The sequence below is a fragment of the Sorangium sp. So ce185 genome (genome assembly GCF_051526825.1).
GTDB lineage: Bacteria > Myxococcota_A > Polyangia > Polyangiales > Polyangiaceae > Sorangium > Sorangium cellulosum_D.
Genome location: NZ_CP150316.1, coordinates 4,841,616 through 4,899,286, shown reverse-complemented (window position 1 = coordinate 4,899,286; position 57,671 = coordinate 4,841,616). Strand labels below are relative to the sequence as shown.

At 73.5% G+C, this 57,671-nt stretch carries 41 protein-coding genes (1 of these 41 only partly in view); 22 read left to right on the top strand and 19 right to left on the bottom strand.

Annotated elements, in window-relative coordinates; all coding sequences use genetic code 11:
• The 5 genes from WMF26_RS18020 to WMF26_RS18000 all read left to right on the top strand — a co-directional run.
• Window positions 1-742: the 3' portion of a cytochrome-c peroxidase gene (locus tag WMF26_RS18020; protein WP_438001323.1), read on the top strand. Its footprint begins 1,100 nt before the window's first position; 742 of the gene's 1,842 nt are visible here — the last part of the coding sequence; the start codon falls outside the window, past its left edge; the stop codon is at window positions 740-742.
• Between the two features lie 113 nt (window positions 743-855).
• A complete protein-coding gene (locus WMF26_RS18015) occupies window positions 856-3,063 on the top strand; it encodes a hypothetical protein (protein ID WP_438001322.1) in 2,208 nt (735 codons plus the stop codon).
• A 99-nt stretch (window positions 3,064-3,162) separates the two neighbouring features.
• Window positions 3,163-4,776: an aldehyde dehydrogenase family protein gene (locus tag WMF26_RS18010; protein WP_438001321.1), complete on the top strand. Its 1,614-nt coding sequence runs from the start codon at window positions 3,163-3,165 to the stop codon at window positions 4,774-4,776.
• A gap of 21 nt (window positions 4,777-4,797) precedes the next feature.
• Window positions 4,798-5,574 carry a 5'/3'-nucleotidase SurE gene (gene surE, locus WMF26_RS18005; protein WP_438001320.1) on the top strand — a complete coding sequence of 259 codons (777 nt, stop codon included), beginning with the start codon at window positions 4,798-4,800 and terminating at the stop codon, window positions 5,572-5,574.
• A gap of 37 nt (window positions 5,575-5,611) precedes the next feature.
• Window positions 5,612-6,214, top strand: a complete 603-nt coding sequence (locus WMF26_RS18000; RefSeq protein WP_438001319.1) for an adenine phosphoribosyltransferase — start codon at window positions 5,612-5,614, stop codon at window positions 6,212-6,214.
• A gap of 4 nt (window positions 6,215-6,218) precedes the next feature.
• Here the strand turns inward: WMF26_RS18000 and WMF26_RS17995 are convergent, their stop codons facing one another.
• Entirely contained in the window at window positions 6,219-7,433 is a 1,215-nt protein-coding gene (locus tag WMF26_RS17995; RefSeq protein WP_438001318.1) for a hypothetical protein, read from the bottom strand.
• Between the two features lie 142 nt (window positions 7,434-7,575).
• Here WMF26_RS17995 and WMF26_RS17990 point away from each other — a divergent pair, with 142 nt between their 5' ends.
• Complete coding sequence (locus WMF26_RS17990) at window positions 7,576-8,847, top strand: esterase/lipase family protein (RefSeq protein WP_438001317.1); 1,272 nt, start codon at window positions 7,576-7,578, stop codon at window positions 8,845-8,847.
• Entirely contained in the window at window positions 8,844-9,608 is a 765-nt protein-coding gene (locus WMF26_RS17985) for a uracil-DNA glycosylase (protein ID WP_438001316.1), read from the top strand. Before WMF26_RS17990 ends, WMF26_RS17985 begins: the two co-directional genes overlap by 4 nt.
• Before the next feature lies 1 nt (window position 9,609).
• On the opposite strand, the gene grxD is transcribed toward WMF26_RS17985, so the two are convergent.
• Window positions 9,610-9,924: a Grx4 family monothiol glutaredoxin gene (gene grxD, locus WMF26_RS17980; RefSeq protein ID WP_061622479.1), complete on the bottom strand. Its 315-nt coding sequence runs from the start codon at window positions 9,922-9,924 to the stop codon at window positions 9,610-9,612.
• Between the two features lie 675 nt (window positions 9,925-10,599).
• Between grxD and WMF26_RS17975 the strand changes: the two genes are divergently transcribed.
• Together WMF26_RS17975 and WMF26_RS17970 are read left to right on the top strand one after the other, a co-directional pair.
• Window positions 10,600-11,277: a hypothetical protein gene (locus WMF26_RS17975; RefSeq protein WP_061622480.1), complete on the top strand. Its 678-nt coding sequence runs from the start codon at window positions 10,600-10,602 to the stop codon at window positions 11,275-11,277.
• Window positions 11,278-11,512: 235 nt separating this feature from the next.
• A complete protein-coding gene (locus WMF26_RS17970) occupies window positions 11,513-13,087 on the top strand; it encodes a hypothetical protein (protein WP_438001315.1) in 1,575 nt (524 codons plus the stop codon).
• Between the two features lie 3 nt (window positions 13,088-13,090).
• Here WMF26_RS17970 and WMF26_RS17965 read toward each other — a convergent pair whose 3' ends face one another.
• The 5 genes from WMF26_RS17965 to WMF26_RS17945 all read right to left on the bottom strand — a co-directional run bounded on the left by WMF26_RS17965 (window position 13,091) and on the right by WMF26_RS17945 (window position 22,382).
• Window positions 13,091-16,198 (bottom strand): hypothetical protein, encoded by a 3,108-nt coding sequence (locus WMF26_RS17965; RefSeq protein ID WP_438001314.1) that lies wholly within the window; start codon window positions 16,196-16,198, stop codon window positions 13,091-13,093.
• 215 nt (window positions 16,199-16,413) lie between these two features.
• Entirely contained in the window at window positions 16,414-17,742 is a 1,329-nt protein-coding gene (locus WMF26_RS17960; RefSeq protein ID WP_438001313.1) for a zinc-ribbon domain-containing protein, read from the bottom strand.
• A 369-nt stretch (window positions 17,743-18,111) separates the two neighbouring features.
• The gene (locus WMF26_RS17955) at window positions 18,112-19,851 is read right to left on the bottom strand and encodes a sigma-54-dependent transcriptional regulator (protein ID WP_437338229.1); all 1,740 of its coding nucleotides are present in this window, start codon (window positions 19,849-19,851) and stop codon (window positions 18,112-18,114) included.
• Window positions 19,852-20,148: 297 nt separating this feature from the next.
• Complete coding sequence (locus WMF26_RS17950; protein WP_438001312.1) at window positions 20,149-21,795, bottom strand: GMC family oxidoreductase N-terminal domain-containing protein; 1,647 nt, start codon at window positions 21,793-21,795, stop codon at window positions 20,149-20,151.
• Complete coding sequence (locus WMF26_RS17945) at window positions 21,792-22,382, bottom strand: gluconate 2-dehydrogenase subunit 3 family protein (protein WP_438001311.1); 591 nt, start codon at window positions 22,380-22,382, stop codon at window positions 21,792-21,794. The genes WMF26_RS17950 and WMF26_RS17945 overlap by 4 nt, the downstream gene beginning before the upstream one ends.
• 178 nt (window positions 22,383-22,560) lie before the next feature.
• On the opposite strand from WMF26_RS17945, the gene WMF26_RS17940 reads away from it, so the two are divergent.
• On the top strand, window positions 22,561-24,201 hold the full coding sequence (locus WMF26_RS17940; RefSeq protein ID WP_438001310.1) for a hypothetical protein: 1,641 nt from the start codon (window positions 22,561-22,563) through the stop codon (window positions 24,199-24,201).
• Window positions 24,202-24,268: 67 nt separating this feature from the next.
• Here WMF26_RS17940 and WMF26_RS17935 read toward each other — a convergent pair whose 3' ends face one another.
• From WMF26_RS17935 to WMF26_RS17920, 4 genes are all read right to left on the bottom strand, one after another.
• On the bottom strand, window positions 24,269-26,380 hold the full coding sequence (locus WMF26_RS17935; protein WP_438001309.1) for an ATP-dependent DNA helicase: 2,112 nt from the start codon (window positions 26,378-26,380) through the stop codon (window positions 24,269-24,271).
• Between the two features lie 10 nt (window positions 26,381-26,390).
• Window positions 26,391-26,786, bottom strand: a complete 396-nt coding sequence (locus WMF26_RS17930; RefSeq protein ID WP_438001308.1) for a hypothetical protein — start codon at window positions 26,784-26,786, stop codon at window positions 26,391-26,393.
• Between the two features lie 157 nt (window positions 26,787-26,943).
• Window positions 26,944-27,318, bottom strand: coding sequence for a PilZ domain-containing protein (locus WMF26_RS17925; protein WP_438001307.1), 375 nt, complete (start codon window positions 27,316-27,318; stop codon window positions 26,944-26,946).
• 87 nt (window positions 27,319-27,405) lie between these two features.
• A complete protein-coding gene (locus tag WMF26_RS17920) occupies window positions 27,406-27,915 on the bottom strand; it encodes a hypothetical protein (protein WP_061622969.1) in 510 nt (169 codons plus the stop codon).
• A 130-nt stretch (window positions 27,916-28,045) separates the two neighbouring features.
• Here WMF26_RS17920 and WMF26_RS17915 point away from each other — a divergent pair, with 130 nt between their 5' ends.
• From WMF26_RS17915 to WMF26_RS17895, 5 genes are all read left to right on the top strand, one after another.
• Complete coding sequence (locus tag WMF26_RS17915; RefSeq protein ID WP_438001306.1) at window positions 28,046-29,848, top strand: peptidylprolyl isomerase; 1,803 nt, start codon at window positions 28,046-28,048, stop codon at window positions 29,846-29,848.
• Entirely contained in the window at window positions 29,845-31,140 is a 1,296-nt protein-coding gene (locus tag WMF26_RS17910) for a M16 family metallopeptidase (RefSeq protein WP_061622967.1), read from the top strand. Before WMF26_RS17915 ends, WMF26_RS17910 begins: the two co-directional genes overlap by 4 nt.
• A gap of 281 nt (window positions 31,141-31,421) precedes the next feature.
• Window positions 31,422-32,531, top strand: coding sequence for an ArsR/SmtB family transcription factor (locus WMF26_RS17905; RefSeq protein WP_438001305.1), 1,110 nt, complete (start codon window positions 31,422-31,424; stop codon window positions 32,529-32,531).
• Complete coding sequence (gene ahcY, locus WMF26_RS17900; RefSeq protein ID WP_061621932.1) at window positions 32,528-33,844, top strand: adenosylhomocysteinase; 1,317 nt, start codon at window positions 32,528-32,530, stop codon at window positions 33,842-33,844. The genes WMF26_RS17905 and ahcY overlap by 4 nt, the downstream gene beginning before the upstream one ends.
• Window positions 33,845-33,890: 46 nt before the next feature.
• Window positions 33,891-35,963 carry a bifunctional aldolase/short-chain dehydrogenase gene (locus WMF26_RS17895; RefSeq protein ID WP_438001304.1) on the top strand — a complete coding sequence of 691 codons (2,073 nt, stop codon included), beginning with the start codon at window positions 33,891-33,893 and terminating at the stop codon, window positions 35,961-35,963.
• A gap of 21 nt (window positions 35,964-35,984) precedes the next feature.
• Here WMF26_RS17895 and WMF26_RS17890 read toward each other — a convergent pair whose 3' ends face one another.
• Both WMF26_RS17890 and WMF26_RS17885 read right to left on the bottom strand, forming a co-directional pair.
• The gene (locus WMF26_RS17890) at window positions 35,985-37,490 is read right to left on the bottom strand and encodes an MATE family efflux transporter (RefSeq protein ID WP_437338218.1); all 1,506 of its coding nucleotides are present in this window, start codon (window positions 37,488-37,490) and stop codon (window positions 35,985-35,987) included.
• A 66-nt stretch (window positions 37,491-37,556) separates the two neighbouring features.
• Entirely contained in the window at window positions 37,557-40,433 is a 2,877-nt protein-coding gene (locus tag WMF26_RS17885) for a serine/threonine-protein kinase (protein ID WP_438001303.1), read from the bottom strand.
• 306 nt (window positions 40,434-40,739) lie between these two features.
• On the opposite strand from WMF26_RS17885, the gene WMF26_RS17880 reads away from it, so the two are divergent.
• Together WMF26_RS17880 and WMF26_RS17875 are read left to right on the top strand one after the other, a co-directional pair.
• Window positions 40,740-41,207, top strand: coding sequence for a hypothetical protein (locus WMF26_RS17880; RefSeq protein ID WP_438001302.1), 468 nt, complete (start codon window positions 40,740-40,742; stop codon window positions 41,205-41,207).
• A 412-nt stretch (window positions 41,208-41,619) separates the two neighbouring features.
• Window positions 41,620-43,656 (top strand): DsbA family protein, encoded by a 2,037-nt coding sequence (locus WMF26_RS17875; RefSeq protein WP_438001301.1) that lies wholly within the window; start codon window positions 41,620-41,622, stop codon window positions 43,654-43,656.
• A gap of 114 nt (window positions 43,657-43,770) precedes the next feature.
• On the opposite strand, the gene WMF26_RS17870 is transcribed toward WMF26_RS17875, so the two are convergent.
• Window positions 43,771-48,072: a hypothetical protein gene (locus WMF26_RS17870; protein ID WP_438001300.1), complete on the bottom strand. Its 4,302-nt coding sequence runs from the start codon at window positions 48,070-48,072 to the stop codon at window positions 43,771-43,773.
• A 124-nt stretch (window positions 48,073-48,196) separates the two neighbouring features.
• Window positions 48,197-49,000: a sensor histidine kinase gene (locus WMF26_RS17865; RefSeq protein WP_438001299.1), complete on the bottom strand. Its 804-nt coding sequence runs from the start codon at window positions 48,998-49,000 to the stop codon at window positions 48,197-48,199.
• A 319-nt stretch (window positions 49,001-49,319) separates the two neighbouring features.
• On the opposite strand from WMF26_RS17865, the gene WMF26_RS17860 reads away from it, so the two are divergent.
• The 3 genes from WMF26_RS17860 (at window position 49,320) to WMF26_RS17850 (ending at window position 51,634) form a co-directional block, all read left to right on the top strand.
• On the top strand, window positions 49,320-49,784 hold the full coding sequence (locus WMF26_RS17860) for a response regulator (protein ID WP_438001298.1): 465 nt from the start codon (window positions 49,320-49,322) through the stop codon (window positions 49,782-49,784).
• A gap of 221 nt (window positions 49,785-50,005) precedes the next feature.
• Complete coding sequence (locus WMF26_RS17855) at window positions 50,006-50,449, top strand: response regulator (RefSeq protein WP_061622134.1); 444 nt, start codon at window positions 50,006-50,008, stop codon at window positions 50,447-50,449.
• 195 nt (window positions 50,450-50,644) lie between these two features.
• Window positions 50,645-51,634 carry a sensor histidine kinase gene (locus WMF26_RS17850; RefSeq protein ID WP_438001297.1) on the top strand — a complete coding sequence of 330 codons (990 nt, stop codon included), beginning with the start codon at window positions 50,645-50,647 and terminating at the stop codon, window positions 51,632-51,634.
• A 104-nt stretch (window positions 51,635-51,738) separates the two neighbouring features.
• Here the strand turns inward: WMF26_RS17850 and dapE are convergent, their stop codons facing one another.
• Genes dapE through ndk form a run of 4 tightly spaced genes read right to left on the bottom strand, consistent with a single transcriptional unit; the run spans window position 51,739 to window position 55,069 of the window.
• A complete protein-coding gene (gene dapE / locus WMF26_RS17845; RefSeq protein ID WP_438001296.1) occupies window positions 51,739-52,842 on the bottom strand; it encodes a succinyl-diaminopimelate desuccinylase in 1,104 nt (367 codons plus the stop codon).
• The gene (locus WMF26_RS17840) at window positions 52,839-53,714 is read right to left on the bottom strand and encodes a 2,3,4,5-tetrahydropyridine-2,6-dicarboxylate N-succinyltransferase (RefSeq protein ID WP_438001295.1); all 876 of its coding nucleotides are present in this window, start codon (window positions 53,712-53,714) and stop codon (window positions 52,839-52,841) included. The genes dapE and WMF26_RS17840 overlap by 4 nt, the downstream gene beginning before the upstream one ends.
• A 42-nt stretch (window positions 53,715-53,756) precedes the next feature.
• Window positions 53,757-54,635 (bottom strand): hypothetical protein, encoded by an 879-nt coding sequence (locus tag WMF26_RS17835; protein ID WP_437338211.1) that lies wholly within the window; start codon window positions 54,633-54,635, stop codon window positions 53,757-53,759.
• On the bottom strand, window positions 54,635-55,069 hold the full coding sequence (gene ndk, locus WMF26_RS17830) for a nucleoside-diphosphate kinase (protein WP_061629540.1): 435 nt from the start codon (window positions 55,067-55,069) through the stop codon (window positions 54,635-54,637). Before ndk ends, WMF26_RS17835 begins: the two co-directional genes overlap by 1 nt.
• A gap of 358 nt (window positions 55,070-55,427) precedes the next feature.
• Between ndk and WMF26_RS17825 the strand changes: the two genes are divergently transcribed.
• Both WMF26_RS17825 and WMF26_RS17820 read left to right on the top strand, forming a co-directional pair.
• The gene (locus WMF26_RS17825; RefSeq protein WP_020735531.1) at window positions 55,428-56,123 is read left to right on the top strand and encodes a response regulator; all 696 of its coding nucleotides are present in this window, start codon (window positions 55,428-55,430) and stop codon (window positions 56,121-56,123) included.
• Between the two features lie 8 nt (window positions 56,124-56,131).
• Window positions 56,132-57,607, top strand: a complete 1,476-nt coding sequence (locus WMF26_RS17820) for an ATP-binding protein (protein WP_438001294.1) — start codon at window positions 56,132-56,134, stop codon at window positions 57,605-57,607.
• Window positions 57,608-57,671 lie beyond the last annotated feature (64 nt).

Here is a 57,671-nt window from a genome sequence, read left to right as displayed (position 1 = left end):
CGCCGTCGCGTTCGCCGGCAACGCGGTGATCGTGCAGACGCGCGAGCCCGCGGCCATCCACGTGCTCGGGACCCCTGGCATCTCCAGCAACCGCGTCATCACGCTCCCCGGCGAGAGCCGGAGAGACACCGGTCACGAGATGTTCCACAGGAACGAGTCCGGCCCGATGGCCTGCGCGTCGTGCCATCCGGAAGGCGGCGAGGACGGCCACACGTGGGTCTTCAACCCGATCGGTCCTCGGCGCACCCAGTTCATGAGCGGCGGGATCCTCAACACCGCGCCGTTCCACTGGGACGGCGACATGTCGGGCATCGAGGCCATCATGGACGAGGTGTTCGAGCGGCGCATGGGCGGCGTGCACCAGGGGCCGCGCCGGGTGAACCTCTTCGCCCGGTGGATCGACAGCCTCCCGGCGCCGCCGGTGTCGCTGGTGCCCGACCAGAACGCGGTGGCGCGCGGCGAAGCCCTCTTCCACGACAAGGCCGTGGATTGCGCGCGCTGCCACGCGGGCGCCCAGCTCACGAACAACCAGTCGTTCGATGTCGGCACGGGCAAGGCCTTCCAGGTGCCGTCGCTGGTCCGCATCGGCGCGCGCGCGCCCTTCATGCACAACGGCTGCGCCGCGACGCTGCGCGACCGGTTCACCGACACCACCTGCGGCGGCGGCGACCTGCACGGCAAGACATCCCACCTCGACGCGGACCAGATCGACGATCTGATCGCCTACCTCGAGACCCTCTGACCCCCCTCCCCGCCGGCTCCCCGGCTGGATTTCCGCCGCGGAGCCCGCCCGGATCGCGCCCCCCTCACCGCGAATGATGTAACCCGCGCCGAGCCGCGATATGCTGGCGGGGCGTGAACGTCGCAGAGAAAGTCGCCACCCTCGAAGCGCTCCTCCAGCGGGTGCAGCGGAACGCCGCTGCGCCTCGAACCCGGTCGCAGCTCCCGGTCTCCGCCGAGCTCGTCCCGCACCGCGGCGAGGCGCCCGGCGCCATCGCCAACGACACGGCGGGCGCGGCCTTGCCCGACGCCAGGTTGACCGCGGCGGAAACGTCGCCGGCGAACGAAGCACGGCCGGCAGCCGCGGCCAGCGCGGTCGCCGCGGGCGGGCTGTCGGCGCCGCGCGGCGCGGAGCCGGCCCTGGACGACGTCGGCAGCCTCGACGGCCCGGCCGGCGATGCGCGCCAGGTCGCCGCGCAGGCGTCGCAGACCGCCGGCGCGGCGAGGCAGCCGGCCGCCGCCGCCAAGGCACCGCCGCAGCCCACCGCGAAAACGCCGCCGCAGCCTGCGGTGAAGACGCCGGCGGCCACGCCCGCCGCGAGCGGAGCCAAGGCGCCGGCCGGCAAGCCGGCGACCGCCACACCCGCGGCCGCGACGCCGGCGCGCATCCCCGCGCCGCCTCCCAGCTCCCCCGGAAGGCAGGCCTCGAGGCCCGGCGCTCCCCTCGATCTGCCGCGGGCCGAGGCCCGCGACGCCGGCCCGCAGGAGACCTATCGCCCGCCCGCGGAGCCCGCCGAGCCGAAGCCGAGGGACGCGGCCAGGCCCGCGGCCAAGGTCGCCAGGACCGCCGCGCTGGGTAAGGACGTGGCCGCTGCCGGCCCGGCGGTGCCCCCCGCGCGCGGCTCCAGCCCGCGCGCAGAAGGGAAGCCGTTCTTCCCGCACGAGGACCCTGCGGCGAGAACGAAGGTCGCGGAGGGCGACAGCGAGCTCTCGTTCGCGGGGCTCCTCCCCGACGAGCCGGAGCCCGCGCAAAGGCCGGGCGCCGCGCTGAAGCTCCCCGCCGAGCGCAGGCCGGAAGCGGCCGCGCGCAGCTCGTTGCTCGATCGCGCCGAGGCGCCCTTCGCGGCGCACGCCACGACCACACCCGTCGGCAGGGAGGGCGCCTCCGCGCTGGACACGGTCACGGCCCGCGCGCCGTCGGCCGGCGAGCCGGTCACCCCCAAGGCGCCGGAGCAGATCGCCGCCGCCACGCGGCGCGCGATCGGGGAGCCCGCCGGCGAGCACGAGTTCAGCCGCGAGATGGTCGACGACGAGCCGACCGTGATCCGCGGCATGCTCGAGGACGAGCCCACGGTCATCCGCTCTCGCCCCGAGGGCCTCGAAGACGAGGAGACGGCCGTGCGCTCCGCGCGGTCCGAGGCCCAGGCGCTCGCGCGGTCGATCCAGGATCAAGAGACCGTCGAGGCGCCGCCGGGCGTGCTGCCCAAGGTGGCGAGCGAGGAGGCGGACGCCAAGCCCAGGCCGAAGCCGGTCGATCGCGATCTCCTGCCGAAGGTCATCACCAAGGACCCGCCCATCCCCGCGGAGAGGGAGCTGAAGCCGTCCGAGCGCGTCACCACGCGACCGCCCGCGGACGCCAGCGTCAGCGTCACCGATCGCCCGTCGCCGCGCCCGCGCTCCCGCGTGGGCCTGGTCATCGCGGCGGTGGTGCTCCTCGTGGGCGGCGCGGCGGTCGCGCATCGGCTCGGGTTGTTCGGCTCCGAGCCTGCGCCCCTCCCGAACGTCGCCCCCGACACCTCCCCGGGCGCGACGCAGGACGTGACCGCGCAGCCGCAGGTCACGGCGCAGGCGCCGACCGCCGCGCCCGCCGAGACCGCGCCCGCGCCGTCGGCGGCGCAAACCGCGGCGCCCGCCGAGACCGCGGCGCCCGCCGAGACCGCGGCGCCCGCCGCGAGCTCGGCGCCGGCCGCGGGCAGCGCGGAGGATCTGCCGTCGACCCGTGGGCACCTGCTGGTCAACTCGTCCCAGCAGGCGTCGGTGTACGTGAACGGCTCGCTGGCCGGAAACACGGGCGAGACGCTCGACGTGCCCTGCGGGACGCGTTACGTGCGGCTCGGCAAGCTGACGACCGACAAGGCATCGACGCCCGCGTGGCTCTCCGCAGGCCAGGCGGTCATCGTCGGCTGCCGCAAGCAGACCGTCGTCGCGATCGAGCCCACCGCGGCGAGCCCATCGCAGGAGCGGCCGACCAAGCGCAAAGCCGCTCCCGACAACGAGGGCTCGGCCCCCGCCCCCGCCGAAGAGACCACGCCTGCCGCCCCGGCGGCCGATCCCGCTCCGTAGCCGCCCCATCCCGCGCCGGCCCGTCGCCGCCCCTGCGCCCTCGAGGGCGACTGCTCGCCCTGCAGGGGGGCGGAAGCGCAGTGCTAGGCTCGGCGCTCCATGGACTCCAAGACGGCTGCCCATCCCGGCGAGGCAGGCGCGGCGGCGAGCGAAGCCGCGGCCTCGCCGGCGCCCGCTGCGGCGAGCGCTGGACCGTTCCCGATGCGCAGCCCTGCAGGCGGCGAGCTCCTCGACGACGTCGCGGCGACAGCGCCGAGCGCCGTCGCCGCGATCGTCGCGCGCGCGCGGGCGTCGCAGGTCGCCTGGGCCGAGGTCCCGATCCGGGAGCGGGTGGAGCGCGTCGCGAAGGTCAAGAGGCGCCTGCTCGCGCGGGCCGAAGAGATCGCGACGCTCCTGCACCGCGAGTGCGGCAAGCCGATCGAGGAGGCCGCGCTGGCCGAGGTGCTGCCGAACGCCGATCTCGTCGACTACTGGACCGCGTCCATCGAGGAGCTCCTCGACGAGGCCCCCGTCGATCTCGACGCGCTCGCTTACCCCGGCAAGGCCGGGCGCATCCGGAGGGACCCGCGCGGCGTCGTCGCGCTCATCACGCCCTGGAACTACCCCGTCGCGATCCCGCTGCGCACGATCGTGCCGGCGCTGCTCGCGGGCAACGCCGTGGTCTTCAAGCCGAGCGAGGTCACGCCGCGCGCCGGCGCGCTCGTGGCGTCGCTGTTCGACGGGCTGCTCCCGGACGGCGTCCTCACCGTCGCGCAAGGCGGCGGCGACGTCGGCGCCGCGCTCATCGAGGCCGGCGTGGATCTCGTCGTCTTCACCGGCAGCGTCGCCACCGGCAAGAAGATCGCCGTCGCGTGCGCCGAGCGCCTCGTCCCGACGTCGCTGGAGCTCGGCGGCAAGGACAGCGCCGTCGTGCTGAGCGACTGCGACCTGGAGCGCGCCGCGCGCGGCGTCGTCTGGGGGGCATTCACGAACGCCGGACAGAACTGCGCCTCGATCGAGCGCGTCTACGTCGAGCAGGCGATCGCGGATCGCTTCATCGCGCGCGTCGTCGCGCTCACCGGGCAGCTGCGAGCTGGCGTCGACGTCGGGGCGATGACCACCGCGCGCCAGGCCGAGATCGTGCGGCGCCAGCTCGACGCGGCCGTCGAGGGCGGGGCGGAGATCCTCGCCGGCGGCGCGCCGGAAGCGGGATCGCTCGCCTTCCCGCCGACGGTGATCAAGCTCGATCGCGAGGACACGCCGCTGCTCCAGGACGAGACCTTCGGCCCCATCCTCCCCGTGATCGTCGTGGAGAGCGCCGACGAGGCGATCGCGCGCACCAACGCGTCCCGCTTCGCGCTCACGACCAGCCTGTGGACGCGCGGCTACGAGCGAGCCCACGCGCTCGCTCGTAGGCTGCGATCGGGCGTGGTGACGATCAACAACCACGGCTTCACGGGCGCGCTCCCGGCCGCTCCATGGACGGGGACCGGCGACAGCGGCCACGGCGTCACGAGCAGCCCGCACGCGCTCGCGGAGCTCACGCGGCCCCGCTTCGTCCTCGAGGATCGGAGCAGAGCGAAGAGCGAGCTGTGGTGGTACCCTTATACGTCATCGCTCCGGACCGTCGCCTTCGCGATGGCGCGGGCGCGAGGTGGAGCCGGCTTCTTCGGCCGCATCGGCGCCCTGGTCGAGCTCGTCGCCGCGTTCGCGAGGCGCCTGCTCGGCCGCTGATCCGGAGCATCGAGCGAACGCATGCGCCCTCTGATCCTCCTCTCCAACGACGACGGCTACTCGGCCCCGGGCCTCATCGCGGTGCGCGACGAGCTCGCCCAGCACGCTGACGTGGTGGTGTGCGCCCCCGCGGTCAACCAGAGCGCGACGAGCCACTCCCTGAGCCTGCACCGCGTCCTCCGGCTGCTGGAGACCGCGCCTGGCGTGTTCGCGGTCGACGGGACGCCCGCCGACTGCATCTACGTGGCCCTCCACGCCGGCGCGCGCGTGCTGCCGCGCCGCCCGGATCTGGTCGTGTCCGGCATGAACCACGGGCTCAACCTGGGCTCGGACATCTTCTACTCGGGCACCGTGGCCGCGGCGCGCGAAGGCGCGCTCCGCGGCATCCCTTCGATCGCGCTCTCCGCCGACGCGGGCGCGTCGCGCCCGGCCGCGGCGGCGCTCGGCGTGCAGCTCGCCCTCGCCCTCCACCGGGCCGCCGGGCAGGAGGCGCGCCGGCCGGCGCCGCTGCTCAACGTCAACATCCCCGCGGGCAGCAGCTGGCCCGTGCGCGCCACGCGCATCGGCGCGCGCCTCTACACCGAGGAGGTGATCTTTCGCCAGGATCCGCGCGGGCACGAGTACCTCTGGATCGGCGGCGCGGGCGTGCGTCACGACCTCGTCCCTGGCTCGGACACGGAGGCCTACGACGAGGGCGCCGTCAGCGTCACCCCGCTGACCCTCGACCTGTTCGCGGCGCAGCACGAGGGCGTCGCGCGGACGATCGCCGCGGAGCTCAACGACGGCCGCGCCGCCTGACGGCGCGAGCGTCGCCCTCGATCGCTTTCCGGCTCGGGTGCGCTCGCCTACGCTCGGCGCCATGTTCAACCACGACGCCCTGCCCTCCGAGCACGCGCTCCGCTACCTCAAGGCCCACCTCCGCAACGTCCCGGATTTTCCGAAGCCCGGCATCCTCTTCAAGGACATCACGCCGCTCCTCGCCGACCCGCGGGCGTTCCACATCACGCTGGATCTCCTGGCCCAGCGCTACATCGGGGAGCACGTCGACGTCGTGGTCGGCGTCGAGTCCCGAGGCTTCATCTTCGGCGGCGCGCTGTCGGCCCGGCTGAACGCGAGCTTCGTGCCCGTGCGCAAGCCCGGCAAGCTCCCGGCCGCGACCGATCGGGTGGCGTACGCGCTCGAGTACGGCACGGCGGAGCTGGAGATGCACAAGGGGTCGATCCAGCCGGGGGCCAGGGTCCTCGTCGTGGACGACCTGCTCGCGACCGGCGGCACGGCGTCGGCCGCCGCGGAGCTCGCGCGCAAGCAGGGCGGCGAGATCGCCGGCTTCGCCTTCGTCGTCGAGCTGGACTTCCTGGGCGGCCGGACGCTCCTCGCGCAGCGGACCGGCGGCGGGGCCCGCGTCTACTCGATCGTGCGCTTCGCCGCGGGCGAGTGATCGTTCAGTCCTGCCCCACGCCGACCTGCAGCTTGCGCGCGACGATGCGGCTCGCGCTGGTCGCACGGGTCGGCCCGCCGACGGGAAACGTGATCACGACGGCGTCCGCCCCGCCCTTGGCGATGCCGCCGCCGTGCGCCCCGACCAGCTTGCCCAGGGCCGCGGCGTCGAGCGAGGCGCCGGCGCTCCGCAGCGCGTCGATCTGCCCCGCCCCGTGCAGCGCGGCCAGCGCGCCTCGATCGACCGCCGGCATCTCGGCGAAGACGCCGGACGCATACACGAGCGCCGTCGCCGCGGCCGCCGGATCCCGGCCGCGGAACCAGGCGCCCGCGTCGTGGTACGGCAGGTGCGCGCAGCGCGCGTACAGGGCGCCGAGCTCAGCGCTCGCCGCGTCGGCCATGCGATCGGCGAGCGCGACGAAGCGCGCCCGGAGCGCGGGATCGAAGTACGCCCGCGCATATCCGCCGGAGAACCGGGCGATGACGGCGCGCCACGACGGCGAGCGCCCCGCCTCCGCCTCGTCGAAGCCGGGGACGATCTCGACGAGCCCGTCAGTGATCGCCGCGAGCTCTGCGTCGGCGGCCCCCGTCAGCTTGCCCTGAGCGACGAGCGCCCCCACCCCCACCGACGCGGCGGAGACGGCCTCCTGCCCCGCCGCGCCGGCGGTGGCCTGCGCCGCGCCGAAGCCGCGCGGCGTCGCCAGCCAGAGCTCGGCGACCCAGCCCGCGAGCTCGAACGGCCCCATCGACGCCCCCGAGTAGATCCGCTTGCGAGCTGCCTCGCAGGTGCGCGCGTTCCGCGCCGCGTCCTCGCCGGCGGTCGTCTCCGGCGCGGCCGGCAAGGCGGCCGGCGCCTCCCGCGATCGAAGCAGGCGCACCGCGACGAGCACGCCGACGATCGCGAGCAGCACGGCGCCGATGGGGATGACGATGTGCCGCGCCGGCCGCACCGGCGCGATCGGCGCGGGCGGCGCCAGCGAGCTCACCGCGCGGTGCGCCTGCGCGAGCCGCCGCGCGAGGTCGGACGCCTTACGTGTGCGCAGGTCCTGCGGCAGGAGCGGCCACTGCTCGACCAGCTGCTCCAGATCGATCACGACCGGCGCCCCGCGACCGTGCAGCGCGATCTGCCTCCCCTGGACGCTCACCGCGCCCGATGTTCCGAACAGGCCCAAGGCCTCCTGGACAGCCGCCTCGATTTCCCGCGCGCTGGAGTCGTCCACGATCGCAGAGTACCCGGTTTTCCTGGCGGCATGCCGTCGCAACTTTGCCGAGCGCCCGAGGCTTTCGGGCGCGGGCGCGGGGGGCGCCGGGGCGGCGCGGGAAATGCCGCGGAAGGGCGATGGAAATGGCACATTCCCGCGCGTGCAGAAGACGCGCGTCTACCTATCGCCAGGCATGTTCGGGTTCGCCACCCTGGGCTCCCTCGAGTACTTCGAGCATTTCATCCGCGCGATCGAGGAGCGCTTCCGCGATCGCGGCCGCGCCGTCGAGATCCACGTCTGCGAGGTGCACCCGACGGCATCCATCCTCCGCCGGGCCGCGAAGCTCGCCCGCCTCGTGGACGAGAGCGCCGGGGACGACGGTGGCCCGATCCACATCGTCGGCCACTCGACCGGGGGCCTCGACGCCCGCCTCGTGGCCTCGCCCACGGTGCGCCTGCCCGGAAACGCGCACCGCCGGCTCGGCTGGACGAGCCGGCTGCGGTCCGTCACCACGATCAACACGCCCCACTTCGGCACGCCGCTCGCCGCGTTCTTCGCCACGGTGAGCGGCCAGCGCCTGCTCTACGCCGTCACGGCGCTCACGGTCGCCGGCCTCAAGCTCGGCGCGCCGCCGCTCGCGGCCGCCTCTGCGCTCGTCGCCGCGCTCGGCCGGGCGCAGCTCGGCTTCTTCGAGATCGAGCTCGTCGATCGATCGGTCGAGAGCTTCATCCGCGTGCTCGACGACGCGTCGAGCCGCGAGCTGCGCGCCTGGCTCAAGCTCCTGCGCGACGACCAGGGCGCCATCGTCCAGCTCATGCCCGAGGCGATGGATCTGCTCCACGCCGGCCTGGAGGACCGCGCGGGCCTGCGCTACCAGAGCGTCGCGACGTACGCGCCGCGCAACGCCGTCCGCGACTGGGTGTCGGCGCTGCGATCGCCGTGGGGAGCCATGTCGGCCGCCATCTTCACCGCGCTCTCGAACATCACGGCCCGCCTGGACGAGCACTACCCCTGTCGCTCGCACGACGGCTCGATCGAGCAGAAGCTCGCGCGCGTCCTCGGCGAGCTGCCGCCGCCGGACGCCAACGACGGCGTGGTCCCGCTCGCCTCGCAGGTCTGGGGGGATCTCATCTGGGCCGGCAAGGCCGACCACCTGGACATCGTCGGCCACTTCCCCGGCAAGGGCGGGCACATCGACTGGCTGGCGAGCGGCGCGCGCTTCAACCGCCTGCGCTTCGACGCGGTGCTCGACCGCATCGTCACCGGGATGGTGGCCGGCGAGCAAAGCAATGTGGCCGAACGCGCCGCGCCGCCGCCGCGCCCGGTCGTGGAGACGCGCGTTGTGGAGCGCGATCTCGACCTGGCGCAGGGCAGCGTCCTCGACGCCGCGCAGGGCGGCGCCTCGACCGGATCGAGCGGAGAGCCCGCGTGAGCCGCGGCGGCGCGGCGCGCGCGCTCCAGGAGATCGCGGCGGAGCTCGTCGAGTGCCGCCGCTGCCCGCGGCTCGTGGCGTGGCGCGAGGACATCGCGCGAGAGAAGCGGCGCGCTTACCGGGACCAGACCTACTGGGGCCGCCCCGTGCCCGGCTTCGGCGATCCGGAGGCGCCGCTCGTGATCGTCGGGCTCGCGCCGGCCGCGCACGGCGCGAACCGCACCGGCAGGATGTTCACGGGCGATCGATCGGGCGACTTCCTGTACGCGGCGCTCTTCCGAGCAGGGCTCGCCTCGCAGCCGACGAGCGTATCGCGCGACGATGGGCTCTCGCTCCGGGGCGTGTTCATCACCGCCCCCTGCCATTGCGCCCCGCCGGACAACAAGCCCACGCCCGACGAGCTCGCGGCGTGCCGCGGCTGGATCGAGCGAGAGCTCGCCGCCCTGCACCGCGCGCGCGTCTACCTCGCGCTCGGCAAGATCGGCTACGACGCCGTCGCCGCGCTCGCCCGCTCGCGCGGCGCGTCCGCCGCCGACCGCGCGCGACCCCGCGCCGAGGCCGACGTGCGCCTGCCGCCCTTCGCGCACGGCGTGGAGGCGCGCCTCCCCGACCCGCGCGGCGGCGCCGGGGAGGCGCGGCTCTTCGGCAGCTACCACGTCAGCCAGCAGAACACCCAGACCGGGCGGCTCACCGGCGACATGTTCGACGAGGTCCTGCGCCGCGCCCTGGAGGCGGCCGGGCTTCGCGCCCTGCAGCGCTAGGCTAGCCCTGCTTCGTCAGGAGCTTCTGCAGATCGCCCGACTGGAACATCTCCATCAGGATGTCGGAGCCGCCGATGAACTTCCCGTCCACGTAGACCTGCGGGATCGTCGGCCACTGCGAGTAATCCTTGATGCCCTGGCGCAGCGAGGGGTCGGTCAGCACGTTGACGTCTTTGAAGTCCACGCCGCACTTCTTCAGGATATCGACGGCTCGCGCCGAAAATCCGCATTGCGGGAAGGTCTTCGTGCCCTTCATGAAGAGGACGACGCGGTTGCTCTCGACGGTATCCTTGATCGTCTGGTGGATGTCGCTCATGGCTCGTTCCTGATTTCCCGCCGCGAGCGGGATCGCCCGTTGTTCAATCTCCACGGAAGCGGCGCGTGACTGGCGGACCGAATCCGGTGCCGGCCGGCGGAGCTCGCAGCGGGATCACCCTTGGATCGCCAGGCGGACCACGTGACCGCCGCGCGCCGGACGCGCAGCTGAGGGCAGGGTTTTTGGTGTCGTCCTTCGCCCGCGTCAACTGGGCGAGCGCGCCCCACGGATCCGATCCGGGAAGCAGGGATCCCACGCACCCGCGGGCGGATGCGACGGCGGCTCGGCGCCTCCTCGACGTCGATGCGCTGAGCCCGGCCACATCGGCCGGGCTCAGCGCGTCCGCCGATGGATCGGACGACCGCTGCCTGGCAGGCCGCGGCGCTCGGCGCGACGCGGGGCGCTCCTCTCCCGTGGGCACAGACGTCGCATGCCGGTCGACCGCGCGCTCCTCGGATCCGAGGCCGCTGCCGCAGCGACCTCCGCTTTTCGCTCGCTCTGCACGGTTCAGCTCGCCGAAAGCTCAGCGTCTGGCCTCGCGCGGCCAAGTCGTTGTAGAACACGCCCCCACCTCAGCCGTCTTACCGACCGTGACCAGCGGCCGTGAGCCGCCGCGGGTGCGGCGAGCGTCCCAATGTCGTGGCCTCACCCCGCACAACCCTGAAGGAGCCTCGTATGCGCTTGTACGTCCTCATCCCTGCGGCCCTGCTCGGCCTCGCGCCCCTCGCTTGCGGCGGCAGCGACCCGGAGCCGAACAACCCGTCGCAGATGCAGAACCAGTACGGGGCGTCTACCTACCCGCCCGGCCAGTACCCCCCCGGGCAGTACGGTCAGCCCGCCCAGCCGGGCCAGTACGGTCAGCCGACCACCCAGCCGGGATACACGCCGCCGGCCACCACGACCCCCACCACGACCCCGACCACGCCGCAGACCGGCACGAGCACCGGGCAGGCGACCCCGATCGCGCCCGCGGCCGTGAGCGCCGCGACCCCTGTGCTCACCGCGATGGCCGCCTCCGAGGTCCAGGGCATGCAGCCGGAAGGCGGCGCCTTCGCCGGGCAGTTCCAGGACGGCCAGACGCTCGAGCAGCCGTTCAACATCCAGCCGGGCAAGTGTTACTCGATCATCGGCGTGGGCCTCGGCGTCCAGGAGCTCAACCTGCAGATCGTCGCGCAGCCCGCGCCGATGCTGCCCCCGGTGGTGCTCTCGCAGGACAACACGACCGGACCGAACGCCACGCTCGGCGGCAAGGGCCAGTGCTTCAAGAACCCGCTCCCCGTCGGCGGCCCGGCGAAGGCCGTCATGACCGTCCGGGGCAGCGGCCTCGCCGTCGCCCAGATCTACGTGAAGTAACCGCCTCCCTCCGCGGCCCTGCGCCGCCTTCCACGCATCCCACCGCCCCGCGCGGCGCCGCATCTCGCGCCTCACGGGGCCGCGATGTCGCTCGCGGGCTCGCCCGGTGCGCGCTCGCGCTTGCGCCTGCGGCCGATCGCCGATCGTCAGCGTCGCTGGCCACGGCTCGCCGGGAAGCCGCTCTGCGCTCGGCCCTCGGCTTTTCGCCCATGGAGGTGCGAGGTACACTCCACGGGTGAACTTGCCTTCGATGCACTGGGCGCTCCGGGTTGCCATGGTCGGACTGGCGTCCTGCTCGTTTCGCCTGACCGATGGGGCCGCGGAGGGCGCCGATGTTCCCCCGGATGCCTCTCGGCCGGTGACGCTGGTGTTCGACGAGCCAGGCACGCTTCAGCTCGCGCCGGGGGAGCTGCGCACGGTGTGGGTCACGGGCCAGCCGCCCGCCCCCTACGAGGTGAGCTTCACCCTGCTCGGTGAGGCTGCGGGCGCTTGGGTCGACCGCACCACGTCGATCGCGGACGACAGCGGCAGGGCCTCGGTCCAGCTGCACGCCTCGAACCTGGGGAGCACGTTCCGGCTCCGCGCCGCCATGAAGGAGGGCCCGTCCGCTGAGCTCGGCGTGTCGGTGAGCGCCGAGGGCTTCGGCACGCTGCGCGTCATTCCGGTCTACCAGGGCACGCGCGTCGCGAAGAGCTGGACGGCGAGCGTCGTCGCGGAGGCGACCTGCGAGGAGCTCGCCACCGCGGCGCCCCAGGCGCCGGTCGGCGCGCTCGTGGCGCACGGCGGTCCGGACGAGCCGGTCTTCATCGACGGCGCCCCCGTGGGTCCGAGCCTCACCGTCGCGCTCCACAGCGGTCGGATCATGTGGGGCTGCGTGGGCGAGCGGGAGCTGCAGGCCGGCTCCGCCCGCGATGTGTACGTCCCGGTCAAGGACCTGCCGATCGATCTGGCGGGGACGCGCCTCGACGCGAAGCTGACGTTCGCGACGAACGATGGCCTGAACGCGATGCTCGAGGCAGCGACCGAGCGGCTGATCGACGATTTCTTGCCGGCCGGCGCGGAGGCCGCGTCCCTGCTCGACGCCATGCAGCGCGGGGTGCCGTCCGCGCAGGCGGCCGCGTTCGCCGCGCAGCGGATCGAGCGCGACTGGGACGCGGCGGCGCAGGCGCACCTCGCCGCGCTCCCGGTCTCCCTGCGCGACCGGTGTGGTGAATGGGCCCGCGCCGGGCTCGCCGATACGCCGCTCGCGATCGACGGCCACCTGCGCGGGCTGGAGAACAAGCCGGGAAGCGCGCTCTTCGAGACGAGCTGGCTCGGCAGCGTGACCGCTGACAGCGCGGGCGTACCCGCGGAGCAGCTCATGTCGTGGACAGCGGATCCCGGCGACGTGCTCCGCCTCGCCGGGACGCTCTCGTGGGACCCGAGCGGTTACGTCGGCGGCGCGGCTGGGCTCGGGGCCGCAGCGGAGACGACGGCGGAGTCCGTCGCCGCGGCGCTCGCCGCCGCAGCGGAGTGCTCGGCGCTGGGCGAGCGGCTCGGCGGCTACGCCGGCTGCGACAGCGACTGCATGGCGACGCTGTGCGCGGGCGGGCTCAAGCTCCTCTGGCGTGAGGGCGTGGAGGCGTCGAAGACCGCCGGGATCGTCGGCGAGATCATCGTGAACGCCTCGGGACCGGCGCAGGTGAACAGCGCCGCGGCGCCGATCACCTGGACGGCAGACTGGCTCGGAACCATCCGCGACGGAGCGGGCCAGGAGGTGGTCGTCGAGGGACAGGTGAACGCGGTGTCCGCCGACGTCACCTCGAACTAGGGCTCACCTGCCCGCGGCCTTCGGCTCGCAGCGCAGCCGCCACCTCCGGCCCGTCGCTCGCTCGGTCGCCGCGAGCGGGATCGCGTTCGCGGCGATGTCGAGCTGCCTCTCGGGCGCCTTCGAGAAGGTGCCCTGGAGCCTCACCGAGATCGCCTCGACGCACGCGCTGCCGGGATCCAGGCGGAGCCGGAACTCGGCGCCATCGACGGAGGGGTAGCTGCCGCCGAGATCGAAGCTCGGTGAGCCCTCCAGGCTGGTGTCGAGGAGCCAGCCGTCCTGACCCGGGAGACAGCGGTCGAGCGGCGTGTCCGCGAGATCTTTGCGGCCGAGCGGCAGCGCCTCGCCCAGCGCGCCCGTGTCGCGGTCGATCGGGAGCACGTGCCAGGAGCCGGCGCGCACGCCAGGGTCCGGGGCCGTCGAGATGAGCAGACCGACACCGCCGCCCAGCGCGCGCCGGACGAGGCGCGGCGGATCGGCGCCGTAGCTCGTGCGCCCCGGGCGATAGTACGTCGCCAGCTGCCGCGCGCTCCCGAGATCCGCGCGCCACAGCGCCACGGCGTCGTACGAGCCGCCGGGCGTCGCGAAGAACCAGGTCTCGCCGAGCCGCACGGCGCCGTTCGGAAACGGCCGGAGGAAATTGCCCGCGCGGCCGGCGCTGTCGCGCAACGGAAGGACCGGGAGCCCTTCGGAGACAGCGAACAGGTTGCATCCGGCGCCCCGGCACACGTGGGTCAACGCAGCCCGCCCGCCGGGATCGAGGTACGCCCCCCAGGACGCAGCCCCGTGGGTCGCGACGCCGAGCGCCTCGGCGGCCGACGCCTCATCCGACCAGGGTGAGGCGCTCACGCCGCTGGAGCGCACGCCGCCCTCCGGATCGAAGCGATCGTCGAAGCGGATGAGCCAGCGCCCAGCGCGCGCCCAGTCCGCGCCGCGCTTGCCCCACGCATAGGCGCGCATCGTCACGATGTCGTACGGCGCTCCGTTGTCGAAGCCGATCTCGTCCGCGCCGAGCGCGGGCGGCGGGGTGTTGCGGAACGGTGCCCACGCGGAGGCCGGCGTCTCCTTGGCCTGCGGGCGCGCGGCCGCCCGCGCTGGCCGCGCTGTCGGGACGTCGCGCGCGGCGCGCGCGGCCGGCGGCCTGTCCGGCAGCGGCGGGGTCGAGGAGCCGAGCGCCTCGCAGCGCATCCCGATCGGGCTCCCCGCGCGCAGCGGCGTCTGGAGCACCGGCGGCGGCTTCGCTTCCGCGAGATCGTCCGGGAGCGCCGTCTTCCCCCAGCCGACCCGGATCCAGCCCTTGAAGACGCAGCCGACAGGGCCGCAGGCGCGCGTCCGGGACGCCGCCGTGTCGTCGTCGCGCTCCGGCACCTCGATCGCGCGCCAGGTCATGCCGCCGTCCGTCGACTCGGCGGCGCGCTCGCCCTCTCCCAGGGAGAGCGCGAAGCGCCCCGAGAGGATCGCACCCGTGGCGTCCTGGCGCGGCGCGCCGGCGCTCACGGCGCCGCTCTTCACGTCGATCCGGACGCCAACGATTGGACCGCCTGCCTCGACCCAGCCGCCGAGCACGCCGGGCTCGCGCTCCTCGAACCCCTCGAGCCACATCCCGCGCTGCAGCTCGCGGGCCGTGCTGCGAGGCTTGGTCGGAAGGATCAACGGGACGGCGGTGACGTCGCTCCCCTTGAGGAGCGTGACTTGCCCCGACGCGCCGGGGCGAGGTGGCGAGAGGACGGCGACCCGGCCGTCCGCGAGCGCGACGACGCGCTCGACGCCGAGGTCCCTGGCGGGCGCGCGCACGTGGATCTCGCGGGTGCCTCCGTCGGCGGCGACGATGCAGTACGCGCGGCCGTCACGCACGTCGCCGTCCTCCTCGCACGAACCGCGGATCACCAGGGCGCCGTTGCCGCTCGAGGACACGAAGCGGGGCTTGTCGAAGCGCATCAGGCGGCGCATGCCGAGCGGCGGCTGGAACGCGTAGAGCGTCGTCGGGCCATCGCGCTCGCCGCAGACGAAGCCGAACGACGCGCCCGTGCGGAGCGCATGGCACGTCGCCTCGCGCTCGGGGTAGGCGTCGGTCGCGACGTCGACGACCGCGCCGTCGCGCAGCGAGACGCGCGCCAGGGCGCCGCCGCGGGCCACCACCGCGGTGGCGATCGAGTCGGGCCAACCGTCCTCGACCGCGGCGCGCAGCGGGCGCCGACCGAACGGGCCCTGGACGCGCGCCGGGAGCTCCTGCACATCGTCGGATGCCTCGAGGGTCCGGTACGTCACGCTGCCGCGCGCGTCGACCGAGTAGAACCCGTTCGCCGTCATCACCGCCGGGTCGCCGCCGATGATGCCCACCGAGGTCGGCCGCGCGTCGATCTCGACCGCGCGCCAGGTGGCCCCGGCGTCGAAGGTGACGAGCATCCCGCGCAGATCGGCCTCGACCACGGCGCGCCAGCCGTCGGCGAACGCGAGCTGTCCGTAAGAGCTCGCCGGTGGAAGCGGGCCGAGGGGCATCGCCGCGCCCGTCTGCGCGTCGATCGCGAAGAGCCGGTGGCTGTGCGAGAGCCGCGCGTACAGTCGATCGAACCCCGCGATGATCTCGTTCGCCTCCGACGGCAGCTGGACGAGCGGATCGAGCGGGGCGAGCCACGCGGGAGCCCGCCAGAGCTGCGCGCTGCCGCGGCTCGACGCATAGAACAGGTAACCGCCGCCGAGCCGCGTCGGGAGCTTGAGCGCGGTGACCTGGCCCGACGGCAGCAGATCGGCGGCGCGCTCGATCGATCCGTCGTCGTGCGCGACGGCGCGCATGCGATCGATGAGCACCCGCTTGGCCCCTGCCTCGCTGGCCACCACGCCGCGCTCTCCGACGAGATCCGGCAGCAGCAGCGACGGCGTGACCATCGTCACGAGCGCCCCCTGCGCGGCTCGACCTCCCGGCCCCGTGAGCGACGGCTGCGCAGCGCCGCCGCCGTCGCGCGACGCCGGCCCTCCTCCGGGAGGCGCCACCGCCGCCCGTCCGCCGCACGCCGCAGCGCTCGCGCCGAGGAGCAGCGCCGCGGCGAAGAGCGGCGAAGCGCCCGGGGTCCACCGAGGAATCGGCGCGTACAGCCGCCCGTCGGGCTCGGTCATGACGGACGATGCTAGCGCGCGCCCCGGGGCGCCGCACCGTTCTTGCTGCCGTCCGCTCGACGGAGGCAGAACCGGATCACCCGTGCGTGGTCGCGCCCGCCGGTCCGCGGCGAACGCGCTTCTCGCGGCGTGCGCATGAGCCGCGCCGCAAGAGCACGGCTCATGCGGCGAGGCCGCCGTTCACCGCCGGGGCCTGATCGACGGGCCCCGCGCGTTCACTTGCCCTTGGCGGAGCACTGCATGGCGCACATCAGATCGCCCGCCGCGCACCCGCAGCCGCCGCGCTTCGGGGCCGGGGCGGCGGGCGCCGGGGACGCCGCGGCGGGCTCCTTCTTGCCCGCCGTGGTGCCGCCGCCGCTGGCCGGACGCGCCGGCCTCGAGGTCGCGCGCCCGCCCGCGGCCGCCGGGGCGGCGGTCGGCGCGGCGGACGCCGCCGCCTCCGCCGTGGCGCTCGCGGTCGCCGTCGCGGTGGGCGCCGGCGCCGGCTCGGGCTCCGGGGGCGCCGTCGTCGCCGGGGCCGCCGCCGCGGGCGGCGTGGTCTCGGCAGCGGTGGGCGCCGGCGTCTCGCCGCCGCCCTTCATCAGCAGGAAGACGCCCGCGATCGCGATGCCCGCGATCGCGATGCCGGCGCCGATGATGATCGGCGCCCGGTTCTTGGGAGCCGCCTCGATCGTCGGCGGCGCGACGGACGGCGCCCGCGCCGTGGTCACGATGGGCGCGCTGAGCTGGAACAGACCGCCGTCGTTGGCGACGATGCTCGCGACCGGCGACGGCGCGCGAACACCCGTCCCCGCGGCGAGGGCCTTCAGGTCGATGAGGCCGGAGTCCTCCGAGGCGCTGGCGCTCGACCGCGCCGGAGCCGGGGCGGCCTTCGCCGTGAGGGCGCTCAGCGAGAACAGCATCGAGTTCTCGTCGCGCTGGCCGGGAGCGGCGCCGCTCTTGAAGAGCGGAGCGCTCGTGGCCACGTCGTCGGAGCTGGGCCGGTGCGCCTCGGGCCCCGCGCTGCCGCCGAAGAGGTCCTGCGTCGGGCGCGCCGGGTCGCGGCGCACCGCCGCCGCGCGAGGAGCGGCCGCCGCGACCGCCTCGACCCCGGAGGACGTCGGACCGGCTGGCGCGGCGGGGCTGGGCACCGACTGCGGCTGCACGGGCGCCGGCTCCTGCGCGGCCGCGGAGGCCGGCGCGCTGCCGGCGTGCAGCGCCGCGACGATCGTGTCGACCTGGCCGAGCGGCTGCCAGTCGGCCATCCCGTCGGCCCAGACGTACGTCTCGGCGTTGATCACCCCCGCCTGATAGCTGGCGACGATCTCCGCTATCGTCATCGAGCGCTGATCGCCGTCCGCCACGTTGACCAGGTACGTGGTCCCGTCGTTCGGAACGCTCGTGCCGGAGACCGGGTCGGCGGGGCCGCCGTTGGTCGTCACGCCCGAGCTGTTCACGAGGATCGTCGCGCCGCATTTGCGGCACTTGATCTTGACGGTTCTGCCTTGGACCTTCTCGTCCGAGACGGTGTATTTCGACTGACAGGACTGGCAGGTGATCTTCATTGGGGGCTGGCCCGCAGGGGTGTAGTGCCGGCGAGGCGTCGCGTAGAGTTTACCTTGATACCGCGCCGGTGGCCCGCTCTCTGACGTGCCAGTCGCGCGTCTGATCTCGCAGCTCCGCTTTACGATAGCCGAGGTCGTCGTCCCTTCGTAAAGCACAAAGGGACGGGCCGCCGCTGGGACCGTTGTCGGGGCGCATCGCAGGAGCTCCCAGGCCGGCTCCTCCGGTGGAACCGGCCGCCTGCGGGGCGCCTCCGGCGGCGCTCTTCGATGGGCTGGGGCTCACAACCCGGGCGGGCCGGGCGGCGCTGAGGTGCGCTGGAGTGCGGCGGTGCTGGAGTGCTGCCGTGCGGCAGGACGAGGGCTCGCCGTTCAGGCGTCGCCGCGCACGGAGCCGAGCTCTTCGAGGCCGGGCTCGTCGGTCACGACCGGCACATCGTCGACCGGATCCGGCGCCTCGACGCTCTCGCTCTGCCCCTGGGCCTCGTGGCTGCCGACGTGCTCCCCGTACGCCTGGAGCTTCGAGTAGAGACCGCGTCGGCTGATCCCGAGCACGCGGGCCGCGCGCTGCTTGTTGCCGCGCACGGCCTCGAGGGTCAGGAGGATGAGCTTGCGCTCGGCGTCCGCCAGGCGCGTGCCCACGGGGAGGCGCAGCACGAGCGGGTGCTCCGCCGCCTCGCCGGCGTCCCGCGCCGGCTCGACCTCGTGCGCGCCCGCCTCCCCCGGCGGCCTTCGCGCGAGCGACGCTGGGCCCACGGAAGGCGGCGCAGGCGGCGCGACGACGGTGTGCGACGGCGCCGGGTCGGAGGGGACCGCCATGTCCGACGCGTGGACGATCGGCACCGACAGCGGCTCGGCCGGCTCGGGGTGGGCGACCGGCGCCGCAGCCTTCGCCGCCGGGAGGCTGTCGTACGAGCGCCGGGAAGACCGCCGCTCGATCCTGCCCTGGCCGAGCTGGACGTCGTTCGCCGAGACCAGCTCGTTCGAGGCGAAGAGCGCGGTCTGCTCGATGACGTTGCGCAGCTCGCGGACGTTGCCCGGCCAGTCGTGCTCCGCCAGCCGCTCGACGGCGGCGTCCGAGAGGCGGCGTGCCGGGGTGCCGTAGCGCTTGGCGAACTTGAGCAAGAAGCGCTCGGCGATGGGCAGGATGTCCTCCCTGCGCTCGCGCAGCGGGGGCAGCGTCACCGTGAAGACGTTGAGCCGGTAGTACAGGTCCTCGCGGAAGACGCAGTCGTCGACGAGGTCGAGCAGGTCCTTGTTCGTCGCCGCGACGACGCGGACGTCGGCCTCGATCTCCTTGCGGCCGCCGACCCGGGTGAACCGGTACGTCTCGAGCACGCGGAGCAGGCTGACCTGCACGGCAGCGTCCATCGTGCCCACCTCGTCGAGGAAGACGGTGCCGCCGGCGGCCGCCTCGAACTTGCCCTCCGCGGCCGCGAACGCGCCGGTGAACGAGCCCTTCTCGTGGCCGAAGAGCTCGCTGCCGATGAGCTCGCGCGGGATCGCGCCGGTGTGCACCGGGACGAACGGACCGCCGCGGCGGCGGCTCCGGTTGTGGATGGCGCGCGCGACGAGCTCCTTGCCCGTGCCGCTCTCGCCGACGATCAGCACGGGCGCCATCGTCGCGGCGACGCGCTCGATGCGGGTGAAGACCTCCCGCATCCGCGGCGAGCCGCCGATCATCCCCTCGAACACGAGCTGCCCGTGGAGGGAATCGTCGTCGTCGAACTCGGTCGGCGGCGACCAGAGCAGCTCGCGCACGAGCAGCACGAGGCGCGCAGGATCGAGCGGCTTCTGGAGGTAGTCGGCCGCTCCCAGCTTGAGGGCGTCGACGGCGCTCGAGATCGACGCGGCGCCGGTGACCATCACCACGTGCGGCGGCGGCGCCTTCGGCTCGGGGCCGTCGAGCTGACCCGGGGAGAGCCGGCGCATGAGATCGACCCCCGTCATCCCGGGCAGGTTGAGGTCCGTGACGAGCACGTCAGCCGGCGTCCGCTGGTGGATCTCGAGCGCCTGCTCGCCGCTCGATGCGACGACCACGTCGAGCCCCTCGTGGCGCAGCACCGCCTCGAGGATGGCCGCCTGATCGGGCTCGTCCTCGACGAGGAGCACCCGGCCGTGGTGGCTGTGGCCTCGATGCGGCGAGCGCGCCTGTCCGCGCGGAATTGCAGCTGAAACTGCGTTCGGTCCCAAAGCTTCCCTCCCAGCTCGGCGGACGGACGGCTCGGCCCCGTGCGATATGAAACGTGCCGTTAAACTTGTAGCTCGCGGGGGCCTCTCATCAACTCGGGAGTTGCCTCCTTCTCGGGTGCAAGGCCCCCCTCACATGCCGTCCCTGACATGTCGTTCTGCGCGACGGATGCGACGCCCCGGATCGCTGGCTCCTGTGGTGACACGCCGCCGCGCGCATCACCAGCGCTCGATGATGCCGCACGCGATGCGATCGGCCAGCGCCATGCACGTAAGCATCGGGTTCACGGCGGGACTTCCAGGAAAGACGCTCGTGTCGGCGACGTAAACGTTGCCGAGATCGTGGCAGCGCCCCTCCTCGTCGACGACCCCGTCCCGCGGCCTCCGCGACATGCGCGCCGTGCCGAACGCGTGGTTCGCCGCGGTGATCGTGTCGCGCCCGTCGAGCCGCTTGCTCTTCAGGATCTCTGCGTCTTCCGGCGACGTCAGCTCGTCGGGGACGCCGTGCAGCCCGGGCAGGATCGACGCGGCGCCCGCCGCCCAGCAGATGTCGGACAGGATGCCGAGACCGCGCTGGATCTTCTCGACGTCGCGCGGCGCGTAGTCGAACCGCACGTCGGGATCCCAGCTGCCCCGCTTTGGACGGACGGTCCCGCGCGACTGCTCGGCGGCGATGATCACGTCGAAGGGGGCCATCCGGTTGTAGGTCCGGAGATGGCGCTGGTAGTCGTGCCCGAAGCCGGGGAACCGCGCGGCGAGCACGGCGGGGGGCGACCAGAGGACCTCTAGCTTGATGCCCTGCTCGAGGAAGTGGAGCGAGTGATACCCCTGGGTCGCGCCCTCCCACGGGTCGATCGGATCGGGGAACACCGCCATGATGGCGAGCCCCGGGTGGAGCTGCAGCTCGTTGCCCACGTAGCCGCTGGAGTTCGCGGCGCCGCTGCGGAGCAGGATCAGCGGCGTGGCCATGCAGCCCGCGGCGAGCACGACGAGCTTCGCCCGGATCTCGACGGGCGCGCCCTCGCGCCACGTGAACGGCTCGATCGTGCGGCCGCGCATCCCGGCGGCCCGCCGGCCCGACACGAGCAGGTGCTCGGCGCGCACGCTGGTGAACACGCGCGCGCCCGCCCGGATGGCGGCCGGGACGTACGAGACGTCGGTCGACATCTTGGCGCGGTTGCGGCACCCGGTGAAGCACTCGCCCGAGCCGCGGCAGCCGCGGACGTTGCGGTGGGTCGGCTCGCTCGACAGCCCCAGCGCGTCGCAGCCGCGCTTGAAGCGCAGGTTGCGCTCGCCCTGCACCTCGATCGGCGTGGGCGCGACGCCGAGCAGGCGCTCGACGCGCTGGTAGTGGGGCAGCAGCGCTTCCAGGGTGATCGCCTCGGTGCCCGTCCGCGCCGACCACTTGTCGAACACCCAGGCGGGCGAGCGCGCGCAGATCGCCGAGTTGACGACCGAGCCGCCGCCGAGCGCGATGGCCTGCATGGTCGGGATGAGCATGCGCCCGCGGGCGGCGCGCATCCCGCCCTCGCGCAGCGTGCGCGCCAGCGACTCGCCCGCCTCCTGCCGGAAATCCTCCACCCCGAACGGCGGGCCCTCCTCCACGAGGATCACGTCGCGCCCCGCCTCGGCGAGCTCCTTCGCGACGACCGCCCCGCCCGGCCCCGAGCCGACGACGAGCACCTCGCACGAGGCCCTCACCTCGCCGTCGTAGTCGGCGAACACCTTCACCTGCGGGCGCGGCTCGGCGGGCGGGAGCGGCTCCACCTCGGCCCTCGAGCGGAGCGTGGAGAGCGGGAGCGAGCGCCGGTCGCCGCGATCGGGGTGCGCGGAGCGCGGCGGCTCCTCCAGGCCGGGGAGCTTCACGCCGTCACCCCCGGCGCGAGCGACGGCGGCTCCACGGCGACCGGCTCTCCCGGAGCGCGCGCGGCCGCGCGCCGCTCGAACGGCGTGGGACAGCAGGCGACGCCGATCGCGCGGGCGACCTTCTCGTTCGCGAGGTAGCCCATCGAGAGCATCGTCCGGAGCGAGAGGAACGTGACCCGCCGGAGGTAGATGCAGCTCTGCGACATCGAGGCGAGCACCGCGATGCGATCGGCCTGCGGGAGGCGCGTGAAGCGGGCGCGGCGCGGCCCGAAGACGCAGGGCGAGAGCTCGACGAAGAGGAGGAGCAGCCGCATGTACGGCCGCAGCGGCCGCGGCGTGCGCGCGACGTAGCGCTCCATGTACTCCACCAGCCCCGCCTCGGTGCCGGAGAGCGGGATCGGACCGCCGGCGGGAAAGAGCGCGTCGGCGCAGGCAGCCACGATGGCCCGCTCCCTCACGGAGAGCGCGCGGGCGGGGGCGCCGGAGGCCGAGGCCCTGCGCGCGAGGCCCACGGCGGCGGCGGCGGCGAGCGCCGCAAGGGCAATGACGAGACAGACCACGGGCAGGTGCGCAACGAGCTCGCTCATCACTCGACTCCTTCCTTCCCAGCGCGGGAAGCCATCGCCTGGCTACCTCGACAGCGTAATCCGACGCCCGGAGTGCGCAATTTCGTTCGCACTGCGTCGGGGTGTTCGCACACCATTCCGTGCTGTTTTACGCAGCCCGAGGTTGCGGGTGTGACAATCGCGGTATCGTCCGCGCCCGATGAGCGACGAGCCCAGGAGCGCGGTGGATACGGACGAAGCGGCGGGAGGCGACGAGGCGACGGAAGACGAGGAGGCGCTGGAACCGGAAGAGGAGTACCCGACGCCGCCGGCGCGCGATCTGCGGGCGTGGCTCGCCGGCGCTCCCCTCCCCCACTGGCTGCACATCGCGCTCGGGCTGGCCGTGCCGATGCTGGTCACGCTCGTGGCGGCGGTGCGCGTCTCGAGCTTCACGATCGACGACGCGTACATCTCGTTCCGGTACGCGGAGAACCTCGCGAACGGAAATGGGCTCGTCTACAACGTGGGCGAGCGCGTCGAGGGCTACACGAACTTCCTCTGGACGGTGCTCCTTGCCGCGGCGGTGAAGCTCGGCGCGACGCCCGAGGCGGCGTCGAAGGTGCTCGGCGCCGCCTGCGCCGCGCTCGCGCTCGTCCCCACCTACCTCCTCTCGCGGCGGCTGCGCCCGTTCTCGAACGTCCCCTGCCTCGCGACGTGGTTCCTCGCGACGAGCATCCTCTTCTCCGGCTACGCGGTGTTCGGGCTGGAGACGCCGCTCTTCCTCCTGCTCACGCTCGCCGGGACCGAGCTCTTCTTCCGCGAAGAGGACGCCGCCGCCTCGGGCGACGCGCCTCGGGGGGCGCGCGCCTTCCCCTGGTCCGGCGCGGTGTTCGCGCTCGCCGCGCTCACCCGACCGGAGGCGCCGCTGTTCCTCGGGCTGCTCGTCATCTGGCACGCGGAGCAGGCGTTCACGCGGCGGAACGTGCTCCGCCTGGCCACGTTCGCGCTCCCCGTCGCCGCGCACCTGCTCTGGCGGCACAGCTACTACGGCGCGTGGCTCCCGAACACGCTCGCCGCGAAGACCGGCAACTTCTCGCAGCAGCTCCAGGGCGGCAGCGACTACGTCCGCAAGTACGCGCAGCACGCCGGCGCCTTCCTCTGGCTCGGGCTCTTCTCGGTCGCCTCGTCCCTCGTCCACCGGCGGCGGAGCGGCCTCGCGATCGCGTCGATCGCGCTGCTCTTCGGCGTGTACGTCGTCTTCGTGGGCGGCGACTGGATGCCGTACTTCCGGTTCCTGGCCCCGGCGGAGCCGTTCGCGTTCCTGCTCGCCGACCACGCCGTCCGCGCGATCGCCGCGCGCCGCGAGCGGGCAGCGTCGCTCGCGATCGCCGCGTTCGGGGCGATCACGCTCGCGACCCGCACCGGAGAGCTGGTGCGGGCCCAGCGGAACATCCTCGTCAACGACAAGGGCTTCTGGGACGACGCGGCCGGTCGCACGGCCGACTGGCTCGTCCAGAACGCGGAGCCCGGCCCCATCGCGATCGCCGACATCGGCTACGTCGGTTACCGCACGGGCTTCCCCGTGGTCGACATGCTGGGGCTGCTCAGCCCCGAGGTCTCGCGCCTCCCGGGCGGGTACACGAACAAGGTGGGGACCGGCTACACCGACGCGCTCTTCGCCAAGAACCCGCGCTACTTCCTGATCATCGCCTCCGGGACCGACTGCAAGGGCCCGACGGTGCCCTCCTCGCGCGCCTCGTACGGCGACCCCAGGTTCAAGAAGGACTTCAAGCTCCGCCAGGCCATCGGGCTGAAGAAGGGCGGCGCCTGGTGCATCTACGGGAAGACGTCGTACCCCTGACGATCGACCGGGCGCGCGCTCGCCCCGCCTCGCGCGCCTCCCGGGATCGCGCGCCCCGCGGCGCGCGTCAGGGCGCCTCGCCCCGCCGGCGCTCCTCCGCTCCCGCGCGCTCCGCCCCCGCGCCTGCCGCCGCGGCGGCCCAGAACGCGCGCACGTCCTCGATGCGCTCGGTCCGGCGCGCGTCGGGCAAGCTGTCGAGCAGCACGCGGCCGTAGCCGCGCGTGCGGACCCGCCGATCCAAAATCGCGACGATGCCGCGGTCGGTCCGCGTGCGGATCAGCCGGCCGAACCCCTGCTTCAAGGTGATCGCGGCCTGCGGGACGCTGTAGGCGATGAACGGGTTGCCGCCGCTCTGCTCGATCGCCGCGCACCGGGCCGCGACGACGGGATCGGTCGGCACCGCGAACGGGAGCTTCTCGATGATCACGAGGCGCAGCGCCTCGCCAGGGACGTCCACGCCCTCCCAGAAGCTCATCGTCGCGACCAGCACGGCGTGCCGCTCGGCGCGGAAGCGGCGGAGCAGCGTGCCCTTGGGCGCGTCCCCCTGCACGAGCAGCGGCGCCTGCTGCCGCGGCGCGCCCCCGCCCGCCCGGGCCTCGGCCGAGGCGCGCGCGAGCCGGACGCGGAGCGCGGCGGCGAGCGCGTTCATCGCGCGGATCGAGGTGCAGAGGACGAACGCGCCGCCGCCCGTGATGCCGATGAGCTCGGCCATGCGATCGGCCGCGCGCTCGACGAACGCCGCGTCGGTCGCCTCGGGCAGATCGCGCGGCGTGTAGAGCAGCGCGGCGTTCGGGTAGTCGAAGGGCGACGGGACCGTGAGCTCGTCGATCGGCACGGGCACGTCCTCGTCGAGCCCCATCCGCGAGCGGAGGAAGCGGAACCCCGACCCGCCGGAGCCGCCCGTCGTGAGCGTGGCGCTCGTCAGCACGACGGCGCCGATCCGCTCGAAGACGTGCTCGCGCAGCATGTTCCCGAGATCGACCGGCGACGCGCCGAACGAGACGCCGCGGCCGCGCACCTCGACCCACGTGACCTGGTTCGTCGCGGGGTCGACGATCCGCGCGGCGTCCTCCCGCAGCTGGGCCGCGCGGTTGCCGACGAGCTGCACCGCCTCGGCGATCGCGTTCGCGCTCGCGTACCCGGCGAGCGCCTCGAGGTGGTTGTCGAGCCGGTGGTAGGCCTCGAGCAGCTCGCCGGACCAGGCGTCCCGGGGGAGCGGCACGCGGGCGTCGCCGCGATCCCCGCCGCCCGCCGCGGGGCCGCCGAGCGCCGCGAGCCGATCGAAGAGGGCGTCCGCGGACTCGCGCACGACGGCCGTGATCGCCGTCCCCTCGCCCCGGCCGAGGATGCGGTCGGCGAGGCCCGACGCGATGAAGGCGCGGTCCGCGTCGCGCAGCATCGAGTCGACCCGCGCCCGCGAGACCCGGACGCCGAAGAAGCTCGTCGCGATGTCCTCGAGCTGGTGCGCCTCGTCGAAGATGACCGCATCGTACGGCGGGAGCGCGCCCGCGCCGCCGAAGCCGCGGCGCGCCCCGGCGATCTTCAGCGCGAGGTCCGCGAAGAAGAGGTGGTGGTTGACGATGAGGAGGCGCGCCGCCTCGCTGTCGCGCTTCATCCGCGTGACGAAGCAGTCCTCGTAGTAGTCGCACGACGCGCCCAGCCGCGTCTCGCTGGACGACGCCACCTCCCGCCAGACCGGATCCCCCTCGGCGAGGTACGCGAGCTCGGCGACGTCGCCCATCTCGGTCTCCTGCGCCCACGCCTCGATGAGCGGCAGCGAGCGCCCCGCCGCCCCGGCGCCCGCGCCGGGGCTGTGGCGGAGCTCGTTGAAGCGGCGCAGGCAGAGGTAGTTGCCGAGCCCCTTCACCAGCGCCGCGCGCGGATCCAGCCGGAGGTGCTCGGCGACGAGCGGCAGGTCCTTCGTGTAGATCTGGTCCTCGAGCGCCTTCGTCGCGGTCGAGACCACGACCTTGCGGCCGCTCAGGATCGCGGGGACGAGGTAGGCGAGCGTCTTGCCGGTCCCGGTGCCGGCCTCGCAGAGGAGGACGCGGTCCTCGGCGATCGCCCGCTCCACGGCGCTCGCCATCGCGAGCTGCCCCTCCCGGTCCTCGTACCCGGGGAGCCCGCGCGCGAACGGCCCGGAGGGCCCGAGCAGGCTCGCGGCTCGGTCGAAGGGCATCGTCTACCGCTTACCGCGGCAGGGCAGTCTTCTCCAGCGAGAGGGCGAACCCCACCTCGCTGACGGCGAGCTCGAGCGACGCCACGGGCTTCTCGAACTGGACCTCGCACCAGGTGTCGAGCGTCCGCTCGGCGTCGCCGGGGTCGCGGACGTGCCGGAGGGCGGCCTCGCCCTCGGTGTAGCCGCGCGCCACGGCGGGCTCGGCCATGCCGCGCGCCCGCTCGAAGAGCTGCTCGTCCGTCGCGCCCGGGAAATCGTTGCGCTGGGCGCGCACGACGAGCCCGACCCGCAGCGGCTCGGCGCCCACGACGATGCCCGAGTCCATGAGCAGGTTCTCCCGCACCCGCTCCGCGACCTGCACGGCGTCGCCCCGGGTGCGGTAAACCTCGAATCCGGCCTGGAGCAAGGCCCTCTTTATCTCCGCGGGTGTCGGCATCTTCCGCTGGTTTCCGGCTACCCCCAGCTGTCAGCAGGAACATCCATCGCAAAATTGCGGGTGCCTCGTCAAGCTGACAGCGTTCACCAGGGTGTGGCGCTTTGGCGCGCCGGCGCGTTCGTGCCGCTCACGAGCGCGACCGTGACGACCGCGACGCCCCGGCGTCCAGCACGCCGCCGCCCTCGGCGCCGTCGGGGCCATCCAGGAAGCACACCCCGACGATGGAGCCGTCCGGCTCGTCCTGCACCCACATGATCCGGCCGGGGCGCGGGGACCTGCCGTCCAGCCAGACCGTTAGCTCCGTACCGGGGTCGAGTGAATTTTCTATCACCACCCGGAGCCCGCCGACGCTCGCGTTGAGCGTCCAGCCGGAGACGGCGCGATCGCCGGTCTCGAGGCGGACCCGCTCGCTCAGCTCGCGGCGGGCGCTCCTGCGGCGGTTGGCCAGGAGCTCAGGGGGAATCTGGAGCGACGGGGGGGTGAGGGTTCTGCGTCGAATCACAGAAGAAAATTACAAGCACACGCCGTGCCCGAGGACAGAAAAGTCGGCGGAGGCTGATATTCAGCGTGGACGTGAGGGCGGGCTCGCTCAGTGAGCGTCGGCGTGGTCGGGCTTGTGGCCGGATCCGTCGCTCGGCTCCTCGAAGACGGAGACGGGCTCGAGCAGGGACAGCTGGTCGCGCTTGATGCCCACGCCCTTGTCGGAGAAGAAGAGGTCGTTCTCCTGGAGCCGCGAGCGCACGCGGGCGATGAAGAGGATAGGCATGCCCGCCTGCGTGTAACCGAGCTGCACCAGCGTGCCCTTCGGCCAGCTGCCGCCGTCGAACGAGAGCTCCTTGCGCAGCGTGTAGAACCCCTCGGCGGGGAGGCGCTGCAGCGTGTCCGCCCACGTCGTTCCGCGGAACGGGACCGCGGGGCCGTGGAAGTGCCAGCGGTTGTGCACGTTGTGATCGGGCGTCGTGACCGTCGGCAGACCGTTGTCCGAGTGGTTGTGGAAGGAGACGAGGATGCCGGCAGGCACCTTGTCTTCGTTTCCGGGGAGCGGCTTTGTCGTCAGGTAGAGGCCGCAATCAGGGAGGTGTGACTTCGAGCTTGCCATGGCCTGAGCCCCTAGCCCCGCTCTCGACCGCCGTCAAAGACACGCCGTCGACGTCGTGCTATGCCGCGCCTGGCCAAGGCGGGAGGCCGCTCGAGGAGCGAGCGGCGCACGCCCCGGGAGCGAGCCCTTCGTGAACAGACTGAGCCAAATCTTCGGCGCCGCCATCGTCATCGCGATCGCCGTCGTCTTCATCGTCCAGTTCCGCCCGAACACGGGCCCCGTGCAGTCGACCGCGAGCACCTGCGCCGTCGAGGTCCGAGGCAGCTGCATCTCCTCGGTCGAGTTCAACGCCTCGAGGAACCTGCTCGCGATGCGCAGCGTCGACGAAAACCGCCTCCGGGCGATGGGCTACCGGCGGCTCACGGCGGAGGGGCTCTACGAGCGGTGGCTGCTCAACGAGGACGCGAAGCGCCTCGGGATCACCGTTTCGGACGACGAGCTGACGTCCGAGCTCGTGGCCGGCAGGGTGCGTGTCTCGCTGCCGGCCGACAAGATCCGTCAGGTCGGTTATGCCCTCAATCTCCGGGAAGACCTCATTCGCTACCTGGACGTCCGCAACCGCCAGACCAAGAAGTTCGACAGCAAGCAGTACGAGAAGCAGATCCGGGCGATCACGAAGATGAGCCCGACCGATTTCCGCGACTACCAGCGGAAGGAGCTCGTCGCCGCGCGGATGCGCGATCTCATCCGCGCGCGCGTCCGGGTCGGCGAGAACGAGGCGTTCGAGCAGTTCTCGCGCGAGAAGTCGACGCGGACGCTCAGCTACGTGCGCTTCGACCGGCGCTTCTACGGCGACCTCGTCGTCGACACGTCGGAGAAGGCGGTCCAGGCCTGGGCGGACGCCAACAAGGAAGAGCTCGACAAGGCGTGGGAGGGGCGCAAGGCGCAATATCTGCCCGAGTGCCGCGTCGCGCGGGACCTGATGGTCGAGGTGAAGCCCGCGGAGGCCGAGCAGGGGCCGGAGGCGGGCAAGGCGGCCGCGAAGGCGCGGATCGAGGCGGCGGTGCAGCGCCTCAAGAAGGGCGAGAGCTTCGCCGACGTGGCGCGCGGCGCGAGCGACGATCCGAGCGCGGCGCGCGGCGGCGAGCTCGGCTGCGTGACCAAGGGCCGGCTCAGCAAGCCCGTCGAGGACAAGCTCTTCGCGATGAAGGCGGGCGAGGTGTCGGACATCGTCGAGACCGAGGACGGCTTCCACGTGATCAAGCTCGAGCAGATCGCGAAGGACGCCGACGCCGAGAAGATCGGCCGGCTGGAGACGGCGCGCGACCTCTACACGGCCCACGAGTCGGAGCGGCTCGCGGCCGAGGCCGCGAAGCAGGTGCTCGCCGCCGCCGCGGGCGGGAAGTCGCTGGACGACGCGCTCGCCGCGCACCTGGCCCAGCTCGCGCCCGCGAAGGACAAGGCCGGCGCCGGGGCGAAGGCGGGCGAGCAGCCCGCCGCCGCGAAGCAGGACGGGAGCAAGGACGAGGCGGCGAAGGAAGGCGGCCAGGCCGAGCCTGGCGAGGCGCGGCCGCCCTACACGATGGCGAACCACCCGAACCGGCCCACGGTCGAGACGAGCCTGCCGTTCAACGTGTCGGGCTCGCCGATCACGGACGCGAGGGACAGCACCGAGGCCGCGCGCATCGCCTTCCAGCTCGACAAGCCGGGCGACCTGCCCAAGGACGTCGTGGCGCTCGAGAACGGCTACGCCGTGATCCAGCTCAAGGAGAAGACGTCCGCGAGCCAGGAGCAGTGGGACAAGGATCGCGAGTTCTACACCGCCGCGATGCGCGCCGCGAAGCAGAACGACGCGCTCGTCGGGTACATCCGCCGGCTGAAGTCGACGATCGGCAGCGAGGTGAAGTACGACCAGAACCTCCTCAAGGAGTCCAAGCCGGCCGACGACGGCTCCGGCGAGCCGGCGCTCCCGATCGAGGACGAGGGGGAATGACGCCGCTCCCGCCGCGTGACGCGCGCGACATCGTCCTCTCGAACGGCCTCAAGGTCGTCCTCGTCCCGCAGCCGCACGTGCACCGGGCGGTCGCCTCGCTCTACCTGCGCGTCGGGTCGAGGTTCGAGACGCCGCAGACCAACGGGATCTCCCATTTCCTGGAGCACATGGTGTTCCGGGGGACGCCGACGCTGCCGTCGGCGCACGCGCAAGCGCTCGCCTTCGAGCGGCTCGGCGGGACGCTCTACGCGGCGACCCACGTCGACCACGGCGTGATGAGCATCTCGGTGCCGCCGGCGAACCTGGAGCCGGTGCTCGCGCTGCTCGGCGAGGTCGCCACCTCGCCCCGCTTCACCGCGATCGAGGTCGAGCGCGGCATCGTGCGCGAGGAGATCCTCGAGGACCTCGACGACGAGGGGCGCGACATCGACGCGGACAACAACGCGCGCGCCCTCATGTACGAGCGGCACCCGCTCGGGTTCACCATCACCGGCGGCATCGACGCGCTCGACCGCTTCGACGAGCCGATGCTGCGCGCCCACCACGCCCGCCACTACACGACGGCGAACGCGGTGCTCTGCCTCGCGGGGCGGATCGATCCCGACGCGTGCGCGCGGGCCGTCGAGCGGCACTTCGGCGCCATGCCGCGCGGCGAGCTGGTGCCGGCCTCGCCGCCGCCGAACGGCCAGAAGAAGCCGAGGTTCCGCTTCATCGAGAACCAGTCGAGCCAGACCGAGCTGCGGGTGGCGTTCCGGGGCGTGAGCGAGCGCGATCCGCGCGAGCCCGCCGTGGAGATGCTGCTCCGCGTCCTCGACGACGGCATGTCGACGCGGCTCTACGAGCGGATCTGCGACCGGCTCGGCCTCTGCTACGACGTGTCGGGGATGTTCGAGGCCTACGAGGACGACGGGGTCGTCGACATCGCCGCGGGCGTGCAGCACGACCGCGCGACCGTGGTGGTCCGGGAGATCTTCGCGCTGCTCCGCGAGCTCTCCGAGGTCGGCCCGCGCGAGGACGAGCTCGCCAAGGCGCGCGACCGCCACCTCTGGTCGGTGGAGGCGATGCTCGACGACGCCGAGGCGACCGCCGGCTTCCACGGGCTCGCCGCGCTCGCCGACATCACCCGCACCCCGGAGGCGCGGCACGAGGAGCTCGCCCGCGTCACGGTCGAGGACGTGCGCGACGCCGCGCGCGCGCTGTTCCGGCCGGAGCGCCTCACCGTGGTGGCCGTGGGCCTGCTCCGCTCCGCGGAAGAGGCGAAGCTGGAGAAGGCCGTCCGCGCGTTCGGCTGAGCCCGCCAGCACGCGAGCCCGCCAGCGGCGACGGCGACCTGCCGAGAAGGCTGGAAATCCAGAGCAAGTGGAATGAAGTCGGTGGGCGAGCCTACCTACGGAAGAGCTCGCCTGCCGTAGGCCCGCTCATCGCCGCTCGCCGAGGCAGCCTGGCGCCACCGCTCGCCCAAGCGCGCCGTCGCAGCGGCCTCGCTGCCACAGCGGCCTGCGCCGCCGCGGGCGCGCTCACGCCCGCGAACATTCTATTTGCACCTATGCGCATCGACGCATATACATGAGCCGTGGTCACGGTGACAGAGATCCCTGCCCAGCCGATGGAGGCGGTCGCGCGCTGCGAGCTGTACCGGCTCCTGTCGGATCCGGTGCGGGTGCGGCTCCTCGGCCTGGCCGCGGCGGAGGAGCTGGCGGTCGGCGAGCTGGCCGAGCTGCTCCGCGAGGGCCAGCCGAAGATCTCGCGCCACGCGGCCGCGCTCCGCGAGGCGGGGATCCTGCTGGCCCGCCGCCAGGGGACGTGGACGCTGCTCCGCCTCGACCCGCGCGCCACGAGCGACCCCGTCGTCGACGACGCCGTGCGCGCTGGGCAGCGCGCGTGCGCGGCCGACGGGACGCTCGCGCGCGTCGAGGAGGTGCTCGCCGCGCGCGACGCCGAGACGCGCGAGTTCTTCGCCCGCGGCGGGCGCCCCTTGCGGTCGGGGCCGCCGTCCGAGCTCGCCGCCTACCTCGCCGCGCTCGCGCCGCTCCTGCCCCACCGCCGCCTGGCGATCGACGCGGGCACCGGCGACGGGGCGCTGCTCGAGGTGCTGTCCCCCATCTTCGACCGCGTGGTCGCGCTCGATCGCGCGAGCACCCAGCTGCAGCTCGCGGGCGAGCGCCTGCGGCGGCGCAGCCTCGAGAACGTCGAGCTCGTGTGCGGCGAGCTCGACGGGCCCGAGGTGCGCCGCGCCGTGGCCCGCGCGCTCGGCGTCGATCCGGAGGAGGCGGGCGAGGCCTTCGCCGGGGGCGCCGACGTGGTCTTCGCAGCCCGCGTGCTGCACCACGCGCCCCAGCCGGCGAGGGCGATGCGCGCCCTCGTCGAGCTCGCGCGCCCGGCCGCGCCCGGCCGCGGCGAGGACGGCGCGCACGCCCGCGGCGGCGCGGTGTGCGTGCTCGATTACGAGGCGCACCACGATCAGGCCCTGCGAGAGCAGGAGGCGGACATCTGGCTCGGCTTCCCGCCGGACGACCTCCGGCGCATGGCCGAGGAGGCCGGGCTCTCCGGCGTCGAGATCCGGCGGCTGCCGTCCGCCTGGCAGGGCGAAGGTCCGGATCGACACCTCGTTTGGCAGCTGCTCGTCGGCTGGCGCGGCGCTCGCTCGAGCGCATTCACCGGAAAAGGCAAAGGGACACCATGACTGCTGAGAAGAAGCTCTCCTACAAGGTCGCCGACATCACGCTTGCAGACTGGGGTCGCAAGGAGATCCGCATCGCCGAGAAGGAGATGCCGGGCCTCATGGCGCTCCGGGCCGAGTACGGCCCCTCGCAGCCGCTCAAGGGCGCGCGCATCGCCGGCTGCCTCCACATGACGATCCAGACCGCGGTGCTGATCGAGACGCTGATCGCCCTCGGCGCCGAGGTCACCTGGACGAGCTGCAACATCTACTCGACGCAGGACCACGCGGCGGCGGCGATCGCGGCGGCCGGCATCCCGGTCTTCGCCTGGAAGGGCGAGACCCTCGAGGAGTACGACTGGTGCATCGAGCAGCAGCTCTACGCCTTCAAGGGCGGCAAGGGCCCCAACATGATCCTCGATGACGGCGGCGATCTCACGGTCATCGCCCACGAGAAGCACCCGGAGCTCTTCGCCGGCAACGACCCGATCCGCGGGCTCTCGGAGGAGACGACGACGGGCGTGCACCGGCTCTACGAGATGCACCGCGCCGGCAAGCTGAAGGTGCCCGCGATCAACGTCAACGACTCGGTGACGAAGAGCAAGTTCGACAACCTCTACGGTTGCCGCGAGTCGCTGGGCGACGGGATCAAGCGGGCCACGGACGTGATGTTCGCCGGCAAGGTCGCCGTCGTCTGCGGCTACGGCGACGTCGGCAAGGGGTGCGCGCAGTCGCTGCGCGGCCTCGGGGCGCGCGTGATCATCACCGAGATCGACCCGATCTGCGCGCTGCAGGCCGCGATGGAGGGCTACGAGGTGAAGCGCCTCGAGACCGTCGCCCCGATCGGCGACATCTTCGTCACGGCGACCGGCTGCGCCGACGTCGTGCGCGCCGAGCACATGCTCGCGATGAAGGACGAGGCGATCCTCTGCAACATCGGCCACTTCGACTCCGAGATCCAGATCTCGTGGCTCGAGAAGAACCCCGAGATCAAGGAGGAGAACATCAAGCCGCAGGTCGACCACTTCATCTTCCCGGACGGCAAGCGGCTCATCGTCCTCGCGCGCGGCCGGCTCGTGAACCTCGGGTGCGCCACGGGCCACCCGTCGTTCGTGATGTCGACCTCGTTCTCCAACCAGGTCCTCGCGCAGATCGCCCTGTGGACGGAGAAGTATACGGTCGGCGTCCACCTCCTGCCGAAGCGGCTCGACGAGAAGGTCGCCGCGCTGCACCTGCCGAAGCTCGGGGTCGAGCTGACGCAGCTCACGCAGGAGCAGGCGAAATACCTGGGCGTCCCCGCCGAGGGCCCCTTCAAGGCCGAGAACTACCGCTACTGATCGGCGGGCTTCCGGCGCCTCCGCCGCTGGGGTAGGCGGCCGGTCGATGGATCCTCGCCACAGCAAGGACGAAGCCCAGCGCTACCTCGACACCTACGCCGCGTCCTGCGGCGAGGATCTCGCCCTCCGCGTCTACACCTCGCGCCTGCTCGGCGCCGATCCGTCGCTCGTGCTCCACGGCGGCGGGAACACGAGCGTCAAGAGCACGGCCGTCGACCTGCTCGGCGATCGCGTCGACGTGCTCTTCATCAAGGGCAGCGGGTGGGATCTCGCGACGATCGAGCCGCGCGGCTTCCCGGCGTGCCGCCTCGCGCCGCTCAAGCGCGCCTGCGAGCTCGAAGCGATGACCGACGAGCAGATGGTCGCGCTCCTGCGCGGCCAGATGCTGGATCCGTCGAGCCCCACGCCCTCGGTCGAGGCGCTGCTGCACGCGATCATCCCCGCGAAGTTCGTCGATCACACGCACGCAGACGCCGTGCTCTCGGTCATCGATCAGCCCGGCTCGGCCGAGATCGTGCGGGCGATCTACGGCGATGACGCGCTGTTCGTGCCGTACGTCATGCCCGGGTTCGCGCTCGCCCGCCGCGTCGCCGAGCTCGTCCGGGGGCGCCTCGCGCAGGGCGGGCTCCCGCCTTTGATGATCCTCGACAAGCACGGCGTCTTCACGTGGGGCGAGACGGCCGAGGAGAGCTACACGCGCATGATCGACGCCGTGACGCGCGCCGAGCGCTACATCGCCCAGCGCAGCGCGATCGTCTCGCACCCCACGGTCGCGGCGCCGGACCCGGACATCCGGGCCGCCATCGGGCCGGTGGTGCGGGGCGCGCTCGCCCGCGCCTCGGGCCGCCCCTGGGTCTCCACGCTCCGCACGGGCCTGCAGCTCATCGCGTTCTGCGAGCGCGACGACGTCGCCCGGGTCTCGCAGATCGGCTGCGCGACCCCGGACCACGTCATCCGCACGAAGGCGCGGCCGCTCGTCGTGAGCGGCTGCGACGTGACCGACACGGCGCGCCTCCGCGCGGCCGTCGAGCAGGGCATCGCGAGGTACGTGGCCGAGTACCACGAGTACTTCCGCCGCTCCTGCGCGGCGCGAGGCGTCGTCCGCGACGAGCTCGATCCGTTCCCGCGGGTGCTGCTCTTCCCCGGGGTGGGCGCGCTGTGCGTCGGCGGATCGCACGCCGAGGCGGAGATCGTCGCGGACGTCTACGAGCACACCGTCGCCGTGATCGAGGCCGCCGAGGCGCTCGGCGGATATCAGCCGGTCCCGGAGCTCGAGCTCTTCGACATGGAGTACTGGAGCCTCGAGCAGGCGAAGCTGAAGCTCGGGGCGGCGCAGAGGGGCCCGCTCGATCGGCGGATCGCGCTCGTGACGGGCGCCGCCTCGGGGATCGGCCACGCGACCGCGGCGGCGTTCCTCGCGGCGGGGGCGCACGTGGCGCTGGCCGATCGCGACGAGGAGCCGCTCGAGAAGGCCGCCGCCGAGCTCGGTGCGCGCCACCGCGGCCGCTGCCTGAAGGTCGCCTGCGACGTGCGCAGCGAGGCGAGCGTGAACCGGGCGTTCGCGCAGGCCGCGGCGCACTTCGGCGGCGTCGATGTCGTCGTGTCGAACGCCGGCCGCGCGTTCTCCGGGGCGATTCACACGTCGGAGGGGCACGAGGCGCTGTGCGCCTCGCTCGAGCTGAACCTGCTCGGCCACCAGAACGTCGCCCGCGCGGCGGCGCGGGTGCTCCTCGCCCAGGACTCGGGCGGCGCGCTCCTGTTCAACGCGTCGAAGAGCGCGTTCAACCAGGGGGCCGACTTCGGCCCGTACGCCGTCGCCAAGGCGGCGCTCGTCTCGCTCATGCGCCAGTACGCCGTCGATCTCGGCCGTCACGGCGTCCGGGCCAACGCCGTCAACGCCGATCGCATCCGGACCGCGCTGTTCGGCGCGGGCCTGCTGGAGGCGCGCGCCCGCGCCCGCAACGTCTCGGTCGACGACTACTTCCGCGACAACCTGCTCCGGCGCGAGACCACCGCGGCCGACGTGGCGCAGGCCTTCCTGTACCTCGCCACCGCCGAGGCCACGACGGGCTGCGTCGTGACCGTCGACGGCGGGAACGCCGCGGCGTTCCCCCGCTGAGCGCGGGTCAGCGCCCCTGGGTTACGGGGCGCCGGGGCCGCCGCCCGCACCGAGCGCGGCCTCGTCGGGCGGGCGCTGGGGGTCGAGCCGGATCTTCTTCCAGTCCCCGGAGCGGAACTTCCACACCATCGTCGCGGCGAGGAGGACGACGTAGATGACGCCGGCCCCCCAGATGCCCATCAGGCCGAAGCCGAGCGTGATGCCGAGCAGCCACGCGAGCGGGACGAGGCAGGTGAAGTGGAGGATGAGCTCCACCACCATCACGAACACCGTGTTGCCAGCGCCGAAGAGCGCCTGCGTCAGGATCATGCCGACCGCGACGAGCGGCGTGGCGATGCCCATCACCTGGAGCGGCCGGAGCGCCGCGGCCTGGACGAGCTCGCTGCTGCTGGCGAACGCGAGGATCTGCGGGGCGAAGATCGCCTCGAGCAGGCCCACGACCCCGAAGATCGCGAGCCCCAGGCGGACGCTCACCCAGCCGAAGCGCGCGGCCTTGTCGCCGTCCCGCTCGCCGAGCGACTGCGCCACCAGGGTGGCCGTCGACGTGCCGAAGGCCAGGCAAGCGGTGAACGTGAGCTTCAGGATGCCGACGATCACCGTGGTCGCCGCGCCGTAGACCGGCTCCGCGCGGCCGCCCGGGCAGAGCGGCGAGACCACGCCCGCCGGCGCGACCTGATCGAGCTTGCTGGCGATCGCGTAGAACAGGCCGAAGCCGGTCATGATGGCGACGGTGGCGACGGCGCTCGGGATCGACAGCTTGAGGATGGACCAGGTGAGCGGGGCCGAGAGCTTGCTCGAGACGAACGGCCGGTAGACGCTCCGGTACTGCGGCAGGAGCGCGTACGCGAGCATGATCGCGAGGCCGACGTAGGTCGAGATGAAGCCCGCCATGCCCGCCCCGGCGATGCCGTACTTCGGGATGCCGAGCGAGGCGTTGCCGAAGATGAGCAGGAGGCAGAGCACGATGTTCAGCGCGTTCATCGCGACGGCCGAGACGAGGTGGATGTGCGTCTTGCCGATCCCGTCGAAGAACGCCTTCAGGGCGAACGTCGCCGCCATCGACGTCACCCCGAGCAGGCGCCAGCCGAGGTAGTCGAGCGCCGCCTGCCGCGCGTCCGGCACCTTGATGATGACCGACAGGATGTACGGCATCGTCAGGTACCCGAGCGCGGAGAACGCGACGCCGGCGACGAGCGCGAAGAACAGGGCGTTCGCGAGGACCGCGCCCGCGTCCTCGGGGCGCCGCTCGGCGAAGCGGCGCGCGGTGAACGCCTGCGTGCCGACCGAGATCGCGCTGAGCGAGCCGCCGAACAGCCAGAGCACGATCAGCGACGGCAGGAGCGCCGCTTGCGCGTTCGACGACTCGGGGCACGGCAGGTGCGCGAAGAAGACGATGTCGACCTCGTTGACGATGCTCTGGGTGAGCATCGCCGCCACGGTCGGCAGCGCGAGCCGCAGGATGGCGCGATGGGGTGGGCCCGAGGTAACGGCGTTCGAACCCGGCGCGGACAGGGAAATCTGAGCCATCGCAGGCTGCGCGGTATACAACGCGGCAGCGTGCGCGCGAGAGAAATGCGCCGCGTGCGGCGCAGCTTACTCGGCCTTGGCGACCCGGGACCGCCGCTTGTGACGGCGCCGCTTCGCCTCGGTGTGATCCTCGTGCCCGTTGCCCTCTTTCTCTGCCGTGTCGGCGTCGCCGCGGGCGGGCGTCGACGCCGCCGGCTCGCGGGCCGAGGACGAGGACGATCGCTCGCGCGCCTTCGTCTCGCGCTTCGCGACCTCGCGCGAGGCGCGATCCGCCGGGCCGCGCGCCGCGGGCTTGTCGGCCTTCGGCGCCGCGCCGCGCGCCGCCACCGCCTGGCTGCGCGGGGCGGCCTCGCTCCTCGCGGGCGGCTTCGCGGCGTCGGCCTTCGCGACGGCGGGCGCCGCGGCCCCGGCGCGGGGCGCGGCCGCATCGGACGCGGCGGCGGGCAGGGCGGCGAGGGCTCGCGGGGCATCGGTCCCCTGCCCCGCGCCCGGCGCGGGCGCGCCGGCCGCAGCGGGACCGGCCGCAGCGGCGGCGACCGCGGGCGTGCCGGCGGCCTGCGCCGGCGCGGCGGCCGCGAGGGCCTGCGCGGCTGCGACGCTGGGCGGCGCCGCCGCGCCGGTGGAAGGCGCCTCCGCGGCCCCGGACGGCGCCTCCGCGGCCCCGGACGGCGCGCCGGCGGACGGCGCGTCGACGGCCTCGACGCCGGGCGCAGCGGCCTGAGCCGCCTCCCCCGGCGGCGGGGCCGCCTCGCGCCCGACGTCGAGCAGCGCTGCGGCGGCGGGGACGCGCGCCGCGATCTCGCGCCCCTTGCCCACGACGACCGCGCCCGCGAGCGCCATCACGGCGGCCACGGCCGCGAACCCGACCGCGCGGCGCCGGGCGCGCGCGCGCCCGGGCGCGCCGAGCGCCCCCAGGATGGCCTGACGCATCTCGACGGCGCTCTGGAAGCGGACGCTCGGGTGGCGCGCCAGCGCGCGCATCACCAGCTCGTCGACGAACGGCGGGATCTGCCGCGCCGGGGCGCGCTCGCGGAGGCGCTCGGGGCTGCCCTTGATCTTCGCGTCGAGCAGCGCGACGAGGCTCGGCTCGACGAACGGCAGGCGCCCCGTGAGCATCTCGTAGAGGACGCAGCCGAGCGCGTAGAGATCCGCGCGCCCGTCGATGCGCCCCGACGCCGCCTGCTCGGGCGCCATGTACTCGGGCGTCCCCACGATCGCGACCGCGGCCCGGGCCGGCCCCTCCCCCGCGCCGGTCGCGTCCGCGACGCCGTCGCCCTCGCCGCGGTCGTCGGCCAGGCACTTCGCGAGCCCGAAATCGAGCAGCTTCACGCCGGCCTCGGCGATGGAGGGCGAGGCCTCGGCGCCGCTCGGGCGCGTCAAGAACAGGTTCTCTGGCTTGATGTCCCGGTGCACGAGGCCCTCGGCGTGCGCGAGCTCGAGCGCGCTCAGCACCTTGATCGCCATGGTGAGCGCGTCCCGCCAGTCGATCGCGGCCCCGCGGGCGAGCACGGCGTCGAGCGTCTCGCCCTCGAGCAGGTCCATGCCGCAGAACAGGCGGCCATCCGCGGCCATGCCGAAGTCGTGGACCTTCACGAGGTGCTCGTGGGAGAGGCGCGAGAGGACGCGCGCCTCGCGGCGGAAGCGGTTCGCGACCGCGTCCGCCGCGGAGTGCTCGGCGGAGACGACCTTGAGCGCCACGCGGCGCCCGAGGTCGACGTGCTCCGCCTCGTAGACGGTGCTGCTCGCGCCGGTGCCGATCTCGCGCAGCAGCCGGTAGCGCGTGCCCGGCAGCATGCCCTCGTCGCCGCGCTCGGCCGAGGCCATCGCCTCGGCGCGGGGGCTCACCGGCGTGACGGCCGCGGCGCGGTGCGCCTTCGCGGCGGCGACGAGGGCCGCGAACTCGCCGCGCGAGCGCCCGGGCTCGCCCGGGAAGAGCCGCTGCATCAGGTGCGCGGCCCGCGCGCGCACGCCGCGCTCGCCGCCCGGCAGCGCGGCCGCCGCGCCGAGGAGCGCGGCGAGGCCGCGCGCGGCGGCGCGGCTCGACGGGTACCGGGCATCCCGGTCGAAGGCCGTGAGCCGCGCGATCGCGGCGTCGAGCGACGGCGGCGCCCCGAGCGAGAGGGCGATCGGCGGCGGATCGTTCTGGTTGCGCGCGACCGCGGCCATGTGCGTCTGCGCGTCGCCCTGGAGGAAGCGGCGCCCCGCGCACAGCTCCCAGAGCATGATCCCGAGCGCGTAGAGGTCGACCCGCGCGTCGCCCGGGTCGCCGTTCGCGACCTCCGGCGCGACGTAGCCCGGCTTCGCGAACACGACGCCCGCGACCGTGTGGCAGCGCCGGTTCTGTCCGCGGGCGGTCCCGAAGTCGATGATCTTCACGTCGCCGGAGAAGCCGAGCATCACGTTCTGGGGCGACAGGTCGCGGTGGACGATGCCGAGCGCGGCGCCCGACGGGTCCTTGCGCTCGTGCACGTGGGCGAGCGCCTCGGCGATCATCGTCGCGATCGCGACCGCCTCCGCCCAGTCGAAGCGGTGCCCGAGCTGCACCGCGCGCGCCCGGACCTCGCCGAGGCTCCGGCCCTCGACGTGCTCGACGACCGCGTACGGCTCCCCGGTCGCCGGGTCGACGTCCGCCTCGATGACCTGCGCGACGCCGGAATGCTGGAGCTGCGCCTGCACCCGCGCCTCGTCCAGGAAGCGGGCGATGTAGCTCGGATCCGACGCGTGCTCGCGGCGGATGATCTTCACGACCACGGGGCGCTCGGCCCCCTCGAGGCCGGTCGTGGAGGCGAGGAACACCTCGCCCATGCCTCCCCGAGCGATGCGCCGCAGGAGCACGTAGCGGCCGAGCGGTCGGGGAACATCGTCCGCAGCGAAGCCGCTCTTGTTGGGCTCATGCGAGGGCGGAAGAACCGGGCGGGGCACGGTCGCGGAGGAGTTCGCCATGAACCGAACCTATCGGATGTAGGACAAGGTGGGCCAACTTCGCGCTGGAGCGTCGAAACGGGCCGCGCTCCCGCGGCGCCGCCGCCGGGCCACACCGTTTCGACACAGGGGCTCTCCAGGTTATCCACAGGGTTATCCACACCCTGTCGACAAGTCGCGGCCCCGGGCGATCGTGCTGAGCTGCGTCGGGATCCGTCCAGGAGGGCCCAGGAACCACCGCATTCTCCTGGAGCCCGGGCCATTGCTCTCCTCTCGGGCCTCGGCTACTCCTTGGCAGGGATGTCGCGACACGCCGCCCAGCGCCTGATGACCTTGCTGACGTTCGCGTTGGCGCTGGTCCTGCCGCTGCGAGCGCGCGCCGCGATCGTTCCGGTCTGCGAAGAGGACCGGATGACGATCGTCGCGCCGCCGGACGAGCCGTCGTGCACCGTCCTGACGAGCGTCGACGACGAGACGGGCGAGACGAGGGCCGCGCCCATCTGCGATCCGCGCGGCGCTTCCTCGGTCGCGCCGCCGCGCACGCTGCCGATGACCGACGACCGGATCGACGCGGCCCCTGGATGCGACAGGGGCGATCTCTGGCCGAGGGTCGGGCCGAACTCGGGTCACCCCAGCCCTGTGAGCGAGCTCTCCAGCCCGCCGCAGCAGGCGGTGCTCGTTCCGGAGCTCGTCCTGCCTGCCCCGTGCGCGCCCGTGGAGGCCTTCTCGTTCCTCGCGACCTCCGGCGGGCCGCGCACCGGCGTGGCGCAGGGCGTCTACCACCCGCCTCGATGAGGCAAGCTCGCCGGCCAGGCCGCCCCCGATCGCGCCGCGTGGTCTCTCGGAGCCCGCTGCGGGCGATTCGCGCCGGCCTTGCCGCGAGATCCGGAGCGTTTGCCGGTCTGACCCGAGCCCGTTAGGCGCTCGTCCGGGCCCACGTCGCGCAGGCTCGCCCTCTCGAGGGCGGCGCGCCTCGCGCGACGGAGGCCGGGCGCTGGCGCCGGCGTGAACGGTCCAGAGCGGTCCCGGCGCTCCGCCGGGGGCTGCTGCCGCGCCGCGCGGCGGCGGCTCCTTCGGCCCAGGGTGGCTCGCCGCCCTGGGAGCTCACGATTGGCGATCTTGTCGCGAGCGCGCACCTGGTGTCGCGCCCGCGTTGAAGGAGGGGCCCGCCTGGCGGCGCTCCACCACCGTTGAGAGAGGAAACATCATGAACAAGGGAACAGCCATCGTCGGCTTTCTTCTCTGCTTCATCGCAGGGATGGGGCTGATGTGGAGTATCGATCGGAGCGCCGGCTCGCGCGGGCATGAGATCTCCGCGGCCGTCGAGGACGGCCAGCCGTGGAGCGACGAGGACGCGGCGGTGCCCGTGTCGTCGAAGGACCCGGTGTGGGGCGCGCGGACGGCGCCGGTGACGATGGTCGTCTTCAGCGACTTCGAGTGTCCGTTCTGCAGCCGGGTCGAGACCACGATCAACCAGCTCAAGGACAAGTACGGTCCCGAGAAGCTGCGCATCGTCTGGAAGAACAACCCGCTGCCGTTCCACAAGAACGCGCGTCCGTCGGCGCTCGCGGCCGAGACCGTGTTCCGCCTCGGCGGCTCGAAGGCGTTCTGGAAGTTCCACGAGCTCGCCTTCCAGAACCAGAAGAGCCTCACGCCCGACAACTTCGAGAAGTGGGCCGGCGAGGCCGGCGTCGACAAGGCGAAGTTCAAGGCGGCGTACGATCGGCAGGAGTACATGGCCAAGATCGACGCCGACATGGCGGTCGGCAAGTCGTCCGGCGTCACCGGCACGCCCGCCTCGATCATCAACGGCGTGTTCCTGAGCGGCGCGCAGCCGGTCGACAAGTTCACCGCCGTGATCGACGAGCAGCTCAAGGCCGCGCAGGCCGCGATCGCCGCGGGGACGAAGCCCGACAAGGTGTATGCCAAGCTCGCCGCGGAGAACAAGGCGAAGGCGCCGCCCCAGAAGGAGCGCGAGCGCCCGCAGGAGGACGACAAGACGGTCTGGAAGGTGCCCGTCGGCGACGCGCCCGCGAAGGGCCCGGCCACCGCGCTGGTCACCATCGTCGAGTGGTCCGACTTCCAGTGCCCCTTCTGCAGCAAGGTCGTCCCGACGATCGACGAGATCCTCAAGACCTACGGGGACAAGGTCCGGTTCGTCTGGAAGAACAACCCGCTCCCGTTCCATCAGCGCGCGGAGCCCGCGGCCGAGCTCGCCATGGAGGCCCGCGCTCAGAAGGGCGAGAAGGGCTTCTGGGACGCGTATGAGCTGCTCTGGAAGAACCAGCAGAAGCTCAACGACGAGGACCTGCTCGGCTACGCCAAGGAGCTCGGGCTCGACGTCGAGAAGGTGAAGGCCGCGATCGCCACCAAGAAGCACGGCGCGGGCATCGCCGCCGATCAGGAGCTCGCGGACGACCTGCAGGCGTCCGGGACCCCGCACTTCTTCATCAACGGCCGCCGGCTCGTCGGCGCGCAGCCGATCGACAAGTTCAAGACGATCGTCGACGAGGAGATCAAGAAGGCCGAGGGGCTCCTCGCGAAGGGCGTCGCCGCCAAGGACCTCTACGCCGAGATCATCAAGGACGGCAAGGAGCCGCCGCCGCCCGAGCGCAAGGAGATCGCCGCGCCGCCGCCGAACAGCCCGTGGAAGGGCGGCGAGCGCGCGAAGGTCGTGATGCAGGTCTTCTCGGACTTCGAGTGCCCGTTCTGCAAGCGCGTCGAGGACACGGTCGCGCAGATCTCGAAGACCTACGGCGACAAGCTGAAGATCGTGTGGCGCCACCGCCCGCTGCCGATGCACAAGAACGCGCCGCTCGCGTCCGAGGCCGCGCAGGAGGCCTACGCGCAGAAGGGCAACGCCGGGTTCTGGGCGTACCACGAGGTGCTCTTCAAGAACCAGGGTCAGCCGGACGCCTTCTCGCGCGCCTCGCTCGAGAAGTACGCCGAGGAGCAGGGCCTCGACATGACGAAGTTCAAGAAGGCCCTCGACGCGAACACCCACAAGGCGTTCGTGGACTCCGAGAACTCCGTGGCGGACAAGGCGGGCATCAGCGGGACGCCGGCGTTCGTCGTGAACGGCTACTTCATCAGCGGCGCGCAGCCGTTCTCGAAGTTCAAGAAGCTGATCGACAAGGCCCTGAAGGAGGCCGGCGAGACCGCGCCTGCCGCGGCCAAGGCCGACGTCGTGAAGAGGCCGGCGCCCGCCGTGCAGCCGGCCGCCGCCCCCGCCGCCCCCAAGTGAACCGCCCGAGCGCGGTCTGATCTCCCGCCGAACCTGACCCACCTGCCCGAGGGGCGGCTCCCGACGACCGGATGAGCCGCCCGCCTCCCTGCCCTGCGCGGGCCCGGCGAGGCGTCAGCCCGTGGTACGGAACCGCGAGCGCCCCTCGGAGATCCACCACGCGCGGTAGCGCTCCTGGGCGGCCTCCCGCTCCTGTCGCGGCAGGTCCTCGTAGTAGCCGAAGTACTCCCGGGTGATGCCCTTCAGCTCGTCGATGGCGGCGCGGCGGATGGCGGGCTTCTCGTGCGTGAGCGCGTCGATGATCCACTCGATGCGATGGCGCTCGCCGTTCCTCGACCACCACGCCATCCACTTGCGCGCGTCGCGGCCGAGATCCTCCCGCGTGATGGCGGTCAGCGCGCGGACCGCCGCCTCGACGATCGCGTCGTGCGGATCGGAGAGCGCGCTGATGAGCGCCGGCACGCTGGAGCCGGAGCGGATCTCGGACATGGTGTCGATGGCGCTCAGCCGCCGCGCGGGCGACTCCTCGCGGTCGCGCGCGATGTGATCGAGCCCCTGCAGGATCGGGCCGCCCGCGGGCGGCGCCGCGATCAACAAGGCGGCCGATCGGACCGCGATGCGCCGGACGGCGATGTTGTCGTCGAAGAGCCGCGGGAGCAGCGCGTTGGCGGCTTCCGGGTACGGCAGCTCGCCGAGCACGTGCGTGGCCCAGAAGCGCACCTCGGGGTCGGGCGAGGCGCTCCGCACGGTCATGAAGGGGAGCGCCGGGCGCCGGATCGCGACGATGAGCTCGAGCAGCGGCCCGCACTGGGAGGCAGGCGGCGCGGCGGCGACGTTCGCGGCGCCGTCCGGGCCGGCGAGCTGCTCGCGGAAGCGCTGGCGATCGACCCGGAGCGGACCGGGGAAGCGCGCCGCGACGATCGAGATCGCCGTCTCTCCGTTGCGCACGAGCTCGGCGAACGCCCGCGGGCCCGCCTCGCCGCCCGCGAGGACGTGCTGCACGAGCGAGCTGTACTCCGCGCGCAGCTCGCTGGCCGGAGAGGTCGAGACCGCGGCGCGCCGCTCGGACGGGGGCCTCGGGTACACCGCGGCGGCCTCGACGGCGACGGGCGTGCGGCGCCAGTGGGGGCGCGCGGCGACCGACGACGGCGCCGGCGCGTGATCCCGCTGCTCCTCGGCGCCGGGCTTGATCGAGCTGTCGAGCATCCACGGCGGCCGGGAGTACCGCTTCGTCCGCGCCTCTTCGGGCTCGCCGAGATCGAAGTCCTCGGGCCGCGCGTGGGTCGGCGCCGCGGGGATCTCGAGGTCGGGGATCTCGTCGATGGCCGGCGGCGAAGGCGGCGCCGCGATGACCGGCGAAGCCGGCGCCGGCACCGCCTGCATGAGCGGCTGGGTGACCGCGGGCATCATCGGCGCCGTCACGGCCGTGCCCGACACGACGTCCGCGCCCGCCTCGAGGCCGAGCCGGATCTGCGGATCGGTTCCGAGGCTCGACGCGCGCGGCATCGGGGCCGGCGGGATGGTCGAGCTGAACGCCATCGCGTGCGCGACGCCTTCGTCCGGACGCACGGGCTCGGCCTCCACGCCCGTGCCGCGGAGCCCGAACGCCCGCGCGACGGCATCGATCCCGGATCCCCCGTCCTCCGTGGACCAGCCGCCCTGGGGTCGCGGGCCGTTCGGCTCGACGTCCGCGCCGTTGGCTCGCTGTGGCTCGCCCGCGCCGAGGGGCTCGTGCGCGGCGGGCGGCGAGGGTGCGTCGTCGGTCGGCCCGTGCGCCTCCGCGCGGACCATGCTGCTCAGCTCCAGCAGCGCGGCGCGGGTGCGCATGGAGAGCGGGCCCTCCTTGGCCTGCTCGTCGTCGTGCGGCGCGTCGGCCTCGTGCGGCGGCGCGGACGGCGTCCGCGCAGGCGCGGCGGCCTCGTGCGGCGGCGCGGACGACCGCTGCGGAGACGTCGCGGCCTCGTGCGGCGGCGCGGACGACCGCTGCGGAGACGCCGCGGCCTCGTGCGGCGGCGCGGACGACCGCTGCGGAGACGCCGCGGTATCCTGGGCTCCGCCGCTCCGGTTCAGCTTCTTTCGCAGGATGAGCCGCTCCAGCACCGTCGTTGCGACGCCGGCGAGCGCGATGAGATCGCCGATGCTGGAGAGCTCGACCGAGGCGGCGCCGTCGTCACCGTAGACGAGCGCCACGACGCGGCCGCGCACGACGATCGGGACGACCGCCACCGCGGCCGCGTGGACCTTCCTGCCGAGCTCGCGCTGGAGCTCCGCGTCCGGGGCGCTGCCGGCGAGCGCGGCGACGAGCGGCGCGCGCAGCGCGCGCGCCCTGGCGAGGGCGGTGGGACGCTCGAACGGCACGGCGATCTTCGTGACGCGCTCGCGCTCGGCGCCAGGGCCCGCGGCGTTGCGGCCCTCCGCGCGCTCGCCGTGGACCGTGAACAGGACCGTGTACTCGAAGTACTGCTGCGCGAAGTCGAAGAGGACCGCGAGCACCGCCTCGCTCGAGTCGACCGAGGCGAGCTCCTGCTCGGCCATGGCCAGCGTGAACGGGCCCTTGCGCCGCTGCGCCGTCGGCGCCGACCGGCCCGCCTCGCGCATCGAGCCCTTCGCCGCCGAGATCGCGGGCGCGGGCGCCGCAGGCGCGAGCGCCACGGGCGGGGAGGCCGCAGGAGCAGGCGCCGCCGGTGCGAGCGCAGCGAGCGCGGGCGCCACGGGCGTGGCCTCCGCCGGCGTCGTCGCAGCGGGCCCCACGGGCGCGGAGGCCGCGGGGACGGGCGCCGCTGGCGCAGAGCCGCCGGGCAGGCGCGGGTGCGACGCGGCAGCCTGCGGCACCGTGTCCTGCTGAGCGCGGTGCGCGGCCGACGCCCGCTTCAACCAGCCGGTCAACAGGTGCGTGCCCGGCGCCCGCGACCGCGCGCCGGACGGCGCCGGCGGCGCCACCGGCCTCCCGGGCGGCGCCATCGGCTTCAAGGGCGGCGTCGGCGGCTTCGAGGGCGGCGCCGGCGCTTCCGCGGCCGGCGCCCTCGCCTCCACCGCAGGAGCCGCGGGCGCGTCCTCCGCTGCCGCGAACGCCGCGAGGCGCGGCGCGAGCTGCTCGGAGCGCGGCGTCGGCTCTGCCGGCTCCGTCGCGGGCTCTCGCTGCGGCGCGGCCAGGTGGCCGGGACGCGCGGTCTCCTCGCCCGGATCCGCCGCGGCGGCGTCGGGCTGCGCCGGCGCCTCAGGGCCCGCTTGGCCGCGCCGCGGAGCGACCTTGGAGAGGCGCGAGGCCAGCGCCTCTGCCCCAGGCGTGTGCGCCTCGAGGTAGCGGAACGAGGGCAGATCGATCGGGTACTCGGCGACGACGGTCGGCTCGTCGTCCAGCTCGTGGAGCGGCGGCTTCCTCGGCGTCGGGACGGCCTCGTTGAGCGAGACCTCCGCGATGACGGTGTCCTCGTCATGGATCGAGGTCAGCGCCTCGACCGTCGGGGCATCGTCGATGCTCGATCGCCTTTGCTGCGCTTCCGCCGCCTCCTCGCGAGCGATCGAGGACGGCGCCTCGACCGTCGGAGCGTCGTCGATGCTCGACCGCTTCTTCTGCCGCGCTTCCGCCGTCTCCTCGCGCGGATGGATGCCCTCGGGCAACGTCGCGTCGGCGTCGGCGTTGACGTCGGCAGGCGCCGCCGCATCGACGTCCGCAGGCGCGACGGCGTCGGCTCGCGCGGGCGACGCCGCGTCGGCCTCTGCGGCCGGAGCCGCCCCTGCCGCCGCGAGCGGAGGCGCGTCGACCGGCGCAGGCGCGACCGGGTCGGCTCCTGCCGGCGGGGCCGCACCCGCGCCGGCGGCTGGCGCCGGCGGCGGAGCCGGTTCCGGCGGGAGCGCAGCGACGGCTGCGGAGGCGGGCTCGACCGGCTCTGCCGGGCTCGGCTCGGCGCGCGCGTCGAGCTGCTTCACGAGCCGCGACAGGCGCCGCTCGAGGGCGGCGCCGTAGTGCTCCGCGAGCGCCTGGCGGATACGCACCAGCGGCGCGGCGAGCTGCCGCAGGTTGACCCCCAGCGAGAAGCTCAGCTGCTCCGCCACGGCCGGCGCGAGCGGCTCGGCCGTCGCGATGACCAGCGTCGGCTCCGGCTGCGAGGCTCCCGCCGCCGCGCTGTCGACGCCCGTGCGCACGTCGAGCGGGAACACGCGGTGCTGGACCGCGAGCTCAGCCGGGATGGTCCGGAGCACGTCGGGCGACGCGGGCCGGAGCCGGCCCACCGCGGGCGGGAGCCCGAGGCTCTCCGCGAGCAACGCGGTGAGCTCGCGCTCGCTCACCGCGCCCAGCTCCAGCACGTTCGTGGCGAGGTCGCCGCCGTGGAGCACTTGGCGGGCGATCGCCTCCTCGACCACCCGCATCGAGGTAACCCCATGCTGCACGAGGAGAGAGCTCAGCGTCGGCATCGAGGCGCATTCATCGTTGTGCGGTGGAAGTTGGAGCACGCTCGCGACGTGCGGCCCGGTTCATCCTAGACGAAGTCTCTATCGGACACGATCCGCGTTGGAGCCCTTGGAAGGGTCTCCTCCGTCACCGGCCGCTCGCCGCGTCGCAGCGACCTTCCGTCTCCGGCAACCTGGTAGGAGGATCCCGCCCAACGCCGCCGAGGAAGCAGGTGAAGCGCAGCCCGGTCGCGGAGAGGTCCGCGGCCGATGCCGGCGCGCCGCCGTCCGCGCGCTCGGACGAGGGCTCTATGGTCAGCCCGCCCCCGTGCGCGCCGAGGATGCCGTGCGCGATCGCGAGGCCGAGGCCGAGCCGCTCGCGGCGGCGCGGCGCGACCGGGTCGGCGGGGATCGCCGCCCGCTCGCCGAACGGCTCGAGCAGCCGGGCGAGCGGCTCCGGCGGGACGGGGCCCGCCTCGTCGACGACGGTCACCACCGGCGCGCCGTCGGCGATCGAGACGCGGACCTGCACCGGCCGATCGCGCGATCGCAGGATGGCGAAGCCGAGCACGTATTCCAGCGCCACCCGGAGGAGCTCCGGATCGCCCTCCACGGTCGCGGCCCCATCGGGCCCGGCCTCGAACGAGATCTGCACGCCGCGCGCGGCGGCCATCGCCTCGAGCTGCACCGCGGCGCGCCGGACGAGCTCGGCCGCGTCGCAGCGGGCGATCGACATCGGTCGGCTCGCGTCCGCGCGGAGCCAGATGGAGTTGTCGAACTCGTCGAGCAGCCGCTTCAGCCGCTCGCCGGCGCCGCGCACGCGCTCCAGCATGTCGCGCGGCGCCGGCCCGAGGTCCTTCTGGTAACGCAGCAGGTAGTGCACCCCCGCCAGCATGGTCGCCAGCTCGCCGCGTAGATCGTGGCCCACCCGCGCGAAAAACTCGTCATCCATCCACATAGACGCCTGCTCCGAATATGCAGCAGCGCGGACCTCGAGCATCAGACGAGCAAGCCAACTGTCGTCGGGACCGCCCCGAAACAGCCGTCGCCAGGCGCTGAGGGCGAACCGCGCAGAGCCCCCATCTGCGCTGGACAGTTGATGGTTGCGGATAAGCGACCTGGGCACAAGGTGTACCCGGGGCTCAGGCTTCGCCTCCACCGACGCAGGGGGACCTTCCAGGAACGCCGGCGGGGAGGTCGTGGCCCGGATGCCCCACATCGAAGCCCGAGCACCTGGGGAGCGCCGTCAGCCGAGCCGCGAGCGGGGGAGCATGTCCGAGGCAGAGCGCAGAGAGTCCGCCGAGCAACACGACGAGGAGGGCGACGAGGATACCCTCGTGGTCGAGCGACGCCGCCGGGTCCTCATCGTGGACGATGATCCCGATTTCCTCATCATGGCGGAGGCGGCGCTCGCCGCGCACGGCTTCCTGGTCGAGCGGGCGGCGGGTGGGCTGCGCGGCGTGTTCCTCGCCACACAGGACGTGCCGGATGTGATCCTGTGCGACCTGAGGATGCCCGGCATCGACGGGTTCGTCGTCGCCGAGGCGCTGCGCGCCGACCCGGCGACCCAGCACGTCGCCATCTTCGCGTGCACCGGCCGCCGCGATCTCGAGGCCCGCGCCGCCCTCAACGCCTCGGCCTTCGACGGCGTGCTCGTCAAGCCAGTCGACTGGGATAGCGCCGCTCGTTTGCTCCACGAGATCATCGGCGTCCGCCGGCCCTACGGGCCTACCTAGGGCACGTAAGGAACAACCTTAGATTCCTTCAGGCGAGGTGCAGGGCGACCCCTGCGCGGGAGGGGAAATGCCCGGCATCTGGCCGGCAATAAGGTATACAAACATCGCGTGACCCGAGCGGATCGCCCCCCTACATCGCCTGCGTGAGAGACCGGCCGCACGCTGTCGCGTTCGTTCGCGATCGCCGGGCGGCGCGCCGACGAACGGAAAGGTTCACTGGGATGGAAGTGAAGTGTGACGACAACGCGTTCTCGCCGCTCGTCCTGGTCGTGGACGACTTCCAGGACAACCGGGAGATGTTCGCGGAATACCTGTCTTTCTCCGGGTTCCGCGTGGCCGAGGCGGCGACCGGTCGGGAGGCGCTCGATCGCGCCTTCGAGCTGATCCCGGACCTCATCCTGATGGACCTGTCGCTCCCCGAGATCGACGGGTGGGAGGCGACGCGCCACCTCAAGAGCGACCCGCGCACGAAGCGGATCCCCATCGTCGCCCTCACCGGCCACACGCTCGCGGGCCACTCGCGCGAGGCGAAGGACGCGGGGTGCGACGCGTTCCTCACGAAGCCGTGCCTGCCGGACACGCTCGTGCTCGAGATTCGCCGCCTCCTGTCGCGCGTCGAAGGCGACACGCGGGGCCCGTCGCCGCAGCCAGAAAGAACGACCTGACGCGTCGCGAATCTGCTCTCCAGCCACCCCGCGAAACCGGCGCGGCGCCCGCGCGATCCGCGAGGCGCGCGATCCGGGAGAGGAACAGCGCACGTGCGCTCCCGCGCTGCCATGACTTGACTGAGGCACCACCTGACTATCCCGAGCACAGTCTTTCTGGCTAACTGATCGCTTGAGAGGCAAGAGGGAGCGAGGATGGCGGGGGTGACGAGGAAAAAAGCCGGAAAAGACGCGACGGACAGCGCGGATGGAGCGCCCGGCCGCCCGCTCCGCGGGCGCGCCACGGCGGTGCCCCTGCGCTCGCCCAAGAGGGGATCGGCGTCGGTTGCAGCGGCCGGGCCTCGCTCCGCGGGGCCGGCGACCCTGCGCGCCAGGGCGCCCAGGCGATCGAAGTCGGACTCGGACCGGCACGCCCCGCGGGGCGACGCGGCCGAGCGCGAGCGGCTCGAGGAGCAATGCCAGCGGCTGGAGCGCCGCGCCGAGACGGCCGAGCGCATGCTCCGCGAGACGGTGTCCACCATCTCTCACGATCTCAGGAACTCGCTGAGCGTGATCGTGGTCAGCGCCCGCATGCTGATGCGCTCGATCCCCCAAGAAGGCCCGGGGCGGCGGCAGCTCGAGGCGATCACCCGCGCGGCGGACGACATCAACCAGCTCGCGCAGGACCTTGTCGACGCCATGAGCATCGAGAGCGGCTCGCTGAAGGTCGGCAAGGGCGCGCACGAGGTCGAGCCGATCCTCGACCGGGCGATCGAGCTCGTCGCCCCGACCGTCGCGCTGAAGCCGCTCGAGATCGCGAAGGAGCTGCCGCACGACGTGCCGCCCATCGCGTGCGACCGGGAGCGCATCGTCCAGGTCATCGCGAACCTGCTCGGCAACGCGATGCGCTTCACGCCCAAGGGCGGACGCATCACCGTGCGCGCCGAGCCCTCGGGCAACGACGCGCGCTTCTCGATTTCCGACACCGGCCCCGGCATCGCGCCGGACCAGCAGCCGCTGCTCTTCGCCCGGCACGCGCCCGCTCGCCGGCCCCTCGGACAGGGGATGGGGCTCGCGGCGTTCGTCACCAAGGGCATCGTGGAGGCCCACGGCGGCACGATCTGGGTCGAGAGCTCGCCCGGCCAGGGCAGCACGTTCTTCTTCACCATCCCGGCCGCCGGGCTCTCGGTGCGCGCAGCGCCCTGACCGAGAGCCCGCGCGCGCGGAAGAGCGCGCGCCTGACGACCCTCGAGACCGGCGCGCGCGCCCGCGGGCATGGCCGCGGTGCGCGCGCAGCAGCCGCGCCCCCGTCAGGCCGGCCCGAGCCCGGAGAGCCAGCGGCGGAGGATCGCGCGGCCCTCCGACAGCTTGCGCAGCGACGCCCACTCGTTGCGCTGGTGCGCCTGGGCGTTCTCGCCGGGGCCGAAGTTCACCGCGGGCACGCCGAGCTCTGCGAAGCGGGCCACGTCGGTCCACGCCTGCTTCGGCTCGACCGCGGCGACGCCGGCCTCGCGCAGCGCCACGACGAGCGGGTGCGACGCGTGCGGCAGCGCCGACGGGCTGAGGTCGCGCCACTCGATCTCGGCGCGGCCGGCCACGAGCGCCTCGATGGTCCGCTGCGCCTCCTGGATCGAGGTCCCCGGCGGGAAGCGGTGGTTCAGGTTCATCGTGAACTCGTCGGGCACGACGTTCCGCCCGCGCCCGCCCTGCGCCATCGTCGCCGTCGTCACGGCCCGGTAGACGAACCCGTCGATCTCGACCTCGCGCGGCGCGAGGGCGGCGAGCTCGACCAGGAGCGGGCCCGCCTTGTAGATGGCGTTCTCCCCCTGCCACGGCCGCGCGCTGTGCGCCGTCCGCCCGCGGAACGTCAGCCCCGCGTGCAGCGAGCCGCTCGCGCCGAGGCTCAGCTTGTTGTCGCTCGGCTCGAGGCACACCGCGAGATCGAGCGCGCGGAGGCCCGGCTCGCGCTCGATGACCAGCGCGAGCTCGTTCTCGAGGTACGGGCCCTCCTCCCGGGCGTAGAACACGAGCGTCAGATCGACGCCCGCGACGTCCTCCCGCGCGCCCTCGGCGAGGTCGAGCATCAGCGCGAGGCCCGACTTCATGTCGCTCGCGCCGGGGCCGTAGAGGCGATCCCCCTCGATGCGCGGCGGCCCGTCGTGCGAGGTGCGCACCACGTCGAGGTGCCCGGCCAGCGCGATCTTCGGGCCACCCGTGCCCTGCGTCACCTGCGCGACCAGCGAGTCGCCGTGACGGCGCACCGGCGCGGCGAGCTGCGCCCGACCGAGCCGCTCGGCCACCGCGGAGCACAGCTCCTGCTCCTCCCCGATGGGCGACGGGACCGAGCACAGCCAGAGCAGCGTGTCCGCGAGCGCGGCCTCGGGCGCCGCGCCCCGATCGGGCCGCGCGCTCACACCGGCACCGCGAAGTCGCGCAGCGCCGCGTTGAGCGACACCTTGCGGTCGGTCGCCTCGCTCCGCTTGCCGATGATCAGCGCGCACGGGATCGAGAACTCCCCCGCGGGGAAGCGCTTCGGCCGCGTGCCCGGGATGACCACGCTGCGCGCCGGCACCCGGCCTCGGTGCTCGACGACCTCCGGCCCCGTGACGTCGAGGATCGCCGTCGACGCGGTGAGCACCACGCCGGCGCCGAGCACCGCCTCCTCCTCGACGACGACGCCCTCCACCACGATCACGCGCGAGCCGACGAAGACGCCGTCCTCGATGATCACCGGCCGCGCCCCCGGCGGCTCGAGCACCCCGCCGATGCCGACGCCCCCGGCGAGGTGCACGCCTCGCCCGATCTGCGCGCAGCTGCCGACGGTCGCCCACGTGTCGACCATCGACCCCGCGCCGACCCACGCGCCGATGTTCACGTAGCCGGGCATGACGATCGCGCCCTGCTCGAGGAACGCGCCGTAGCGCACCGTCCCCGGCGGGACGACGCGGACGCCCGCCTTGTCGAGCCCGCGCTTGAGCGGGATCTTGTCGTGGAACTCGAAGGGGCCGACCTCCATCACGCTCATGCCGCGGAGCGCGAAGTAGAGCAGGATCGCCTCCTTGATCCACGCGTGCGTCACCCACCGGTGCGGGGCGCCCTCGCCGGAAGGCGCCGCGCCTTCGCCGCCCGCCTGCGGGGTCTTGTCGGGCTCCGCGACGCGGAGCAGGCCTTGATCGAGCTGCTCGATCGTGCGGAGGACCGCGGCCTCGTGCGCGGGCGAGCGCAGGAGCTCGCGGTCGCGGAACGCCGCCTCAACAAGGGACTTCAGGGATTCGTCGGTGGCCATGGCGGCGCCTTTAGCACGGCCGCGACAGCACCGGCAGCGGCGTCAGAACGTCATGGTGACGACGCGGCCGCCGGGCCCCTCGACGAGGTCGACGCCCGCGCGGCGCGCGACGACGCGGGCCACGGCGGCGGCCCGCTCGCCGCCGTCGCGCAGCACCACGTCGAGGGCGACCGCCGGCGCCCCCTCGCGCGGGCCGCGCTCCGCGATGCGCACCGTCGAGCGCCCGTCCGGCAGGCGGGAAACGGCGAGGTGGGGGCTCGCCACGCCCGCGGCGTTGACCATGCCGACGGCGAGCTCCATGAGCCCGCTCACGGCGCGCACGTCGCCCTCCACCTCGTTGGCGCGGCTGTCCGAGGAGGCGACCGAGATGCCGACCACGGGCCGCCCCTCGACCGCGGTGGCGCTCCAGTTGCGGAGCACGTCGATGAGATCGAGCGGCGTGGGGCGCAGCTCGAGGGTCGCGATCACGAGCTCGGACAGGCGCAGCGCGCCGCTCAGCGCCCGGGCCGTCCTGCGCACCGACGCCTCGAGCGCGAGGCGCTGCCGGGCGTCGATGCCGCGCTCGGCGCCGGCGCGCTCCCCGCGGCCGCGCCCGGGGCCGCGCCCCGCCGGGGCGCCCGCGGCGGCGCGCGACAGCTCGTCCGTGAGGCGCGCGACGTCGACGCCCGCGTGCTCGAGCACCGCGCACGCGGCGTCGGCCGCCGCGGGGTCGTCGGTCGCCACGAAGCCGTCGCGGACCGCCGCGGAGAGGCTGTCGAGGGCGGCGACCAGCGCCGCGCACCCCTCGCACACCTCAGGCAGCGCGAGGGCGACCCCGCGCGGCCCGACGCGGCGCGAGCCGAGCAGGTGGGCGAAGCTCTCGATGCCTGCAGCGCCGTCCCGCGCCGCGCCGAGCGCAGCGGCGAGCCGCTCGCCGAGCATCAGTTGGTCGCGCTCGGAGCGACCTCGTAGCCTGCGAAGAAGTAGGCGATCTCGCGCGCGGCGGTCGCCGTCTTGTCGGAGCCGTGGACCGCGTTCTCGCCCACGCTCGCCCCGTGCAGCTTGCGGATCGTCCCCTCCGCCGCCTTCGCCGGGTCGGTCGCGCCGATGACCTCGCGGTACTTCGCGACCGCGTCCTCGCGCTCGAGGGCCATCACCAGGATGGGGCTGCGCGACATGAACGTCACGAGCTCGTCGAAGAAGCCGCGCCCCCGGTGCTCGGCGTAGAAGCCTTCCGCCTCCGCGCGGCTGAGGTGGATGCGCTTCATCGCTTTGATCGTGAAGCCCTCCTGCTCCAGGCGAGCGATGATCGCGCCTGCCTTGTTCTTTTCCATTGCGTCGGGCTTGATGATTGAGAGGGTTCGCTCGAGGGCCATGGGCGGCCCAGTTAGGCGAAAACGCCGAGCGTTGCAAGCGCCACGCATTCCGTCCTCAAGGTCGGCGACCGGCCTCGCTGCGCGTCCCCTGCTGTGCGCCTCCGCGCTCCCGCCGTTCCCGCCCGCCTGCGCCTCGCGCTCCCGGCCGGTCTCCCGGCGGCGCCCAGGGCCGCCCCCGATCGGGCCGTCCGCCGCCCGGCGCGCCCCGTGCGCCGTCGCGCGCGCGTCGCCGCGCTCCCGTCGGCCTCGCGCTCCACCGCCCGCTCGCAGGCGCTCCGCCTCGTGTGCTCGTGGTGACGACGCGCGGCACGCGCGATCGCCATGAAGCTGTCACAATGCGCTGCTACACCCACCGTCCATGCCGAGCCACGTGCTCATCGTCGAGGACGAACGCGACCTCCAGCGCGTCCTTACGTACAACTTCCGTCAAGCTGGCTTCGATGTGGTCTCCGCCGGGAGCGGAGAGACAGCGCTCCGCGCGGTCAAGGAGGAGCGGTTCGATCTCGTCCTGCTCGACCTCATGCTCCCGGACATGTCGGGCACGGAGATCTGCCGCCGCCTGAAGCAGAACCCGCAGACCTCCGCGGTCCCCGTCATCATGGTCACGGCCAAGGGGGAAGAGATCGATCGGATCGTCGGCTTCGAGCTCGGGGCCGACGACTACGTCGTCAAGCCGTTCAGCGTGCGAGAGCTCATCCTGCGCGCGCGGGCGATCCTCAAGCGCTCCGAGAGCCCCACGTCGGCCCCGGAGAAGTTCGATTTCGGCATCCTCCGGGTCGACCGGGCCGCGCACAGGGCGTGGGTGCAGGAGAACGAGATCGCGCTGACGGCGCTCGAGTTCCGCCTGCTCATGATGCTCTACGATCGCCGCGGGCGCGTGCTCTCGCGCGACCTGTTGCTCGACGAGGTGTGGGGCTCGCACGTCGACGTCACCGCGCGCAACGTCGACACCCACGTGAAGCGCGTCCGCGAGAAGCTCGGGGCCGCCGGCGACTACATCGAGACCGTGCGCGGCGTCGGCTACCGGTTCCGCGCCGAGCCCGAGGCCGCCTAGGGGCCCTCATGCTCGTGTTGAGGCGGCTCGGCATCGGCGCGAAGCTCGTGGCGGCGACGGTGCTCGTCCTCCTCGTCGCGGGCGTGCCGATCGAGCGCCTCGCCGCGCGCGACATGGAGGCGGCGCTGGTCGCGGAGCACAGCCCGCGCGCCGCCGTCGACGCGGCCCTCTCGCGCTCGCGGCGGGCCATGCTGTTCGGCATGGGCGCCGTGATCGTCGTCGCCGTCTCGGTCGGCGCCGCCACCACCTTCTTCATCACGCGCCCCATCCGGCGGCTGACCCGCTTCGCGCTGGCGATGTCCGAGGGCGACCTGTCGACGCGCGCGCCCCTGCGCGGCTCGGGCGAGCTCCGCCAGCTCGCGCGCGCGCTCAACCACCTGACGAGCGAGCTCTCCCGCTCCATCGCCGAGGTCAGGACCGAGCGCGATCTGCTCGCTGGCATCCTCGACGGCATGAGCGAGGGCGTGCTCGTGCTCGATCGCGACGGGCGGATCCTCCTCGCCAACCGGGCGCTGCGCGCGATGGCCTCCCTCGGCGAGGACGCGCTCGGCCGATCGGTCATCGAGTCGATCCGCAACGCGCACCTCACCGAGGCGATCCAGCTCGCCGGCCAGCGGGACGAGCCGGTCGACGTCGAGGTCGAGCTCGGGCGGACGCTGCCGCGGCGGCTGCTCGTGCGGGTGTCGCGCCGGAAGGCCCCGGCGCACGACGCGCTCGACGCGCGCGCGGAGCACGACGGCGCGCCCACGGAGCCCGGGCTCATCGCGGTGTTCCACGACGTCACGGATCTCCGCCGGCTGGAGACGATCCGGACCGACTTCGTCGCCAACGTGTCCCACGAGCTCAGGACGCCGGTCACCGCGATCAGCACCGCCGCCGAGACGCTGCAGCTCGGCGCGCTGCAGGACCCCCACGAGGCCGCCGAGTTCGTCGACGTGATCGATCGGCACGCGAAGCGGCTCCGCCACCTCGTCGACGACCTGCTCGACCTCTCGAAGATCGAGGCGAAGAATTTCCGCCTCGCGCTCGCCGATCTCGACGTCGCCCCCGCCATCGAGCACGTGACGCAGCTGCTCGCCGAGGCGGCGCGCCGCCGCAGGGTCACGCTGACCGTCGACGCCGCCGCGCTCCCGTCCGCGCGGTGCGACCGCCGCGCGATCGAGCAGGTGCTCATGAACCTGCTCGACAACGCCATCAAGTACGCGGGCGAGGGCGCTCACGTCACGGTGGAGGCGCGCTCGGTCGATCAGCAGGTGACGATCGCCGTCGCCGACGACGGCCCCGGTATCCCTCCTCACCACCTGGGCCGCATCTTCGAGCGGTTCTACCGCGTCGACGCCGGCCGCTCGCGCGACCTCGGCGGCACCGGGCTCGGCCTCGCCATCGTGAAGCACCTGGTCGAGCTGATGAACGGCTCGATCGAGGTCGAGAGCGCCATCGGCCGCGGCACCAAGTTCACCGTCCGCCTCGCGCGCGCCGTGTGATCCCAGCGAAGTCGGGAAAATCCGGTACTCGCTGTTCCACCCTGCCGTCACACGGCTGTCACAA

Bases quoted from the DNA above. Each gene is read 5' to 3' on its own strand.
- WMF26_RS18010 (WP_438001321.1), top strand. From the start codon at position 3,163: ATGGACTCCAAGACGGCTGCCCATCCCGGCGAGGCAGGCGCGGCGGCG.
- surE (WP_438001320.1), top strand. From the start codon at position 4,798: ATGCGCCCTCTGATCCTCCTCTCCAACGACGACGGCTACTCGGCCCCG.
- grxD (WP_061622479.1), bottom strand. From the start codon at position 9,924: ATGAGCGACATCCACCAGACGATCAAGGATACCGTCGAGAGCAACCGC.
- WMF26_RS17975 (WP_061622480.1), top strand. From the start codon at position 10,600: ATGCGCTTGTACGTCCTCATCCCTGCGGCCCTGCTCGGCCTCGCGCCC.
- WMF26_RS17965 (WP_438001314.1), bottom strand. From the start codon at position 16,198: ATGACCGAGCCCGACGGGCGGCTGTACGCGCCGATTCCTCGGTGGACC.
- WMF26_RS17960 (WP_438001313.1), bottom strand. From the start codon at position 17,742: ATGAAGATCACCTGCCAGTCCTGTCAGTCGAAATACACCGTCTCGGAC.
- WMF26_RS17945 (WP_438001311.1), bottom strand. From the start codon at position 22,382: ATGAGCGAGCTCGTTGCGCACCTGCCCGTGGTCTGTCTCGTCATTGCC.
- WMF26_RS17940 (WP_438001310.1), top strand. From the start codon at position 22,561: ATGAGCGACGAGCCCAGGAGCGCGGTGGATACGGACGAAGCGGCGGGA.
- WMF26_RS17935 (WP_438001309.1), bottom strand. From the start codon at position 26,380: ATGCCCTTCGACCGAGCCGCGAGCCTGCTCGGGCCCTCCGGGCCGTTC.
- WMF26_RS17920 (WP_061622969.1), bottom strand. From the start codon at position 27,915: ATGGCAAGCTCGAAGTCACACCTCCCTGATTGCGGCCTCTACCTGACG.
- WMF26_RS17910 (WP_061622967.1), top strand. From the start codon at position 29,845: ATGACGCCGCTCCCGCCGCGTGACGCGCGCGACATCGTCCTCTCGAAC.
- ahcY (WP_061621932.1), top strand. From the start codon at position 32,528: ATGACTGCTGAGAAGAAGCTCTCCTACAAGGTCGCCGACATCACGCTT.
- WMF26_RS17895 (WP_438001304.1), top strand. From the start codon at position 33,891: ATGGATCCTCGCCACAGCAAGGACGAAGCCCAGCGCTACCTCGACACC.
- WMF26_RS17890 (WP_437338218.1), bottom strand. From the start codon at position 37,490: ATGGCTCAGATTTCCCTGTCCGCGCCGGGTTCGAACGCCGTTACCTCG.
- WMF26_RS17885 (WP_438001303.1), bottom strand. From the start codon at position 40,433: ATGGCGAACTCCTCCGCGACCGTGCCCCGCCCGGTTCTTCCGCCCTCG.
- WMF26_RS17880 (WP_438001302.1), top strand. From the start codon at position 40,740: ATGACCTTGCTGACGTTCGCGTTGGCGCTGGTCCTGCCGCTGCGAGCG.
- WMF26_RS17875 (WP_438001301.1), top strand. From the start codon at position 41,620: ATGAACAAGGGAACAGCCATCGTCGGCTTTCTTCTCTGCTTCATCGCA.
- WMF26_RS17870 (WP_438001300.1), bottom strand. From the start codon at position 48,072: ATGCCGACGCTGAGCTCTCTCCTCGTGCAGCATGGGGTTACCTCGATG.
- WMF26_RS17865 (WP_438001299.1), bottom strand. From the start codon at position 49,000: ATGGATGACGAGTTTTTCGCGCGGGTGGGCCACGATCTACGCGGCGAG.
- WMF26_RS17860 (WP_438001298.1), top strand. From the start codon at position 49,320: ATGTCCGAGGCAGAGCGCAGAGAGTCCGCCGAGCAACACGACGAGGAG.
- WMF26_RS17855 (WP_061622134.1), top strand. From the start codon at position 50,006: ATGGAAGTGAAGTGTGACGACAACGCGTTCTCGCCGCTCGTCCTGGTC.
- WMF26_RS17850 (WP_438001297.1), top strand. From the start codon at position 50,645: ATGGCGGGGGTGACGAGGAAAAAAGCCGGAAAAGACGCGACGGACAGC.
- WMF26_RS17840 (WP_438001295.1), bottom strand. From the start codon at position 53,714: ATGGCCACCGACGAATCCCTGAAGTCCCTTGTTGAGGCGGCGTTCCGC.
- WMF26_RS17835 (WP_437338211.1), bottom strand. From the start codon at position 54,635: ATGCTCGGCGAGCGGCTCGCCGCTGCGCTCGGCGCGGCGCGGGACGGC.
- ndk (WP_061629540.1), bottom strand. From the start codon at position 55,069: ATGGCCCTCGAGCGAACCCTCTCAATCATCAAGCCCGACGCAATGGAA.
- WMF26_RS17825 (WP_020735531.1), top strand. From the start codon at position 55,428: ATGCCGAGCCACGTGCTCATCGTCGAGGACGAACGCGACCTCCAGCGC.
- WMF26_RS17820 (WP_438001294.1), top strand. From the start codon at position 56,132: ATGCTCGTGTTGAGGCGGCTCGGCATCGGCGCGAAGCTCGTGGCGGCG.